55 protein-coding genes, 1 tRNA gene and 1 pseudogene (2 of these 57 only partly in view) are annotated in these 56137 nt (G+C 62.9%); 23 read left to right on the top strand and 34 right to left on the bottom strand.

The window, feature by feature from the left end:
- On the top strand, positions 1-257 hold the 3' portion of the coding sequence (locus NKI08_RS22295; protein WP_023678126.1) for a YciI family protein. 67 nt of this gene lie to the left of the window's left edge; only the last 257 of its 324 coding nucleotides appear in the window; the start codon falls outside the window, past its left edge; the stop codon is at positions 255-257.
- A 9-nt stretch (positions 258-266) separates the two neighbouring features.
- On the opposite strand, the gene NKI08_RS22300 is transcribed toward NKI08_RS22295, so the two are convergent.
- Complete coding sequence (locus NKI08_RS22300; RefSeq protein WP_352613245.1) at positions 267-881, bottom strand: LysE family translocator; 615 nt, start codon at positions 879-881, stop codon at positions 267-269.
- Positions 882-1273: 392 nt separating this feature from the next.
- Between NKI08_RS22300 and NKI08_RS22305 the strand changes: the two genes are divergently transcribed.
- The gene (locus tag NKI08_RS22305; protein WP_352540902.1) at positions 1274-1900 is read left to right on the top strand and encodes a DUF1062 domain-containing protein; all 627 of its coding nucleotides are present in this window, start codon (positions 1274-1276) and stop codon (positions 1898-1900) included.
- A gap of 31 nt (positions 1901-1931) precedes the next feature.
- Here the strand turns inward: NKI08_RS22305 and NKI08_RS22310 are convergent, their stop codons facing one another.
- Both NKI08_RS22310 and typA read right to left on the bottom strand, forming a co-directional pair.
- Positions 1932-2141 (bottom strand): hypothetical protein, encoded by a 210-nt coding sequence (locus NKI08_RS22310; RefSeq protein WP_352772143.1) that lies wholly within the window; start codon positions 2139-2141, stop codon positions 1932-1934.
- A 16-nt stretch (positions 2142-2157) separates the two neighbouring features.
- Positions 2158-3987 (bottom strand): translational GTPase TypA, encoded by a 1830-nt coding sequence (typA, locus tag NKI08_RS22315; protein ID WP_352451241.1) that lies wholly within the window; start codon positions 3985-3987, stop codon positions 2158-2160.
- A 198-nt stretch (positions 3988-4185) separates the two neighbouring features.
- On the opposite strand from typA, the gene NKI08_RS22320 reads away from it, so the two are divergent.
- A complete protein-coding gene (locus NKI08_RS22320) occupies positions 4186-4467 on the top strand; it encodes a hypothetical protein (RefSeq protein ID WP_352451242.1) in 282 nt (93 codons plus the stop codon).
- 47 nt (positions 4468-4514) lie between these two features.
- On the opposite strand, the gene NKI08_RS22325 is transcribed toward NKI08_RS22320, so the two are convergent.
- Entirely contained in the window at positions 4515-6089 is a 1575-nt protein-coding gene (locus NKI08_RS22325) for an alkaline phosphatase D family protein (protein WP_352540899.1), read from the bottom strand.
- Between the two features lie 279 nt (positions 6090-6368).
- Positions 6369-7652, bottom strand: coding sequence for an MFS transporter (locus NKI08_RS22330; RefSeq protein ID WP_352474677.1), 1284 nt, complete (start codon positions 7650-7652; stop codon positions 6369-6371).
- Positions 7653-7734: 82 nt separating this feature from the next.
- On the opposite strand from NKI08_RS22330, the gene NKI08_RS22335 reads away from it, so the two are divergent.
- Entirely contained in the window at positions 7735-8340 is a 606-nt protein-coding gene (locus NKI08_RS22335; protein WP_352772148.1) for a TetR/AcrR family transcriptional regulator, read from the top strand.
- A gap of 98 nt (positions 8341-8438) precedes the next feature.
- Positions 8439-9029 (top strand): hypothetical protein, encoded by a 591-nt coding sequence (locus tag NKI08_RS22340; protein ID WP_352772151.1) that lies wholly within the window; start codon positions 8439-8441, stop codon positions 9027-9029.
- A gap of 17 nt (positions 9030-9046) precedes the next feature.
- Here the strand turns inward: NKI08_RS22340 and ppa are convergent, their stop codons facing one another.
- From ppa to NKI08_RS22370, 6 genes are all read right to left on the bottom strand, one after another.
- On the bottom strand, positions 9047-9577 hold the full coding sequence (gene ppa, locus NKI08_RS22345) for an inorganic diphosphatase (protein ID WP_352451245.1): 531 nt from the start codon (positions 9575-9577) through the stop codon (positions 9047-9049).
- Positions 9578-9693: 116 nt separating this feature from the next.
- A complete protein-coding gene (locus tag NKI08_RS22350) occupies positions 9694-10200 on the bottom strand; it encodes a GNAT family N-acetyltransferase (RefSeq protein WP_023678138.1) in 507 nt (168 codons plus the stop codon).
- Positions 10201-10317: 117 nt separating this feature from the next.
- On the bottom strand, positions 10318-10956 hold the full coding sequence (locus NKI08_RS22355) for a TPM domain-containing protein (protein WP_352540896.1): 639 nt from the start codon (positions 10954-10956) through the stop codon (positions 10318-10320).
- A gap of 10 nt (positions 10957-10966) precedes the next feature.
- On the bottom strand, positions 10967-11785 hold the full coding sequence (locus NKI08_RS22360) for a TPM domain-containing protein (protein ID WP_502899656.1): 819 nt from the start codon (positions 11783-11785) through the stop codon (positions 10967-10969).
- A 76-nt stretch (positions 11786-11861) separates the two neighbouring features.
- Complete coding sequence (locus NKI08_RS22365; RefSeq protein WP_352613230.1) at positions 11862-12704, bottom strand: TPM domain-containing protein; 843 nt, start codon at positions 12702-12704, stop codon at positions 11862-11864.
- A gap of 167 nt (positions 12705-12871) precedes the next feature.
- Positions 12872-13516 (bottom strand): LemA family protein, encoded by a 645-nt coding sequence (locus NKI08_RS22370; protein ID WP_352470713.1) that lies wholly within the window; start codon positions 13514-13516, stop codon positions 12872-12874.
- A gap of 161 nt (positions 13517-13677) precedes the next feature.
- On the opposite strand from NKI08_RS22370, the gene NKI08_RS22375 reads away from it, so the two are divergent.
- From NKI08_RS22375 to NKI08_RS22385, 3 genes are all read left to right on the top strand, one after another.
- Positions 13678-13929 (top strand): hypothetical protein, encoded by a 252-nt coding sequence (locus NKI08_RS22375; protein ID WP_023678142.1) that lies wholly within the window; start codon positions 13678-13680, stop codon positions 13927-13929.
- A 9-nt stretch (positions 13930-13938) separates the two neighbouring features.
- Entirely contained in the window at positions 13939-14823 is an 885-nt protein-coding gene (gene pdxY / locus NKI08_RS22380; RefSeq protein WP_352772159.1) for a pyridoxal kinase PdxY, read from the top strand.
- 62 nt (positions 14824-14885) lie between these two features.
- Complete coding sequence (locus tag NKI08_RS22385; RefSeq protein WP_352772225.1) at positions 14886-15653, top strand: DUF429 domain-containing protein; 768 nt, start codon at positions 14886-14888, stop codon at positions 15651-15653.
- A gap of 11 nt (positions 15654-15664) precedes the next feature.
- On the opposite strand, the gene NKI08_RS22390 is transcribed toward NKI08_RS22385, so the two are convergent.
- Complete coding sequence (locus NKI08_RS22390) at positions 15665-16867, bottom strand: aromatic ring-hydroxylating oxygenase subunit alpha (protein ID WP_352772161.1); 1203 nt, start codon at positions 16865-16867, stop codon at positions 15665-15667.
- 419 nt (positions 16868-17286) lie between these two features.
- Between NKI08_RS22390 and NKI08_RS22395 the strand changes: the two genes are divergently transcribed.
- Positions 17287-17691: a hypothetical protein gene (locus tag NKI08_RS22395; RefSeq protein ID WP_352470717.1), complete on the top strand. Its 405-nt coding sequence runs from the start codon at positions 17287-17289 to the stop codon at positions 17689-17691.
- Between the two features lie 88 nt (positions 17692-17779).
- Here NKI08_RS22395 and NKI08_RS22400 read toward each other — a convergent pair whose 3' ends face one another.
- Positions 17780-19867, bottom strand: a complete 2088-nt coding sequence (locus NKI08_RS22400; RefSeq protein WP_352470718.1) for a PAS domain S-box protein — start codon at positions 19865-19867, stop codon at positions 17780-17782.
- Positions 19868-19906: 39 nt separating this feature from the next.
- The gene (locus NKI08_RS22405; RefSeq protein WP_352470719.1) at positions 19907-20686 is read right to left on the bottom strand and encodes a response regulator; all 780 of its coding nucleotides are present in this window, start codon (positions 20684-20686) and stop codon (positions 19907-19909) included.
- 46 nt (positions 20687-20732) lie between these two features.
- Here NKI08_RS22405 and NKI08_RS22410 point away from each other — a divergent pair, with 46 nt between their 5' ends.
- Positions 20733-21419 (top strand): response regulator transcription factor, encoded by a 687-nt coding sequence (locus NKI08_RS22410; RefSeq protein WP_292663715.1) that lies wholly within the window; start codon positions 20733-20735, stop codon positions 21417-21419.
- A gap of 76 nt (positions 21420-21495) precedes the next feature.
- Here NKI08_RS22410 and NKI08_RS22415 read toward each other — a convergent pair whose 3' ends face one another.
- A complete protein-coding gene (locus tag NKI08_RS22415) occupies positions 21496-21663 on the bottom strand; it encodes a hypothetical protein (RefSeq protein ID WP_023721318.1) in 168 nt (55 codons plus the stop codon).
- A 600-nt stretch (positions 21664-22263) separates the two neighbouring features.
- On the opposite strand from NKI08_RS22415, the gene NKI08_RS22420 reads away from it, so the two are divergent.
- Positions 22264-22728: a L,D-transpeptidase gene (locus tag NKI08_RS22420; RefSeq protein WP_352470721.1), complete on the top strand. Its 465-nt coding sequence runs from the start codon at positions 22264-22266 to the stop codon at positions 22726-22728.
- A gap of 48 nt (positions 22729-22776) precedes the next feature.
- Here NKI08_RS22420 and NKI08_RS22425 read toward each other — a convergent pair whose 3' ends face one another.
- Entirely contained in the window at positions 22777-25863 is a 3087-nt protein-coding gene (locus tag NKI08_RS22425) for an efflux RND transporter permease subunit (protein ID WP_352772167.1), read from the bottom strand.
- Positions 25860-27155: an efflux RND transporter periplasmic adaptor subunit gene (locus NKI08_RS22430; protein ID WP_502899655.1), complete on the bottom strand. Its 1296-nt coding sequence runs from the start codon at positions 27153-27155 to the stop codon at positions 25860-25862. The genes NKI08_RS22425 and NKI08_RS22430 overlap by 4 nt, the downstream gene beginning before the upstream one ends.
- Positions 27156-27286: 131 nt before the next feature.
- On the opposite strand from NKI08_RS22430, the gene NKI08_RS22435 reads away from it, so the two are divergent.
- From NKI08_RS22435 to NKI08_RS22455, 5 genes are all read left to right on the top strand, one after another.
- Positions 27287-27823 carry a TetR/AcrR family transcriptional regulator gene (locus NKI08_RS22435; RefSeq protein ID WP_352683701.1) on the top strand — a complete coding sequence of 179 codons (537 nt, stop codon included), beginning with the start codon at positions 27287-27289 and terminating at the stop codon, positions 27821-27823.
- Between the two features lie 194 nt (positions 27824-28017).
- Positions 28018-28662: a carbonic anhydrase gene (locus tag NKI08_RS22440; RefSeq protein ID WP_352480025.1), complete on the top strand. Its 645-nt coding sequence runs from the start codon at positions 28018-28020 to the stop codon at positions 28660-28662.
- A gap of 13 nt (positions 28663-28675) precedes the next feature.
- Positions 28676-29083, top strand: coding sequence for a nuclear transport factor 2 family protein (locus tag NKI08_RS22445; protein WP_352772231.1), 408 nt, complete (start codon positions 28676-28678; stop codon positions 29081-29083).
- Between the two features lie 198 nt (positions 29084-29281).
- Entirely contained in the window at positions 29282-29791 is a 510-nt protein-coding gene (locus tag NKI08_RS22450) for a hypothetical protein (RefSeq protein WP_352772172.1), read from the top strand.
- Between the two features lie 171 nt (positions 29792-29962).
- Positions 29963-32017 (top strand): M3 family metallopeptidase, encoded by a 2055-nt coding sequence (locus NKI08_RS22455; protein WP_352772234.1) that lies wholly within the window; start codon positions 29963-29965, stop codon positions 32015-32017.
- A gap of 379 nt (positions 32018-32396) precedes the next feature.
- Here NKI08_RS22455 and NKI08_RS22460 read toward each other — a convergent pair whose 3' ends face one another.
- The 4 genes from NKI08_RS22460 to NKI08_RS22475 form a co-directional block, all read right to left on the bottom strand.
- A complete protein-coding gene (locus tag NKI08_RS22460; protein ID WP_352772175.1) occupies positions 32397-33734 on the bottom strand; it encodes an LGFP repeat-containing protein in 1338 nt (445 codons plus the stop codon).
- Between the two features lie 223 nt (positions 33735-33957).
- Positions 33958-37170, bottom strand: a complete 3213-nt coding sequence (locus NKI08_RS22465) for an AfsR/SARP family transcriptional regulator (protein ID WP_352772178.1) — start codon at positions 37168-37170, stop codon at positions 33958-33960.
- A 120-nt stretch (positions 37171-37290) separates the two neighbouring features.
- Entirely contained in the window at positions 37291-37749 is a 459-nt protein-coding gene (locus tag NKI08_RS22470; protein ID WP_352772180.1) for a hypothetical protein, read from the bottom strand.
- Positions 37750-37992: 243 nt separating this feature from the next.
- A tRNA-Ala gene (locus NKI08_RS22475) sits at positions 37993-38068 on the bottom strand.
- A 166-nt stretch (positions 38069-38234) separates the two neighbouring features.
- Between NKI08_RS22475 and NKI08_RS22480 the strand changes: the two genes are divergently transcribed.
- From NKI08_RS22480 to NKI08_RS22490, 3 genes are all read left to right on the top strand, one after another.
- The gene (locus NKI08_RS22480) at positions 38235-38537 is read left to right on the top strand and encodes a YggT family protein (RefSeq protein WP_292657287.1); all 303 of its coding nucleotides are present in this window, start codon (positions 38235-38237) and stop codon (positions 38535-38537) included.
- Positions 38534-38866 (top strand): DUF167 family protein, encoded by a 333-nt coding sequence (locus NKI08_RS22485; protein WP_352772182.1) that lies wholly within the window; start codon positions 38534-38536, stop codon positions 38864-38866. Before NKI08_RS22480 ends, NKI08_RS22485 begins: the two co-directional genes overlap by 4 nt.
- A 173-nt stretch (positions 38867-39039) precedes the next feature.
- Positions 39040-39753, top strand: a complete 714-nt coding sequence (locus NKI08_RS22490; RefSeq protein WP_352540883.1) for a haloacid dehalogenase type II — start codon at positions 39040-39042, stop codon at positions 39751-39753.
- A gap of 16 nt (positions 39754-39769) precedes the next feature.
- Here NKI08_RS22490 and NKI08_RS22495 read toward each other — a convergent pair whose 3' ends face one another.
- The 7 genes and pseudogenes from NKI08_RS22495 to NKI08_RS22525 all read right to left on the bottom strand — a co-directional run bounded on the left by NKI08_RS22495 (position 39770) and on the right by NKI08_RS22525 (position 46921).
- Positions 39770-40738: an ABC transporter ATP-binding protein gene (locus tag NKI08_RS22495; protein ID WP_352540882.1), complete on the bottom strand. Its 969-nt coding sequence runs from the start codon at positions 40736-40738 to the stop codon at positions 39770-39772.
- Positions 40738-41748 (bottom strand): ABC transporter ATP-binding protein, encoded by a 1011-nt coding sequence (locus NKI08_RS22500; protein WP_352540952.1) that lies wholly within the window; start codon positions 41746-41748, stop codon positions 40738-40740. Before NKI08_RS22500 ends, NKI08_RS22495 begins: the two co-directional genes overlap by 1 nt.
- A complete protein-coding gene (locus tag NKI08_RS22505) occupies positions 41745-42662 on the bottom strand; it encodes a dihydrodipicolinate synthase family protein (protein WP_352540881.1) in 918 nt (305 codons plus the stop codon). Before NKI08_RS22505 ends, NKI08_RS22500 begins: the two co-directional genes overlap by 4 nt.
- A gap of 18 nt (positions 42663-42680) precedes the next feature.
- The gene (locus tag NKI08_RS22510; protein WP_352772186.1) at positions 42681-43571 is read right to left on the bottom strand and encodes an ABC transporter permease; all 891 of its coding nucleotides are present in this window, start codon (positions 43569-43571) and stop codon (positions 42681-42683) included.
- Positions 43571-44528, bottom strand: a pseudogene (locus NKI08_RS22515) (ABC transporter permease). The gene NKI08_RS22510 and the pseudogene NKI08_RS22515 overlap by 1 nt, the downstream one beginning before the upstream one ends.
- 66 nt (positions 44529-44594) lie before the next feature.
- On the bottom strand, positions 44595-46175 hold the full coding sequence (locus NKI08_RS22520) for an ABC transporter substrate-binding protein (protein ID WP_352772189.1): 1581 nt from the start codon (positions 46173-46175) through the stop codon (positions 44595-44597).
- 32 nt (positions 46176-46207) lie between these two features.
- Positions 46208-46921 carry a FadR/GntR family transcriptional regulator gene (locus tag NKI08_RS22525; protein WP_352683724.1) on the bottom strand — a complete coding sequence of 238 codons (714 nt, stop codon included), beginning with the start codon at positions 46919-46921 and terminating at the stop codon, positions 46208-46210.
- Between the two features lie 84 nt (positions 46922-47005).
- Between NKI08_RS22525 and NKI08_RS22530 the strand changes: the two genes are divergently transcribed.
- From NKI08_RS22530 to NKI08_RS22540, 3 genes are read left to right on the top strand one after another with little or no spacing between them, the layout of a single operon-like run.
- Positions 47006-47989, top strand: coding sequence for a Gfo/Idh/MocA family protein (locus NKI08_RS22530; RefSeq protein WP_352772192.1), 984 nt, complete (start codon positions 47006-47008; stop codon positions 47987-47989).
- Positions 47986-48981: a Gfo/Idh/MocA family protein gene (locus NKI08_RS22535; protein ID WP_352772195.1), complete on the top strand. Its 996-nt coding sequence runs from the start codon at positions 47986-47988 to the stop codon at positions 48979-48981. Before NKI08_RS22530 ends, NKI08_RS22535 begins: the two co-directional genes overlap by 4 nt.
- Positions 48971-49921, top strand: coding sequence for a dihydrodipicolinate synthase family protein (locus tag NKI08_RS22540; RefSeq protein WP_352772197.1), 951 nt, complete (start codon positions 48971-48973; stop codon positions 49919-49921). Before NKI08_RS22535 ends, NKI08_RS22540 begins: the two co-directional genes overlap by 11 nt.
- 28 nt (positions 49922-49949) lie before the next feature.
- Here NKI08_RS22540 and NKI08_RS22545 read toward each other — a convergent pair whose 3' ends face one another.
- Entirely contained in the window at positions 49950-50897 is a 948-nt protein-coding gene (locus NKI08_RS22545; RefSeq protein WP_352681878.1) for an LLM class flavin-dependent oxidoreductase, read from the bottom strand.
- Positions 50898-51027: 130 nt separating this feature from the next.
- A complete protein-coding gene (locus NKI08_RS22550) occupies positions 51028-51183 on the bottom strand; it encodes a hypothetical protein (protein ID WP_023678176.1) in 156 nt (51 codons plus the stop codon).
- 264 nt (positions 51184-51447) lie between these two features.
- On the opposite strand from NKI08_RS22550, the gene NKI08_RS22555 reads away from it, so the two are divergent.
- Positions 51448-52215 (top strand): SDR family NAD(P)-dependent oxidoreductase, encoded by a 768-nt coding sequence (locus tag NKI08_RS22555; RefSeq protein WP_352681879.1) that lies wholly within the window; start codon positions 51448-51450, stop codon positions 52213-52215.
- Positions 52216-52229: 14 nt separating this feature from the next.
- Here NKI08_RS22555 and NKI08_RS22560 read toward each other — a convergent pair whose 3' ends face one another.
- The 4 genes from NKI08_RS22560 to NKI08_RS22575 all read right to left on the bottom strand — a co-directional run.
- The gene (locus NKI08_RS22560) at positions 52230-53174 is read right to left on the bottom strand and encodes an ABC transporter permease (RefSeq protein ID WP_023678177.1); all 945 of its coding nucleotides are present in this window, start codon (positions 53172-53174) and stop codon (positions 52230-52232) included.
- The gene (locus NKI08_RS22565; RefSeq protein WP_352540873.1) at positions 53171-54226 is read right to left on the bottom strand and encodes an ABC transporter permease; all 1056 of its coding nucleotides are present in this window, start codon (positions 54224-54226) and stop codon (positions 53171-53173) included. Before NKI08_RS22565 ends, NKI08_RS22560 begins: the two co-directional genes overlap by 4 nt.
- On the bottom strand, positions 54226-55716 hold the full coding sequence (locus NKI08_RS22570) for an ABC transporter ATP-binding protein (RefSeq protein WP_502899657.1): 1491 nt from the start codon (positions 55714-55716) through the stop codon (positions 54226-54228). The genes NKI08_RS22565 and NKI08_RS22570 overlap by 1 nt, the downstream gene beginning before the upstream one ends.
- Positions 55717-55989: 273 nt before the next feature.
- Positions 55990-56137, bottom strand: the final stretch of a protein-coding gene (locus NKI08_RS22575) for a BMP family protein (RefSeq protein WP_352772200.1). The gene runs 884 nt beyond the window's last position; only the last 148 of its 1032 coding nucleotides appear in the window; the start codon falls outside the window, past its right edge; its stop codon occupies positions 55990-55992.

Here is a 56137-nt window from a genome sequence, read left to right on the forward strand (position 1 = left end):
CAGCGATGGATGCCTGGAACGGCTGGTACGGCAAGCTTGGCTCAGCGGTGGTCGACGGCGGCAATCCAGTCGGCATGTCGAAGACCCTGCTGCCTGGCGGCAAGGTCGAGAACAATGGCGGCAGCAATCCGACCGCCGGTTACACCATCATCGAAGCAAAGGACATCGACGATGCCGTCGGCAAAGCCAAGGATTGTCCTATCTTGACGGACCCGGGTTTCAGCGTCGAGATCGCGCCAATAATCGAAATGGGTTGACGCGCCGGCTCAGGACCGCGCGGCGATCGCCGCCGCAGCGCCGGCCATGGTACCGGCGCTGATGCGGTTGGCGATTTTCATCGCCCGCTTGCTCCTCAAGAGCTTGCGCGCCTGCGATGCGGCGAGCACCCATGTCAAATCGATGGCGACCAGGACCACTGCCATGGTCGCCGTCAATTCGATCCAGCCGACCATGCTGACCGAACCGAGGTCGATGATGGTCGGCAGCAGCGCCAGATAGAACATCATGATCTTGGGGTTGCCGAGCGTCACGGCCATGCCGGCAAAGAACAGTCTGACGGGCGAATCTTCGCGCGGCAGCGCGCCTTCCTTGGCCTCGACCGGTGCCGTCCACATCTTCCAGGCAAGCCAGCCGAGATAGGCGACGCCGACCCACTTCACGACGACAAAGGCAAAGTGGAACGTCTGCGCCACCACGGCGAGGCCAAACACCGCCAGCGACAGCCAGATCGCTTCGCCGATCCACATCGCAAGCAGGAACGGGAACACGTCGCGAAACCCTTTCGAGATGACCCGCGCCACAAGAGCGGCGATCGATGGGCCGGGCGAGCCGGCGGCAACAAGCAGGGCGCCGGCAAAAATCAGCAGCGATGTGAAATGCATGACGCGGATCCCGTTTGAAATGTTTGGGTCGTTCAAGATAACCCAACTGGTCCGACGACAGTAGCGTCCACCGAAAGAAGGCTTGTCGGCCAGGCACCTCGCGGCTAGAAATGTCGTCCCGACATCATTTCGAGCTTCACTTTGCCTTCGTAACCGCCGGTCTCGTCAACTCCCCCAACACAGAGCAGGGCGTCGCAGTCGCGATGCCTATTTTCACATCATGTGTTCCTCGGGTGGCGATTCGAGACCGGTTTGGCACTGCTGAACCGCTGTCGCGCATAACCACCCGCGACACTGATTTCCAACTGCCGCAGTCTCTCGCCACGCCGTGCCCGCATGGGTTCTCGATATCGCCGATCTGACGAACTTCCCGACGGGAAGGGCTTTTCGGCATGCCTTCGATACTGCGTATCCGCTGGACGATCACACCCAAGACCGCACCTCGACCTCACCTCAACTGCAATCGCTGCGGCGGCCTGAAAGCCTATCGCTGCAGCGGCAAATTCCGGGTCAATGCCAACGGCAAGCGCATTGACGCCTGGTTGATCTACCGCTGCATCGACTGCGACAATTCCTGGAATTTCGGCATTCTGGAGCGCTGCAGCCGCCGCGATATCGAACCGACAATATTGCAGGCGCTCGAAAGCAACGATCCGGTCCTGGCGCGGCGCCATGCCTTCGATGTTGCCGCATTGCGAAGCAGTATCGGGCGCGTCGAGGAGTTTCCCGAAGCCGTCGTTCATAAGCAGGCGCTCGGGGATAGACCGGAAAATACCAGCGCGCTCGAACTTCAGCTCTGGCTCGAAATGCCGACAGCGCTGCGGCTCGACCGGTTGCTCGCCAACGAACTCGGTGTCTCGCGATCGCGGCTTCAGGTTTGGGAAGAGAAACGATTGCTGGTGGTTGGTCCGGACGGAGCCAAAGCCTTGCGCAAGCCAGCGCGGGCGGGAACGGCGATCCAGATCCACCTGTCTGGCGAACCAGACCGGGACAAAATCATTTCGGCTGCAGGTGAATGAGGCAACGGCAGGGAATCCGTACGGCCAGGGGTCAGTTGCCCTCTTTGGAGGCCGAGCCAATCAAACCCTTGGCCGCATCGAGATCGCAGTCGGCGACTTGCACATGGATCAAGCCAAGCCTGCCCGTGTCGAGAAGATAATTCGCGAGAGCATAAATTCCATACGCGTCGAGCATCGACACGCAAACTTCGGCCTCGGGTCGATTGTCGTATATGACAGCCGTGACGAGTTTACCGCTCATTGCGCGGTATTGCCCTTTACGCCGCGCCGACCACTTTCGCCGACTTCTCAAAACGCTTGCGCTCATTCGGATCGAGATAGAGCTTGCGCAGGCGGATGGTCTTCGGCGTCACTTCGACCAGCTCGTCGTCCTGGATCCAGGCCAGCGCGCGTTCCAGCGTCATGCGGATCGGCGGTGTCAGCTTTACCGCCTCGTCCTTGCCGGCGGCGCGGATGTTGGTCAGCTTCTTGCCCTTGAGCACGTTGACTTCGAGGTCGTTGTCCCTGGAATGGATGCCGATGATCATGCCCTGATAGACCTTGACGCCCGGGTCGATGACCATCGGGCCACGGTCTTCCAGGTTCCACATGGCGTACGCCACCGATTCACCCTGTTCGTTGGAGATCAGCACGCCGTTGGTACGGCCCGGCAGCTCACCCTTGTAAGGTTCATAGGCATGGAACAGCCGGTTCATCACAGCGGTGCCGCGCGTGTCGGTCAACAGTTCCGACTGGTAGCCGATCAACCCGCGCGTCGGCGCGTGGAAGACGATGCGCTGGCGATTGCCGCCCGAAGGGCGAAGCTCGACCATCTCGGCCTTGCGCTCCGACATCTTCTGCACGACGACGCCGGCATGCTCCTCGTCGACGTCGATGACGACTTCCTCGACCGGCTCCAGCAATTCGCCGCTATCGCCCTTCTGCATGACGACGCGCGGCCGCGACACGGCGATCTCAAAACCTTCGCGGCGCATCGTCTCGATCAGCACGGCCAGCTGCAATTCGCCGCGGCCGGAAACGAAGAACGAATCCTTGTCAGGTGATTCCTCGATCTTCAGCGCGACATTGCCTTCGGCCTCGCGCAGCAGGCGGTCGCGGATGACGCGGCTGGTCACCTTGTCGCCTTCGGTACCGGCCAGCGGCGAATCGTTGACGAGGAAAGACATCGTCACAGTCGGCGGATCGATCGGCTGCGCGTGCAGCGGCTCGGTCACCGACAGGTCGCAGAAGGTGTCGGCGACAGTGCCTTTCGACAGGCCGGCGATGGCGACGATGTCGCCCGCCTGCGCCTCGTCAATGGGCTGGCGCTCGAGCCCGCGGAAAGCAAGGATTTTCGAGATTCGGCCGGTTTCGACCTGGGTGCCGTCATGGTGCAGCACCTTGACCGCCTGGTTGGATTTCAGCGTGCCGGATTCGATACGGCCGGTGATGATGCGGCCGAGGAAAGGATTGGCTTCCAGGATGGTGCCGATCATGCGGAATGGGCCGGGATGAACGGTCGGGGCCGGCACGTGCTTGATGACGAGGTCGAACAGCGGCGCCAGAGCCTGGTCCTTCGGACCTTCGGGGTTTTCCGAGACCCAGCCGTCGCGGCCTGAACCGTAAAGGATAGGGAAGTCGAGCTGCTCGTCGGTAGCGTCAAGTGCTGCAAAAAGATCGAACACCTCGTTGACCACTTCGACGTGGCGGGCATCTGGCCGGTCGATCTTGTTGATGACGACGATCGGCTTCAGTCCAACCTTGAGTGCCTTGCCGACCACGAATTTGGTCTGCGGCATCGGCCCCTCGGCGGCGTCGACCAGCACGATGGCCGAATCCACCATCGACAGAATGCGCTCGACCTCGCCGCCGAAGTCGGCGTGGCCGGGCGTGTCGACGATGTTGATGCGGGTGTCCTTCCAGTCGACCGAGGTCGCCTTGGCCAGGATGGTGATGCCGCGTTCCTTTTCGAGGTCGTTCGAATCCATGGCGCGCTCGGCGACGCGCTGGTTGTCGCGGAACGAGCCGGACTGTTTCAGAAGCTGGTCGACGAGGGTGGTTTTTCCATGGTCGACGTGCGCGATGATCGCGATATTGCGGATTTTCATGTTTTGGTCTCGGGAGCGTTGCAGGCAGCAGGCCAAAAGGCGCTGCCTCTTTCGGTTGGGCGGCTCATACAGGGTTTTTCGCAATTGCGAAAGAGGAGGCGAGCCACCAAATAAAGTCACCAAATCTTAAATGTCTTGGTGTGAAGTGGAATTATTAACCAAGGCGGAACCTTTCATGGTCCGGACAGTTCGAATTTCATGATCGAGATAGGCATCAAACTCCGGCCGATTTTGGCATGTACCGCGCTCGCCGTCCTCCTCGCGGCCGGCGCGGCGCAATCGGCGGCGTCGTTCAAGGAGACGCGGTCTGCTTTGCCGTCCGACAAGCCGTCGGCGGAGCAGCTTTTTGCCGATGCTCCCGATGGCGTCGATCCGGTGGTGACCGGGCCGGTCAGCGCCGCCTTCAAGCAGCGGCAGCAAAATGCCGGATGCGACAGCGCCGTCTGGCCCAACATTCCCGTCGTCTGCTATCCCGATTGATATACGTTCCTACCCTCGGGCTGGCCCGAGGGTAGTGGCGCCGTCGCTCACGCCGACCGCACCGGATCGAGCGTGACCTTGTAGAGTTCGCTGTCGTCGCGATCCATCAGCCGCACCGTCAACTGTTCGGTGGCGCCATCGATCTCGACGAGCCCGAAGAACTGCAGGCCGGCCGAAGGCGCCAGGTTTTGACCCTGTTCGGCAGTTGGTGCCTTTATGAACTTCAGCTCCGGGCCGAATGTCATATCGAAACCATTAGGCCCGAACGTCCCGGAATGGATCGGACCCGAAACGAATTCCCAAAACGGATCGAAGTCCTGGAACTGCGCCTTGTCCGGATTGTAGTAATGCGCGGCTGTGTAATGCACGTCTGCGGTGAGCCAGACAGTGTTGCTGATACCCGCATTCTTTATATAGCGAAGAAGGTCGGCAATTTCCAGCTCACGCCCTTTGGCCGGGCCATTGTCGCCATTGCTGACCGCCTCGGCCCCTACCTTCTTGGTGCCGTCGTTCCAGACGACGAGGCCGAGCGGCATGTCGGCGGCGATGATTTTCCAGGTTGCGTTGGAATTCGCCAGTTCACGCTTCAGCCACTTGATCTGCTGTTCACCGAGGATGCGCGATTGCGGCGTCATCGTCTCCTGCATATCCGGACCGTTGGGGCCGCGGTAGGAACGCATGTCGAGGAAGAACACGTCGAGCAGCGGACCATAGGCGATCTTGCGGTAGACGCGGCCGGGCTCCGACGGCTCGTAACGGATCGTCGTCATTTCGTGGAAGGCGCGCGCCGCACGTGCCGCCAGCACATGGATGGATTTTTCAGTGTAGCGATCGTCGGCGCTCAGGTCCTTCGAGTCCGACCAGTTGTTCAGCACCTCGTGGTCATCCCACTGATAGAAGGTCGGACAGATGGCGCTGAGCGCCAGCACATGCCTGTCCATCATGTTGTATTTCCACTGCGCCCGGTATTCGTCCAGCGTCTCGGCAACCTTGCGCTTCTCGTCGATCAGCACTTTGTTTTTCCACTTGCCGCCGTTGGGCAGGTCGACCTCGTCCTTCATCGCACCATCGGCATAGATCGTATCGCCCGAATGCAGGAAGAAGTCGGGCGTGTGCTTGGCAATGGTGGCGTAGGTCTTCATGCCGGTCTCGTCGATGCCCCAACCTTGGCCGGCGGTGTCGCCCGACCAGGCAAAGCGAATGTCGCGCTTCGAGGCAGGTGCCGTGCGGAAGCGGCCGACGACCGGCTCGGAAACGGCGTTGATGTCGGCAAGATCGGCCGCGACCATGCGGTAGAAGATGTCCTGGTCGGAGGCGAGATCGGTAAGCAGCCGCTTCACCGTATAATCGCTGGCCGGCGAGGTATCGAGCGGCGCGAGGCGGACGGCATTGGTGAAGCTTTCGGTCGGCGACACCTCGAACATGACGCGCGACGGCCGGTCGGTGCGTGTCCAGACCATGCCGCTGGTGGCGTCGACGTCGCCGGACTGGATGCCATGGGTGAAAGCCGGGCGCTGATTGGCGCGCGAGTAATAGGGGAGGGCGAGGCCCGAGGCGCCGACCAGGCCAACGGCGCTGGCCGACGTGACGAAAGCGCGCCGCGTCATCGAAATCTTGTTCATGGCTGTCTCCTGGATGGCATTGAACGTCGCCGCCAAGCTCCAGCTTCAATGTTTCAGGCACATTTCGAAACGATGAAGGTTTGATAACAGTGAACAGGCTGGCGAATCTCCCTCCTTGAGGGGGGATGTCGCCAAAGGCGACAGAAGGGGGTCGTCTTGCGCGGAGCGCCGGCCTCCTGCATCGGCGATAAGAGGCCGAGCCCGGTTCGACCGACCCCCTCTGGCCGCTTCGCGGCCATCTCCCCCTCAAGGGGGGAGATTAGCACGGCCGATTGCGCCCTACGCCGCCTGCGGTTCCGGATCAAACGCCGGGCGGCTGGTGTTGATCAGCAGCGAGATGCAGGCGGCGGCTATTGCCGTCATACCGGCGATCAGGAAGGCAAGCTCGTAATTGCCTTGCAGCTCGCGCATGGTGCCGCCGAAGAAGGCCGCTGTCGCGGCGCCAACCTGATGGCCGGCGACGATCCAGCCGAAGACGATCGGCCCGCTGCGGTCGCCGAACGCCTCGTTGGAAAGCCTGAGCGTCGGCGGCACGGTGGCAATCCAGTCCAGTCCGTAAAACACCGCGAAGATGATCAGGCTGGTCGCCGAGAAGCCGGAATAGGGCAGATAGATCAGCGACAGGCCGCGAATGCCATAATAGACGCCGAGCAGCTTGCGCGGGTCGAAACGGTCGGTAAGCCAGCCCGACAGCGTCGTGCCGATCAGGTCGAAAATGCCCATCATCGAGAGCAGGCCTGCGGCCTGCACTTCGCCAATGCCCATATCGCCGCAAAAGGCGATCAGATGCGTGCCGACCAACCCGTTGGTGGTGAAGCCGCAAACGAAGAAGGTGGCGAACAGATACCAGAAGACGCGCGTGCCGGCGGCGCGGCGCAGCGTGCTCAATGTGTGCGAAAGGAAATTGCCTTGCGAGGCTGGCGGCACCGGCGGCACGTCGTCGGCATCGGCGCCATAGCGGACCATGCCGATCGACGCCGGGCGCTCCGGCACCAGCATATAGACCAGCGGCACCAGGCAGGCGGTGGCCACGGCAATGGCGATGGCGACCGGCTTCCAGCCGCCCGACTGGGCGAGCGAGGCGAGCAGCGGCAGGAAGACCAGCAGCCCGGTGGCACTGGACGCCGACATCAGCCCCATCACCAAGCCGCGATTGGTCTTGAACCAGCGGTTGACGATGGTCGCGCCGAGCACGGTGGCGACGGCGCCCGAGCTGACGCCGGAAAACACGCCCCAGGTGAGGAGCAGATGCCACGGTTTGGTCATCAACAGGCTGAGCGCGGTCGATCCCGACATCAACAGCAGCGCGGCAAGCAAGGTGCGGCGCAGCCCGATCCGCTCCATCAGCGCCGCGGCAAACGGCCCGGTCAGGCCATAGAGGAAGATGCCGGTGGCCGCCGCCAGCGACACCACGTCGCGCCGCCAGCCGAAACTGTTCTCCAGCGGCAGCATCATGACTGCCGGCGCCGAACGCAGGCCCGCTGCGATCAGCAGGCAGAGGAAGATGACGGCGACCACGACGAAAGCGTAGCGCTGGCCAAACGGGCGGGATTGAGCTATCATGTTACTGACCGGTACGTTGCAGGAGCGCGAAACATACGTACCGACCGGTAACATTGTCAACCAGCTAATCGGCAGACCAGGCATGAAAAGCATTGAACCAACGATCAAGGCGAATGACGCACCGCCGCCTCGCGCCGCCGAACGGATTCTCCAGGTGGCGCGCGATCTGTTCTACCGGCAAGGCATCAGGGCGATCGGCGTCGACGAGATCGTGCGGCGTGCCGGCGTCACCAAGCCCAGCCTCTACCGCAGCTTTCCGTCCAAGGACGAGCTGGCCGCATCCTACCTCCGGCACTATGACCTCGAATTCTGGGAGCGTTTCGACGAGGCGGTGGATGCCCATCCCGGCGATCCGCGCGCGCAGATCGTCGCCTTCCTGACGCGTGTCGGCAAGCGTACGCAAAGGCCCGACTATCGCGGCTGCGGCATGACCAATGCCGCGGTCGAATATCCCGAACATGGCCATCCGGCCCGCGTCGTGAGCGAGGCCAACAAGCAGGAACTGCGCCGCCGCCTGCATGCCATGGCGGCAGAGATGGGCGCCGGCGACGCCGACACGCTGGGCGACGGGCTGCTGCTCCTGATCGAGGGCGCCTATATTAGCGGCCAGCTGTTCGGTGCCGGCGGGCCGGCGAAGTCGGTGGCCCGCAACGCCGATCTTCTGATAGAGGCAAGCTTGAAGAAATAGTGGTCCGTTTTACAAGACCACTGTGCGCAGCCTGACTTCCTCTAGGCTGCCGCTAAATTTGACGGTACGCTGCGCCCCCCGAACTGAGTTGTTCCGCCATGCGCGCTCTCTTGATCCCGCTTGCCCTCGCCGGTTTCTGCCAGGCGGCCCGGGCCGGCGACATATCCAGCGTCTATACCGATCTCGATTGGGAGAAGGACTGCGTCACCTATGCCCAAGCGGAAGAAGGCGACGGCGACTGGGCCGATCTCGCCTGTTCGGGCTACCGCGGCTACCCGGTGATGGTTTCCTACGACGACGCGCGGGAATCGCTGTTCTACGGCTTTCCACCTGGCGACATGACCACGGTCTGGGAAAGCTTTTCCGGTCTCAATTCGGCTGGACCCAAGGTCGAGTGGCGTATCGAAACCAACGGCAAAACTGCCATTCCTTTCGCCGTCATCCATCGTCGCTCGATCAGCGATAGCGAGGGCGAGAACAAGTCGACGGAAGTGCTGATTGTGGCCAAGGTTGCCCAGCCTGACGCCCACGAAGGCTGCACGATCGGCCTTGTGCTCGCCACCGGCAATCCCGCCGCCAACGATCAGGCGCGCAAGCTTGCCGACGAGAAGGCACGCACCTTCGCCTGCGGCAAGGACAAGCGTGAGGTGCTGGGCGACGCGCCCGCTTTCGGCCGCGTCGACAACTGATTATTTGCGCCCGATAATTACTTGCGCCTGGCCCGCTCGATTGCCTCGACGATCATCTTCTTGGCATAGGCCGCATCGTACCAGCCTTCGATCTTGACCCATTTGCCGGGTTCGAGATCCTTGTAGTGCTCGAAAAAGTGCTGCACTTGCTGGCGGGTGATGTCGGGCAATTGCGTGTATTCGTGGACGTCCTCGTAGCGCAAGGTCAGCTTGGGCGAAGGCACCGCGATCACCTTCTCGTCCTGGCCGGCATTGTCCTCCATCACCAGCACGCCGATCGGCCGGACATTGATGACGCAGCCTGGCACCAGCGCGCGCGTGTTGCAGACCAATACGTCGATCGGGTCGCCGTCGCCCGATAGCGTATGCGGTACGAAACCGTAATTGCCGGGATAGCGCATCGAAGTGTGCAGGAAGCGGTCGACGAACAGCGTGCCGGCCTCCTTGTCCATCTCGTACTTGATCGGCTCGCCGCCGATCGGCACCTCGATTATGACGTTGACGTCCTCGGGCGGGTTCTTTCCGCTGGCAATCGCTTCGATACGCATCGCTTTATCCCTCTCTCGATTGCAGATCGATAGCGGGCGACGGCGAATGGTGCAATGCGGCGAATGGTACGGGGAGATCGTCCGAACCGAAAACCGGCCGGATCATGCGCTGGCCGTCATTCCCAGACGAAAGCGACCTTCTTCAGCGCCTTCTGCTCGAAGATCTCGACGCCTTCGGCAACATCGCGGCCACCGGCGCCGGCATAGAAGGCAAGTGCGTTCTGATTGTCTTCCAGCGCCCAGACCACCATGCCTTTCAGGCCATGGTCGGCCAGCCGTGCCCGCGCGGCCGAGAACAGCCGGCTGCCGAGCCCGATGCCTTGATATTCCGGCCGCAGGTAAAGTTCGTAGATCTCGCCCTGCTGCCTGAGTTCGCGGGCGCGGTTCTTGCCGATCGTCGCATAGCCGGCAATTTTGCCGCCGATTTCGACGACCAGGACGGTGGCAGCGCGGCGAATGGCATTCGCCCACCAGTCGGCGCCGCGGCGGTTGATCATCGATGTCAGCGTGCGGTGCGGGATGATGCCCGAATAGGCGCCGCGCCAGGCCTCGAGATGCACGTCGGCGATGGCGGCTGCATCGCGCGGTTCGGCTTTCCTGATGTCGATGCTCAGCGTATTCATGATTGGTTAACCATAAACCCGCCGCGCCCGATTGCAAGAGTCCGGTCAACCGCCGCGATGCTTTCACACAGCCGGACGGTGCGTCCTTGAGACGCTGCGAAACCGCTTTTGGCGAGATCAAATCTCGACCAGATGGTCGTCCAGTTCGTTGCTGTCGCCGGTCGAGACCGGAAAATGCTCGGCCAGTACCCCACCGACTGCTTGGATCGCCTTGACGAACCCCTCGGCAAGCCGATCGTCGCCGGCATGCGCCGTAAGGTCGCGGACGACACCGTCCCAGACATGCTGGCCGACACGAGAATCGATGCCGCTGTCGGCGACCACCTCGGCGTAGCGCTCGGCAATCGAGACGAACACCAGCACGCCAGTGCGCGCCGTGGTGCGGTGGACGTTGCGGGCGAGGAACTGCTTCATCGCATTGGCGTGGGCGGCCTGGTAGCGCAGCCGCCTCGGCACCAAATGGATGCGCAATGCCGGCAATGCCCACAACAGGATGAGCACACTGGCAAGCGCCAGAAGCTCGGCGATGACGAAATGCGGCAAGCGGATCGACAGCCACCAGGCTTCCAGCCCGTAACCGACGGCGAGGCTGACGACGAGCATGCTGAGCATCGCCATGAAAGCGGCCGGGAAGAAATAGCTGTCGCTGGCATGCGCCACGACGCAGTAGATCTCGCCGTCGGTCTTTGATTCGGCAGCGCGGATCGCATCGGCGATGCGCTCATGATCCTCGGGGCTGATCGGTCGTGTTGCCATGATTGATGTCTCACCAGCTTCCTGAAGAACCGCCGCCGCCGGACGAGCCGCCGCCGCCTGAAAACCCGCCGCCCGAACTTCCGGACGACCAACCGCTGCCGGAACTTCCAGACGACCAGCCACTGCCTGACGAGGTCCCGGACGTCCAGCTACCGCCGCCGGAAGATGACGAAGCTGGCCCACGGCCGTAGCGGAACGTCATGCCCAGCCACTTGTACACGCCCGGCGACAGCTTCGTGCCGAAGATCGGCGGCAGGAACGCCATTGCCAAGCCGCCGAAGAACATCGTCGCCCACAGGACGATGAACAGCATGAAGATGGGATCGACAGGATTGTCATTCGCCGGATTGCGCTTGCCGCGCGCCTCCAGTTCTTCGGGATTGCCTTCCAGCACCATGATCATGTCGTCGACAGCCTTGCTGATGCCGCCTGAGAAATCGCCGGCACGGAAGGCCGGCACCATGTCGTTTTCGATGATCAGCTTGGTGTGCAGGTCGGTCAGCGTGCCTTCCAGCCCATAGCCGACTTCGATGCGCATCTTGCGGTCGTTCGGCGCCACCAGAAGCAGGACGCCGTTGTTCTCCTTCGCCTGGCCCAGTTTCCAGGCGCGGAACAGCCGGTTGGCGTAAGGCTCGATCTCCTCGCCGTCGAGGCTGGGGATGGTCGCGACGACGATCTGGTCGGACCCTTTGGTCTCGAACTCGGCAAGCTTCTGCGTCAGCGCCGTCTCGGTCGCGGCATCGATGATGCCGGCGTTGTCGACGACCCGTCCGGTCAGCGCCGGCAGTGCGGCGGCGAAGGCCGCGAAGCCGACCAGCAGCACCGCCATGGCCAACAGCGCGGTGCCGATTATTTTGATGAAACGGCCGGATTCCAGCGGGCTGACGGCGTGTCTTGTCATCTCGTCACCAACTTCCCGAGGAGCCGCCGCCGCCGGACGAACCGCCGCCGCCGGAAAACCCGCCACCGCTTGAACCCGACGACCATCCCCCGCCGGAACCTCCCGACCAGCCGCCGGACGACCGCCGGTTTGGCTCGAAGGTCATGCCCAGCCAGCGATAGCGGCCGGGACCGATCTTCTGGCCGAAGATCGGCGGCAGGATGGAGGCTGCGAGGCCGCCGAAAAAGATGATTGCCCAGATGGCTATGAAGATCGTGAAGAACAGATCGTCGCTGTTGAACGGCGGCTGCTGGTTGCGTTCGCCGCGCGCCTCCAGCTCTTCGGGATTGCCTTCCAGCACCATGATCATGTCGTCGACGGCCTTGCTGATGCCGCCTGAGAAATCGCCGGCACGGAAGGCCGGCACCATGTCGTTTTCGATGATCAGCTTGGTGTGCAGGTCGGTCAGCGTGCCTTCAAGCCCATAGCCGACCTCGATGCGCATCTTGCGGTCGTTCGGCGCCACCAGCAAAAGCACGCCATTGTTCTCCTTCGCTTGGCCCAGTTTCCAGGCGCGGAACAGCCGGTTGGCGTAAGGCTCGATCTCCTCGCCGTCGAGGCTGGGGATGGTCGCGACGACGATCTGGTCGGACCCTTTGGTCTCGAACTCGGCAAGCTTCTGCGTCAGCGCCGCCTCGGTCGCGGCATCGATGATGCCGGCATTGTCAACGACCCGTCCGGTCAGCGCCGGCAGTGCGGCGGCAAGGGCGGTGAGCGGGAGGAGGAGAAGGCTTTGGAAGACGAGCAGGAAGGCCAGGCTGGCGTTCTGTCGCGCCCCCCTCTGTCCTGCCGGACATCTCCCCCTCAAGGGGGGAGATCGGCTGTCAGGGCTGTTTTCGCCAATCTCCAACGATGCAGGATGGGCGGTGAAGCCAAAGCTGCCAATCTCCCCCCTGGAGGGGGAGATGCCCGGTAGGGCAGAGGGGGGCGCTACGGAGTGCAAGGCCAATAGGGACCACGCTCACCGGCTGTTCTTCACCCGCCTTGCGTGGTGTTGGTGCCGAAATCGACCTTCGGCGGCTGCATCTTATCCTCCTCGATGGTGAAATTCGCAAACGGCTGGTTGCCGCGGAACCACAAGGTCGCCCAGATCACCGACGGGAAGGTCCTCAGCGTCAGATTGTACTCTCTCACTGCCTGGATATAGTCGCGGCGGGCGACCGTGATCCGGTTCTCGGTGCCTTCGAGTTGTGCTTGCAGCGCCAGAAAGTTCTGGTTGGCCTTGAGATCGGGATAGTTCTCCACCACCGCCAGCAGGCGCGACAGCGCGCTGGTCAGGCCGGCCTGGCTGTCCTGGAATTTCTTGAAGGCTTCCGGATTGTTCAGCGTTTCCGGCGTCACGGTCACCTGCGTCGCCTTGGCGCGCGCTTCGACCACGGCATCGAGCGTGTCCTTCTCGTGCGCCGCGTAGCCCTTGACCGTGTTGACCAGATTGGGGATGAGATCGGCGCGGCGCTGGTATTGATTCAACACCTCGCTCCATGCGGCCTTGGCGTTTTCCTCAGCTGTTGGAATGGTGTTGTAGCCGCAGCCGGCAAGCAGCGGCAGCATGACGGCCATAACCAGGAACGCAGCTAAATTACGGAAGATTGGCGGCGAAGAAAGGCGCTGGGCAAGCATGATAAGTCCCCTCGATAGCATTGGCAGGCGAAGCATTAGCACAATCCTTGCGTAAGAAAATGACTTCGGCCGAGAAGTGTTACTGGTTTCTGCCATTCGCCGTCGGGCCCTGTGACAGACGAGGCGAACGGGTTAAGCTCGGCATAAAACGGGACATCACCATGGCGAAACGCCACGACAGCGACGCGGAATCGCGCCGCATCATCGAACGGGTGGCGCGCGAGACCGACCCGGGGGGCACCTCGTTCCTTGCACGAACGACTAAAGGCGCGCGCGACCACGTCACTGCGGCCGATGCCGACCGGTCGGACCCGATCGAATATTGGGGCACCCGCATCGGTCGGGCAGCGGGCTTGCTTATTGCCATCGGCCTGTTGATCTGGCTCGTGCTTTTCGTCACCAGGGGCAGTTAGGAAAAATCAATGAGTGCCGAAAAAACCGACGCGCCGCGCGCGGTCATCGTCGTCTCCAGTCATGTCGCCCGTGGCTCGGTCGGCAACCGTGCCGCTGTCTTTGCGCTGGAGACGCTCGGCTTTCCGGTTTGGGCGGTACCGACCGTCATCCTGCCCTGGCATCCGGGCCATGGCCGGGCCACCCGCATTGTGCCGCCGCTGGACCAGTTCAGGGCGCTGATGGCCGACCTCGAGCGCGCGCCGTGGCTGGGCGAGGTCGGCGCCGTGCTGTCCGGCTATCTCGGCGAGGCTGGCCAGGCCGAAGCCGTCGCTTCGCTGGTCGGCGCGGTCAAGGCGAAGACGCCGGACGCCCTCTATGTCTGCGATCCGGTGATGGGCGATTCGGGCGGGCTCTACGTACCTGAGCCGACCGCAATCGCCATGCGCGACCGGCTGATGCCGATCGCCGATATCGCCACGCCCAACCGCTACGAGCTGGAATGGATGGCCGGAGCGCCGCTGCCCGACTTGAAATCGGCAATGGCTGCAGCCCTGCAGGCCGGCCCACCGGCCATGCTGGTCACATCGGCGCCGGCGATGATGGCCGGCGGCACCGGCAATTTACTGCTCGCCGGCAGGGAGGCACTGCTTGCCGAACACCGGCTCATCGACAAGCCGCCGAATGGGCTCGGCGACCTGACGGCGGCCGTCTACCTGGCGCGGACCCTGTCCGGCCAGCCGGCCGCCAAGGCGCTGCAATCGACCACGGCGGCGGTCTACGAGATCCTGGCGCGGACCGCCAAGCGCGGCGGCGACGAGTTGCAGCTCGAGACCGATGCCCAGAGCCTGTCGCACCCGATGGCGATGGTGCAGCTTCGCCATCTGCTGCATCCGGAACGGGACCGCCGGGCGTGACGCAGGCCGAAGACGCCGTGCCCCAGGATGATGCGCCCAAGGATGTTGCGCCCGACGATGTTATGCCTTGGGGTGTTGTGCTTGTCGGCGTCGACGGTTGCAAGGCCGGCTGGATAGCCGTCCGCCACGATCCCGGTGCGGCACCGTCGACAGCCGTTTTCCCGAGCTTCGCGGCGTTGCTCGACCGACTGCCCGCCGACTCGTTGGTAGCGGTCGATATGCCAATCGGCCTGCCCGATTTCTCGCAAAGAGGCGGTCGCGGCCCGGAGGCGCTGGTGCGGCCGCTGCTCGGGGCGCGGCAGTCCAGTGTCTTTGCCATCCCCTCCCGCGCCGCGCTCTACGCGGAGATCGAAGCCTTCACCACGGTCGATGCCTGGTACGCCGCACATCGCAAGGCAAGCGAGGTGGCCAGGACGACATCAGATCCGCCGCGCGGTGTCTCGATCCAGGCCTTCGGCATCTTCGCCAAGATCCGCGAGATCGATTCGCTGCTGATCGCGCGGCCCGAACTGCGCAGCCGCGTCTTCGAATCGCATCCGGAAGTTGCTTTCTGCAAACTGAACGGCGACCGCGCTATGCGCCTGCCGAAGAAGATCAGGGGCAACATCAATCCGGCCGGCATGGCCGAACGCAAGGCGCTGCTTGCCCAGCATGGTTATAGCCAAGATTTTCTCGACCAGACGCCGCCGCGCGGCGCGGCCGCCGACGATTTCCTCGACGCCGCGGCGATGATGCTGGTTGCCGGACGCATCGTCAGAGGCGAGGCAATGCCGTTTCCGGATCCGCCGCTCGCCGATCGTTTCGGTATTCCGGTCGCCATTTGGGCCTGAGGACCGGGGCGTCAGGAGCGTGATCTGAGCGCCTCGTTGAGTGCCCACATATCCTTCTCCTCGGGCGCGGTCTCCAATCCGAGCACGGGAACTTGCTTACGCAAATGGTCGTGGTGGGTGCGCACGCCATATTCGAGATCGGAGAGGTAAAAACCTCCGAAGGCTTCGGACAGCATGGATTCGTTGGACCATATCGAAAGCTGCACGTCCTCGGCCAGCGTGTCGCGGTCGATGCGGTAGGATAGGTAGCGGGCTGCCGCCTGTTCCCTGGTCTCGTCGCGATAGCGGTAGATGGCGCCGCGCAGCAGCGTCTCACCCGTCGACAGCGGAAATTCCTGATAGAACTGCACCGATTCCGGCATGATCGACAGCACGTTGTTCGGGAAGATGCCGTAGTAGATCCAGGCCTTGCGCAGGTGTTCCGGCAGGTGCTTCGCCTCGGGTGCGAGCTTGATGTACTGCGCGACGCTCCAGCGCCGTCCGGCATGCGGATTGTAGGTGGCGAACGAGCGCGACACGCCGTTGACGAACGGCTCGTCGAAATAGGTCGCACCGTAAAGGTCCTGCAGCGCCGGATGCGCCATGGCGACGTGGTAGCCTTCATTGTCGACATCGCGCACCGACTTCCAGTTGACCGGCGTCCTTTGGGTCCAGATGCCCCAGGACGGCACCATCTCGGCGACGCCGTAATGGGCAATCTCGGCTTCGATCGGCTTCAACAGCTCGGCCACCGATGGCTGCGGCCCACCCTTGCGGAAACGGATGAAGATGAAGCCCATCCAGATTTCGAGCTCGAGCGGCATCAGGCCGAAATCGGTCTTGTCGAGGTCGGGGAATGAACGGGGGCGGGCAGCACCGCGCAGCGTGCCGTCGAGATTGTAGACCCAGCCATGAAAGGGGCAGACCAGCGCATTCTTGCAAGTGCCCTGGCTGTCGGCAACGACGCGACTGCCGCGGTGGCGGCACATATTGTTGAAGGCGCGCACAACGCCATCCTTGCCGCGCACGATCAGCGCCCGCTCGCCGACCACATCCATCGTCAGATAGTCGCCGGCGTTCGGCACGTCGCAGACATGGCCGGCGATCTGCCAATGGTTGCGGAAGACGTGCTCTTTCTCGAGTTCGAGCAAGGCGTCGGAATGATAGCTCCAGCCCGGCCGCCCCCGCCGATCCCAATCGTTGGGGATTGCCACGTCACGCAGATGCGGGTTCATAAAGGCTCTTTATTTATTGAATGGTCATTCAATAAAAGCATATTTTCCATTGAAATGCAATGGCTTGGAAAAATGGGGCTAAGTCTTGACGGGAAATCGAACGGGATTCGAGAGCCCAGTCCGAACGATCGAAGCCGGGAAAATCCCGGGAATTCCAGACGTTAATCCCCTTACACTTGTTGAGCGCCCGACGCTCCGTGGGCCTGGAAAGGCGACGTGGATCTGGTGCCGTGGGTAGCGGAAAACGAGCAGAGAATGCCACCGGTGCTGCCGGCTACGCCGGATCGGTTTGCCCAGGAATGGCCGCGGGCTTGGTTTCATGCCGGTTACACAATCGTTAATTCATCATCGTTGGCCGGTTACAAGGTGCGATTAGGTTCGTTTCAACAGAGAAAAGAAGAAGACCGAAGGAAACGACGATGCGTACGAAAATCCAGATCACCGATACCGACCTTCGCCAGCAGGGTCCCCAGCGTAACGACCGGCGCCCGAAGCTGGCGCTGCGCCAGCGCGCCAGTGATCATCCAATGGCGATGTTCATGCTGCTGGCGGCTGCCGCATTTGCCGGCATGGCGTTGACACCGACCGTCGGTCCGGCCTTCGCCTCACTGAACCCGCCGGCCAACCTCATCGATGGCGCGACGACCACCACCAAGACGGCGCGCCTGCCGGCGCCGGAGATCGATTTTGCCTGCAAGGGGCAGGCCTGGGGCGCCGAGAGCCTGGAATGCCTGCGCGTCATCGCCGCCCAGTCGGGCAAGGCACGGCCGGTCCGCATGATCGCCAACGCCGCCCCGCTGACTGATACGCCGAACGTTTTTTGATTTTTTTGCGAGCGCCCTCCAGCACTCCAGTCAGGCTCCCGCCGCAATGTCGGCCGGGAGCCTTTTTCTTCCGCGAGAGATCGCGGAGTTAGCCGCCCAGACCGGCCTGCTCGGCAATGGCCGAGAGCACGCCGCGCACATCCAGCGTGCTGAACGGTTTTTCGAGGATTGGCGGCCGCTGCGGCGCCGGCAGCGCCTCGATCTCGCCTTTCGCGCCGATCAGATCGCCGGTGACAAGCACGAAGCGCCGCGCCAGACCCGGCATTTCGGCGAGTAGCTCGCGATAGGCGGCTATGCCGCTGGTGCCGGGCATGCGCAAATCGGAAAACACGATGTCCGGCGGGACATGGCCGCTCAGCGTCGCGGCGGCCGAGACCCAGGCCGGCACGATCCGCGACTTGATGCCCATCAACTCCAGAATGTCGGACAGCGACGCCGCGACATCCGGCTCATCGTCTATGATCAGCGCGTGACGCAAGCCGCTCGACCGCGACGGACTGTCGCTAGCGGCGGCCGCGCCAGCAGCGATCGCCGGCAGCTGCACGACAAAACGCACACCTCTCGGCGAAACCTCCTCGAACCAGATATTGCCATTGTGCCGCTCGATGATCGATTTCGAGATCGACAGGCCGATGCCGGTACCGACACCGACCGGCTTGGTGGTGAAATAGGATTCGAATATGCGTGAGCGTATCGCTTCCGGCACGCCTGGTCCGTTGTCCTCGACCGAGAATCCGGGATTGCCGCGGTCGCTGCGAAACGTCCGGACCTTGATCCGGCGGTCGCCGGCAACGCCGGCCAAGGCGTGCTGGCTGTTGATGAGGAAGTTGGCGGCCACCTGCGTCACGTGGTCGGCATCTGCCATGGCCAGCAGCGGGCCGCTGGCGAAATCGGTGTCGATGATGATGCCGCTCGACCGTGCGCCATAGGCGGTCACTTCGAGTGCGGCGCGGATCACCTGGTTGAGGTCGGTTTCGGCCTGTGCGGCCGGGTGCAGGCGGACCATCGACAGGAAGCTCTTGACGATACGGCCGCAGCGCTCGGCAGCGGCGCGCACCTTTTCGGCGCGCACCTTGGTCTGCGGATCGGCGGCAAATTCATGCAGCAGCGTCGACTGGGCGACGACCACGGCCAGCGGGTTGTTGAGCTCGTGCGAAACGCCGGCAAGCAGCGAGCCCATCGCCGCCATCTTCTCGTTCTGGTGCAGTTTTTCGCGCTGGCGGTTGATTTCCTCCTCGGCGCGCAATCTGTCGCGCAGGTCGCGGATAGAGCCGAAGATCAGCTGGCGATCGGCGACCCGCATCTCGGTTGCCGTCAGCTCGATCGGAAAAACCTCGCCGGCGGCGTTCTGGGTGACCGTTTCGAGCCGCTGGCCGACCATCGGCGCGCCGCGGCCCGACATATATTCGGCGCCGGACGCATAGCCCTTGCGGTAATATTCCGGCACGACCGTGTCGAGCAGGTCCTTGCCGAGGATATCGCTGCGCCGATAGCCGAACATCTTCTCGGCGGCCGGATTGAATTCGATGATCGAGCCGGTCTCGTCGATGACGATGATGGCGTCGAGCGAGGCCTGCAGCATGGTGCGGCGAATGACGTCGCTGGCATGCGCGTCGGAGGGCGATCGTTCGATGGCATCGCCGATGGCGAGTGCCACCATGTGCAGCGCCGCCTCTTCCTGGTCGGTCCATTCGCGTTCGTTGACGCAGTCGTTGACCGCCAGCGTGCCCCACAAATTGCCGTGCGAAAAGACCGACACCGACAGGAACGACTTGATGTTCTGCTTTTCGAAATCGGTCCGCAGAAAGCCTTCGAGATCGCGTGTGTGCCCGGCGAATATCTTGCCTTGGCGCTCGTCCTCCGCCAGCCGTTCCAGCAATGGGTCCGAATCGACGACCGACTGCACGATGACGGTAGGCGATGCCAGTTCGCCGCCAAACCGGGGGGCGATCCAATAAGCGGCGACCGACTGGGCGAAACCCTGGCCGGGCAGTTCGCGCAGGCGAAACAGGATGCCGCGGTGACAATCCATGGCTTCGCAAAGCGTCTGGAGGATACCTTCCATCTCGCGCTGCCAATCGCCGGCTTCGCGCAGCCGGCGAACCACATGCACGGCCACCATCGCCGCGCCCTGCCTGGCGCCCTGCGTGTCCGCGCGTGCTGTTTCAGCCGTCATGGTCATTTCCTGGCCTTGGCTTGCTCAAGCCGCCAGGCCTCAGTTATTTTCACCGGCCGGCAGCGAGAAGATATAGCCTTCGCCGCGCACCGTGCGCAGGAATTTCGGGTTGGCCGGGTCCGCTTCGATCTTCTTTCTCAGCCGCATGATGCGGATGTCGACCGCGCGGGACGATTCCGGATCCTCGACGAAACCGATCGCCTCGGAGATCGCTGCCCGCGTCAACAGCCGGTTGGCGCGCGTCAGGAACACCTCCAGGACGTCGAACTCGCTCTTGGCCATGTCGATGACCGCACCGTTGGCGCCGGTGACGAGCCTGCCGTCGAGATCGGCGTGAAAGGGTCCGAAGCTCACGGACCGGCGGCCGCCGGATGTCTCAGCCTTGGCCTTTTGTGGCTCGGTCGGCTCAGGAACGCGACGCAGCACGCTGCGCACCCTGGCCAGCACTTCGCGCAATTCGTAAGGCTTGACGATGTAATCGTCAGCGCCGAGCTCCAGTCCGACGATGCGGTCGAGCGCGGTACCGGCGGCCGTCGCATAGATGATGCCGATCGGCATTTTCGACCGCATCCAGCGGCCGAGCGACAGGCCGTCCTCGCCCGGCATGGCGATGTCGAGAATGGCCAGATGGAAGGACTGGGTTTCCAAAAGGTCGCGCGCCGCCGCCGCACTTTCGGCCGTGGCCACATCATAGCCGCTGGCGCCGAGATACTCGGCGACCGCATCCCTCAGATCGGGCTCGTCCTCGACGATGACAATTCGTGCCCGCACGATGCTTTCGCTCCCGCTTTCAGTGGAAAGTAGATTGGGTATAAACATGATGTCCAGCACTCTTCTTGGGTTGCCGTATGCGGGGTAGAAAAACATGGCTGCACGATCCGTTATCGCGCTTGTTTCCGTCGCTGAAGTAATTGCGACCGATCTCGCCGATCATCTCGAGCGGCGCGGTCATGACGTCCGCGCGGCGCGACAGCCGTGGGAGGCCGAATCGCTGCTTTCGGAAAAGGGTATCGATGTCGTGGTTGTCGGCGACAGCGTCAGCCAGGCGGAGGGGCGCGACCTGCTCAGGCGACATGGCGGCGAAGGTGGACCGGATTTCATCCTGATCTGCCGCCCGGCCGATCTGGTCGACAAGGTTCTGGCGCTCGAACTCGGCGCCGCCGACGTCGTCGAAAGCCCGCTCAATGTCAGGGAGCTTGCCGCTCGCGTCGGCGGCCTTCTGGCTCGGCGCGGCAGGAGCGCCGGGGAACTGATCGTGCTGGAGAACGCGACCGTCGATCTCCGATCGGCCATCGTCATGCACCGCTCGGGCACGGAAGAACAGCTGTCCCCCGGGCAGGTGGCGCTGCTCAGGCTGTTCCTGGCCAGCCCGCGCAAGGTGCTGACGCGGGACGACATCATCGCCGCCGCGCCCGCCGAAAATGCCGAAGCCTTCGATCGGTCGATCGATTCGCGCATCGTGCGGCTGCGCCGCAAGCTCGATACCGAAACCATCACCACCATACGGGGTGCGGGCTACCGGTTCGATCCGCCGACGCAATTCGCCGATTGAAGGCAGGACGGCCACCCTTTTGTCTTGAGCATCGGATTTTCCCAAAACCGGTTTCCACCTTGGGGTCCGATGCTCTTCAGCGCACCACGAGAAGCGACGGGCCGGACGGCATGTCACTGTTCGTGCTGACCTCGCCGGCATGGGCACGTTCCTTCAGCAGCACGGTGGCGAGGCCGGCAATGCCGAGCAGCCCCTGGACGTAAAGCAGCGCGGAAAGCACCGAAGCGGCGAATTTCGTTTTCATCCTGTTCGTTCCTCAAAATTGGAATTTACGGGCACTTCAGGGGAACCCCCGAAGCGCCCGCGCCGCCAGCGGAGCCCCCCGTTGCGGCGCGGGCCTTCGGTCCTCTCGGCTGCAAGTTGCCGGAGGCGCCGCGCATCCTCAACGGCCCTAAGCCGCCCCCGCCAGAGGGGCTTGAGCCGGTCGACGCGCAGGCTGGAAACTGTCCAGACCAATCCAGACCGTAGCGAAAACAGTGTTGGCTTCCGATCGTTCGTTGACCGCTGTTTTCGTTAGGTCAACTTTGCCTGTTCGCTGTATCCGGATCATGCCGCCGAGGCTGCGCTTTGTTGCAGCTCGGTTTCGGAGTCAGGTGAATTCCTATCAAACGAAAGGCAATCGCGTATTCGTGCCGCGGTTTGGCCGATCCGCCTAGGCAAACACGCCACCGTCATGACGACGTCGTGCAACTGCAAGCTGCTTTGCATGGACCTTTTCTGTTAACCAGGGGAAACAGAATCGAAACACAAACGAGCATCTAGCGAAATCGGCTTGAAACATGACGCCCCGATAAGCCGGTCATCGAATTGAGCCGGTCCCGACCGGCAGAATAGGGGAGACATCATGTACACTGCCATTTCCGCCAAGCTCATCAACATTGCCGCCGCCGTCATCACCGGTACTGCCTTGCTTGTCAGTGCCGGCAACGGCGCAGCCCACGCCGCCGCCAACAAGATCGTCGCGCGGGTATCACTGTCACAGCAGACCATGGAAATCCTGGTCGACGGCCGGCCGACATTCGCCTGGAAGGTCTCGACCGGCGACAGGACGCACGTCACGCCGACCGGTTCGTTCAAGCCGACCCGCATGCATGAAATTTGGTATTCGAAGAAATACGACAACGCCCCGATGCCGCATTCGGTGTTCTTCAGCGGCGGCTACGCCGTACATGCGACAAGCGCCATCAAGCGCCTCGGCCAGCCAGCCTCGCATGGCTGCGTGCGTCTGCATCCGGACAACGCCGCCGATTTCTACCAGCTCGTCGAGGTCTTCGGCCCAGCCAACACCAGCATCGTCATCGTTAAATGAGCGATGCTGCTCTCGTCGCTCTCAAAAAAGGCCGGAAATTAGCGCAGCCTAATCCGGCATTACCGGCATCAGCTTCGGATCCGGCTTTTCGGCGTGATGCGGCAGGTCCTTGCTGGCGATGAAGGTGTAGAACATCGGCACCACGAACAGCGTGAACATGGTTCCGACCAGGATGCCGGTGAAGATCACCAGGCCCATCGAATAGCGTGCCGCGGCACCCGCGCCGCTGGAGATGATCAGCGGCACCACGCCGAGCGCCATCGCCGCCGTCGTCATCAGGATCGGCCGCAGCCGCACCCTGGCCGACGCGATGATCGCATCGCGCCGCCGCATGCCGTGCATTTCACGCTGCTGGTTGGCGAACTCGACCAGAAGGATGCCGTGCTTGGTGATCAGGCCGATCAGCGTGATCAAGCCGACCTGGGTGTAGATGTTGAGCGTGCCGAGCCCGACATTAAGCGGCACGATCGCGCCGAAGATCGACAGCGGCACCGCCATCATGATGATCAGCGGATCGCGGAAACTTTCGAATTGCGCCGCCAGCACCAGATAGATGACGAGCACCGCCGCCGCGAAGGCGATGATGATCGTGTAGCCCTGTTCCTTCTCCTGCCGCGATTGACCGGTATAGTCGATGAAGAAGGTGTCGGGCAGGCTTTGCTTGGCAATGTCCTCGATCGCCTGTAGCCCATCCCCGGTGGTGATGCCGGGCCGCGGCAAGGCAGAGATCGTCGCCGAGTTGAGCTGGTTGAACTGCTCGATGGCGGCCGGCGACGCGTTGGTCGAGATCTTCACCACCGCCGAGAGCGGCACCATCTCGCCCGATACGCTGCGCACGAAATACTCGCCCAGTTTTTCAGGGTTGTCGCGAAAGCTCTGCGGCACCTGCGGGATGATGTCGTAGCTGTTGGATTCGCGGTCGAATTGCGCCACTTCGGCGCCACCGACCAGGAGCGTCAGCGTCCGGCCGATGTCGGCTATCGGCAGGTTGAGCGCGGCGGCGCGGTCGCGGTCGATCGTCACCGTCACTTGCGGCGCGTCGAAGGTCATCGAATTCTGCACGACGATGAAGCGGCCGGAGGCCTGCGCCTTGTTCTTGATGTCTTCGGCCGCCTCGTACACCTGCGAGGCGTCGCCGGTCGAGCGCACGACCATCGTTATCGGCAGGCCGCCGCCGGAGCCGGGCAGCGTCGGCGGCGCGAAGACGAAAGCTTCGACGCCCGCCACCTTGCTCAGGCGGCCCGTAATGTCTTGCTGGATTTCCTTCGAGTTGCGCGTGCGGTCAGCCCAGTCCTTGAACGCAAAGCCGACGAAAGCGCTGTTCGTCTGGCCACCACCGAAGGCGACCGCCGAGAACTGTGCCCGCGTCTCAGGCAGATCCTTGACCAGGCCGAGTATCTGATTGACGTAGGTTTCGGTATAGTCCGACGTCGCGTACCGCGGCGCGGTCACCAGCGAAAGCAGGAAACCCTGGTCCTCTTCCGGCGCCAGTTCGCTCGCGGTCTTGGTGAACATGAAACCGGTCGTGGCGACCAGCGCGAGGACGATCATCAGCGTCACCGGGCGATAGTTCAACGAACCGGTGACGAGCCGCTCATAGATGTGTTCGACGCGCCCGAACGTATTGTCGACAATGCGCTGGAAGCGGCTGTGCGAGGCGGACCTCAGGATACGTGCCGACATCATCGGTGTGATGGTGAGGGCGACGACACCCGAAAGCACCACCGAGCCGGCAAGCGTCACCGCGAATTCGCGAAATAGTGCGCCTGTCAGGCCGCCGGTGAAGGCCAGCGGCGCGAACACGGCGGCCAATGTTATCGTCATGGCGACGACGGCGGACGAGATCTCGCGCATGCCGTTGAACGCCGCCTGCATCGGCGACAAGCCGTCTTCCTCCATGTGGCGGTGGATGTTTTCCACCACCACGATGGCATCGTCGACGACAAGTCCGATCGCCAGCACCATGGCCAGCAGCGACAAAAGATTGATCGAATAGCCCACCGAAAACAGCAGGAAACAGACACCGATCAGCGACAGCGGAATGGTCACGATCGGCATCAGCACCGAGCGGAACGAGCCGAGGAAGAGCAGGATAACAACGATGACGATGGCGACCGCCTCGCCGATGGTCTTGAACACCTCCTCGATCGACGCACTGATCTGCTCGGTTGAATCGTAGACGATCTCCATCGTCATGCCGAGCGGCAGCGTCTCCTGGATGGTCGGCACAATCTTGTGGATTGCCGCCGCGGTGGTCAGCGGATTGGCGGCCGGCGTCGGAAAGATAGCGAGAAAGATGCCGGGCTTGCCGTTGAAGCTGACCCTGGTGTCGGTGTTCGCCGCGGCGAGTTCGACGCGGGCCACGTCGCGCAATCTCACCACATTGCCGTCCTTCGACCGGAGTGGAAGGGCGGCGAAAGCCTCCGGGGTCTGCAGCGTAGAGCGAACGGTGATCGAAGAAACCACATATTCGTTTTCGGTGTCGCCGGGCGCGGAAAGGAAATTCGATTCGTTGATGGCGGCCAGCACTTCCGCCGCGGTCACGCCGCGCGCCGCCAGTTTGATCGGGTCGATCCAGACCCGCATCGAATATTCGGCTGCGCCGAAGATCTGCACGTCGGCGACGCCTTCGACCGTCGAGATACGCGGCCGCACGACGCGCTCGATATATTCGGTGAGCTGTTCCGGCGTCATGTTCGGGTTCTGCATCGAGATGTACATCATCGCGAACTGCTGGCCGGTGCCCTTGACGATCACCGGGTCTTTGGTTTCGTCCGGTAGATCGCCGCGAACGCTCTGAACCTTCGACAAGACTTCGTTCAGCGCGACGTCGGGGTCGGAGCCGAGCTTCATCTGCACTGTCACGGTGCTGGAGGACGGCCGGCTCGACGACGTGACATAATCGATGTTTTCGGTCGAAGCGACGGCACGCGCGATCGGCGCGGAAATGAACCCCTGGATCAGGTCGGCACTGGCGCCGGGATAGGCCGTGGTGATGGTGATGGCCGTTTCTTCAACCTCTGGATACTGCCGGATCGAAAGGTTGAAGATTCCCTGAAAACCCAGAAGCAGGATCATGCAGGCAAGCACGGTCGAAAGGACCGGGCGGCGGATGAAGAGGTCGGAAAAGCTCATTGCTGGGCTGCCTGCTGGTTCCCTGGCTTGCTCGGATCGATCGTGTTGTCGACGGCAACGGACATGCCGTTGGAGAGCCGGTTCTGGCCGGCGGTAACGACTTCGTCGCCGGGCGCGATGCCCTCCAGAATCTCAACCAGGCCGGCGTTGCGGCGGCCGGGCTTGACGAACACCTGGGCGAGCACGAGCTGCGGCTTCTGTTCTTCCGCTGCCGGCTTGGCTTCCTCTGCCGGTTTGGCTGGGGTAGCAGCCGGCTTTTCGTCGGGTTTTGCCGCGGGTGCTTCGGCCGCGGGCTTGGCAGCATCCGCAGCCGGCTTTTCTTCCGGCTTTGCCTCGGGCGCCGCGCCGTTGGCTTCGGCGGATTTGGCCGGGCGCACCACGAAGACGAAGTCGCCGTACAGGCTGGAAGTCAGCGCCGTCTGCGGCAGCGCCAGCACGTCGTTCTCCGCGGGCAGTTCGACGCGCACCTGGACGAACTGGCCGGGCGTCAGCTTGCCTTCGGGATTGCCGACCTCCGCCCTCACGGTCACCAGCCGGCTGGTCGGGTCGATCTTCGGATCGATGCCGCGGATGCTGCCGGTGAACGGCATGTCGCCGCCGCCGACGCCCAACCGCACCGTCTGTCCGATCTTCAGCTGCGGAAGCTGCTGCTCCGGTACGGTGAAATCGACACGCATCGTATCCATGTCCTGCAAGGTCACCACGGCGGTGCCGGGTGTGAGATACTGGCCAAGGTCGATTTTCGGAATACCGACGGTACCCTTGAAAGGGGCCGTCAACTGCTTTTGGTCGAGCACCGCTTGCAGCTTGTTTACCTGCGCGGCGGAGACCGATGCCGCTGCCTGCGCCGTGTCGAGCGTAGCGTCGGTGCCGACCCCGCGCTTCTGCAGCTCAAGAGCGCGCATCAGCGTCGTCTGGTCGGAGGTGGCTTGCGCCTTCGATGCCACGAGGTCGGCTCGCTCGACTTCATCGTCGAGCTGCAGCAGCACGGCGTTGGCGGCGACCTTCTGATTGGCATGGAACAGGATGTCCTTGACGATGCCAGCAGTTTCGACGGTGAGGTCGACGCCGCGTACGGCACTGACAGTGCCGATCGCCTCGATGCCGGGCGTCCAGGACATCGGTTTGACTATGACCGTCGACACGGTCGCGGCCGGCGGCTTCATGGTGGCGAAGAACTGTTTGATCGCATTGTCGCGAAACAGGTTGAAGCCGACGATGCCGCCGCACACCAGCACGAGCAGAATGAAGGCGATGATGAAGCGCTTGATCACGAACAGTCCCTCGGCCACGGCCCAGCATAACGGTCGGATGACCGGAACACATACCTGTGCCTGGTCCCAATTTCAAATGACGGCGATCTTACTGTACCGTCTGGACGGTCTTGTCAATTCCGCCTAAGCTAATGAATGGGGAACGCTTGATGAAGGCCCGCAGAGCAAACTCGCGCGAGAAGATCCTCGCCGCCGCCGCCGCCGTGGCGCGCGAGACGGGTCCTGGCAGCCTGTCGCTGGATGCGGTCGCCAGCCGTGCCGGCGTGTCGAAGGGCGGTCTTCTCTACAATTTCCCGACCAAGGCGAAATTGATGCAGGCGCTGGTGGAGGATTACCTGCGCGCCTTCGAGCAGGCCCTGGAGTCCGCCCGCACGGCCGGCGTCAACGGCGAAAGCCCGCTTGCAACTTACATCAAGCTGTCGGCCGAGCATGCCGAGGAATCGAAACCGTCGGCATCCTGGATATTTTCGGCGATTGCCGAGGATCCCGATTTCCTGACGCCGATAAAATCGTTCAGGCGGCAGCTATTCGAGCGGCTGAAGCAGGAGACGCCGAACCTCAAGGCGCTGCTGGTCTGCTATCTCGCCATCGAAGGGCTGCGCAGCATGAACCTGTTCGATTCGGACATTCTCTCCGCCGAAGAGCGCCGGCTGCTGATATCGACCCTGCTGGACATCGCGGAATAGTCGAACCGCCAATCTGCGGTTCTGAGGCCGATTAATGGCGGCGTTCGTTCACCCGTGTCAAAACACGGGCTGGTACGTCGAAACCACGCCATCCCGCTTTCCGAAAATCGGTTCCGATTTTCGGGCCGATGCGCTAGAGCCTTTCGGGATTGAACCGAGCTGCCTTCAACCCGGAAAGGCTCCCACCGCTGCCCATGCCCCATCTTCCCGAGCATCTTCTCACCGGCTACCGCAGTTTCATGAGCGGTCGCTATCTCACCGAAAGCGGCCGTTATCGCTCGCTGGCGCGGGAGGGCCAGGCACCGGAAACGATGATCGTCGCCTGCTGCGATTCGCGGGCCGCGCCCGAAGCGATCTTCGATGCCGGGCCCGGCGAGCTGTTCGTGCTGCGCAATGTCGGCAATCTGGTGCCGCCCTATGCGCCCGACGATCAGTTCCACTCGACATCGGCGGCGCTCGAATTTGCCGTGCAGAGCCTCAAGGTCAAGAACATCGTGGTGATGGGCCACGGCCGCTGCGGCGGCATCCGCGCGGCACTTGACACCACGGCCGCACCCTTGTCGCCGGGCGATTTCATCGGCAAGTGGATGAGCCTGATCGCGCCCGCGGCCGAGACCGTATCGTCGAGCACCTTCATGACCGCGACCGAGCGCCAGACGGCGTTGGAGCGCATCTCGATCCGCTATTCCATCGCCAATCTGCGTACCTTCCCTTGCGTCTCGATCCTCGAAGGCAAGGGGCGGCTATCGCTGCACGGCGCCTGGTTCGACATCTCGACCGGCGAGCTTTGGGTGATGAACAAGGACACAGGCGATTTCGAGCGACCGGAGACGGAGTAGGAGGTGAGGCATGATGCGAGCTCGGGACGCGTTCGCGGCGGCGGCACTGCTGTGCTCGGCAAATGTCGCCCGTGCCGACGATAGCGCGATCATCGATCGCTGGTATTCGGCACTGCTCGTCGCCGACCGCACCGAATTGTCGGATCTGCTCGCCGACAACGTCCGCATCAAGCTCGACGACCTCGGCGTCGTGCAAAGCAGGCAGGAATTCATCGCCTCGATCGCCGAGTGGCAAGGCGCCGTCGCCGGGGCCGAAATCCGCCATCGGATCAAGAAATCGGAGGGCGGCGTCACCACTGTCATCGCCTGCTATGATTTTCCCAGCAACGACATGCTGATGCAGGAGACCTTTGCGGTCGCCAACGACCAGATCACCGCCAGTTCGCAGGCCGCAATCGCCGAAAACTGCGACGGCTACTGACGAAATTTGGTCTTGAGCTTCTCGGGGGATAGGCGCTGGAATTGCCGGCGTCAATTCGGACCTGTCCACGTCACGTGGTTACGCAGGTGGGAACGCCAATGCGACAAGCCATGCGGTCAATCCACTCACAACGACGGTCGCGCCCTGCAAAAGTGCACTATTATCGGAATTCGAAATCTTATGTGTTGGAGGGCAATGATGGGCAAGCAATTCAATCTTTTCCTGTCGCACAGAGATGAAATCGTTTTCAACCATGCCTTGTCCAAGGGTGTTGAGAATATAGTATTCGTCAAGCCGTCCATCGAAGATGGCGATACCCCCATTTTTTGGGAGCCCATCCGAGAAGAAGAACGGTCTTTTAAAAACAGAAGAGTTCTGATATCGTCAAAGGATTTTTTAAACAACATAGTCCTTGAGCGTGACGCTGAAAATAAATGTTTGCAAGTTAGTTCAAGATTATCTCCGGTAATTGAATATGATATAAATCTGTGGCGCGGCGATGTAATGTTGCCTGGCAGAATGTACTATAATTTAGACTGGGCGGAAGGCGATGTGAGGAAAGCATACGACGCATACTTTAGTCGTGTGTTCAAGCTGTCTAAATCTAACCTAAATAAAATTAGAAATAGTCACGGAAGCGTCATCTATCTCGGAAACGAAATGATGCCTGAATTTTACAACGAGACCATGGATTTTAGATTATTATAGATGGGAATTACCGTTACAGTGCACTTTTTGCTGCACTGCGCGCGAGTGGGCATTCTGGTTCGCATACGAGTCGTGGGCACGCATCGGCGTTAACCAGGCGTGCTGTTGCGCGCAACGGGCCGGCGCCTTACATCGGTGACGATCCGCTTCTCCCGCCCACCCAGCGAAAGTTTGCCCATGCCGTCAACCGTCGACCTCGCCGCCCATCCGCTGACCGCATGGCAAGGGCCGCTCGGCCTGCCCGATTTCACGCGCATCGGCGACGGCGATTTTTCTCCGGTCTTCGACGCGGCCCTGAAGGCGCATGAGGCCGAGATCGAGGCGATTGCCGGCAACACCGGGACGCCGACGATCGAAAACACGCTTGCCTCGCTCGAGCTTGCCGGCGAGGCGCTCGACCATGTCTCCTCGATCTTCTGGTGCCGCGCCGGCGCCCACACCAATGAGGCGATCCAGGCGCTGGAGCGCGACATCTCGCCAAAAATGTCGCGGCATTACTCGGCGATTTCGATGAATGAGCGACTGTTTGCCCGCATCGACGATCTCTATCAGCGCCGCGAGGCTTTGAAGCTCGATGCCGAAACGCTGCGGGTTTTGGAAAAGACCTGGAAAAACTTCGTCCGCTCCGGCGCCAGGCTCGACGCCGAAGGCAAGAAGCGGCTTGCATCGATTAACGAGGAGTTGTCGTCGCTCGGCACCAATTTCGGCCAGAACGTGCTTGCCGACGAGCGCGACTGGGCGTTGTTCCTCGACGAGGCCGACCTGGCCGGCCTGCCGGAATTCCTGAAAAGCTCGATGGCGGAAGCCGCCGAGATGCGCGGCCAGAAGGGCCACTACGCCGTCACTTTGTCGCGTTCGATCTACGAGCCGTTCTCGACCTTCTCAGAACGCCGCGACCTGCGCGAGACAGCGTTCCGCGCCTTCATCATGCGAGGCCAGAATGGCGGCGCTACCGACAACACGGAAGTGGTGCGCGACATGCTGCGCCTGCGCGCCGAGAAGGCGAAGCTGCTCGGCTATCCTTCCTATGCCGCATTGAAGCTCGACGATACCATGGCCAAGACGCCGGAGGCGGTGCACGCGCTGCTCGATCCGGTCTGGGAAAAGGCGGTGGAAAAGGCCGCAAGCGACCAGGCCGAATTGCAGCGGCTGGCGGCCGAGGCCGGCAGCAACGAGAAATTCGCTGCCTGGGACTGGCGCTTCTATCAGGAGAAGCTGCGCGCAGAGAAATTCGCCTTCGACGAGGCCGAGCTGAAGCCGTATCTGCAGCTAGACCGCATCATCGACGCCTGTTTCGACGTGGCAACACGATTGTTCGGCATTTCTTTCGAAGAAAAGAAGGGCATTGCCACCTGGCATCCGGACGCCCGTGTTTTCGTGGTGAAGAATGCCGACGGCAGCGAGCGCGGCCTGTTCCTCGCCGATTATTTCGCGCGACCCTCGAAGCGCTCCGGCGCATGGATGAGCGCGCTGAAATCCGGCTACAAGCTAGGCGATGGCTCCAAGCCGGTCATCTACAACATCATGAATTTCGCCAAGCCGCCGGCCGGCGAGGCAGCCTTGCTGTCGGTCGACGAGGCCAAGACCCTGTTCCACGAATTCGGTCACGCGCTGCACGGCATGCTGACCGACGTTACCTGGCCATCGGTCGCTGGCACCTCGGTCAGCCGCGATTTCGTCGAGCTGCCGTCGCAGCTCTATGAACACTGGCTGACGGTGCCGGCGGTGCTGGAAAAGCATGCGCTGCATATTAAGACCGGCAAGCCGATGCCAAAGGCGCTGGTCGACAAGATGCTGGCGGCACGCACTTTCGGCGCCGGCTTCGCCACCGTCGAGTTCACCGCCTCGGCGTTGGTCGACATGGCCTACCACGCCCGGCCGGATGCACCGGAACAGGCGCTTCGTTTCGAAGCCGAGACGCTCGAAAAGCTCGACATGCCTGACACCATTGCCATGCGTCACCGCACCCCGCATTTCGGCCATATCTTCGCCGGCGATGGCTATTCTGCCGGCTATTACTCCTACATGTGGTCGGAAGTGCTTGACGCCGACGCGTTCGCCGCCTTCGAGGAAACAGGCGATCCCTTCAATCCGGCGCTGGCCGAGCGGCTGCGCAAGAACATCTACGCCGCCGGCGGTTCAAAGGACCCGGAAGAACTCTACACCGCCTTCCGCGGCAAGATGCCTTCCCCGGAAGCGATGATGGCCAAGCGCGGGCTGGTGTGATGCATGCCCGCTCTTGTCACCGTTCTCTTTCCATCCTGATTGATCTCGGCTGTCATGGCGGCGGGTTGCGCACCGCCTGATCCGGTTTCCGCCGGTCCCGTTCGGCCTCGTTGGCTGCGGCCGCGTCGTTGAGGTGACCGCACTTAATGCGGTCTCCATCGTTCGGGCCGAAGGAGCCGCGTTCATGGCGGCGCTACGGGCTGTGCGGGGTTAGGCAACGACAGCTTGCCCGCTATGCTGATCGGCCGCTGCCGCATCCGGACCGCACCTTGCGACGACCGCTACGGAAACTCTCAGTCGCGAAGTGGCAGCCCCGCCAATGGAAGGCGGGGCTGGTAAGTTTGATTGTCTCGGCGAAGGTTTTGCCGAGGCGATTGGCCTAGGCAGGCACAAAGCCAAAATAGGCTTTGTAGGAAGCCCCATCGCCGGAAATCAGGGGCGTTTCCACCTTGAATCCAATCCCGCTGAAGGTGGTATTGTTCGTGCGTGCAGCGAGCAACACCATCTGCTTTGCGGAGATGGTTACTGTCGCGCTCCCGATCCTGTCATCGCCCCAATCGAAGAGATCGCTGATCGCGCCGCCGATCGATGGCATCAAGGATCCCAGGGCCGGGCCGGCTATCGCGGCAATGATAGGTCCTGCCACCGGAATGAGGCCCAAAGCGAGCGTGCCCGCCGTATGGACGCCCATGACGATCTTCTGCACCTCGTCCTTGTATTTGTTGGGGTCGCCAAAATCGTTTTCCATCAGCACCGTGCCGATATTGATGCCGTAAGGCTTGCCTCGATAGATTTCCATAAGGTCGGGTCTCGTATCTCCGGCATCGACATCGCCATAGACCTGGCTGCGCTTGGTGTCGGCGATCTGCGGCGTTGTCACGCTGACGATGACATAGGGTTCGTCCGCACTCGATCCCTGATCCCAGTCGGTCTCGCCGAAGCAATGGAGGCCGGTATAGTGGACGACGACATCTCGAAGGTCGATCGCGTCGGTGTCGGGCCACCAGTATATGCCGCCGTTTTCAAACAGATTGGCACGGCCACCATCGGCAAATTCGGTCTCGTCGGTCGTGGGATATCCCAGATATGACTGTTCCCAGCCCAGGCTCTCCCACTTCTTGCGGATGTCACCGTACACCACGTTGGCTCCTGTGTTCGGTGTCCAGTAGATCGAGCCGGCATTGGCAAAATGGTTGTAGCGCCCGACGCCGTCGGGAGTTCCGGTTTCGTCGGTGACCGGATAGCCGAGAACCGAGCGCTCCCAGCCCATTGCTGCCCATTTGCCGCGAATTGCCCCCCAAATCGCTTGAGCACCGGTATTCGGTGTCCAGTAGATCGAAGCGGTATTGTTGTTGAAGTGATTGTATCGGCCGACGCCGTCGGGAGTTCCGGTTTCGTCGGTGCAGGGAATGCCCCATGCGAGACCGCCAAGCGCAATCCACTTCCTGTAGATTTCGCCATGGATCTCAAAGGCGTCGTGCATGGCATCGTTGTAACAAATGCATGAGCCGTTCTTGAGATACCAGGCTTTTCCAGTGTCCTTCCTGTCGATCTCGGCGAAGCCGGCGCCTCCAAGGGAGTTGTACTTTTGCTGTATGACAGCTTCGGGCGAGAGGAGCGACCAAGGCCCGATCCTGAGCTGGTCGGAAAGTCTTGTGGCTCCAGCGCGGATGGTGCCGGCACGCACTCTCGAAGTTGCTCTGGCAGTATACGGCATGACCTTTTCCTTCCTGTGAGTGTTGGTATCGGGGGCTTCAGGCCTCCGGCGATCGGTTTTGATCGACGGGCCGAGATTCCCAGACCGCGACTTACGGACGGCTTACAGAGTTCCGAGCTGCGCCAGAGCAATTCCAGGAAAAGTGTGGAACGGTTTTCCGTCCGGAATTGCGCAAAAATAAAGAGATAGAGCGGTTCGGCGTTTCCGTGAAACGATGACCGGTCTAGAGAAGCGGGCGCACGAGCGAACGCAGCAAAGGCGAGGGCTCGTCATCGCCGGTCGAAGCGAGCGCGCGTTCATAGCGCCGGTAATCCTCGATGGCGCCGGCATGGTCGTTTCTGGAGAGGCTCTCCTGGATGAGCGTGCCATGGAGTTTGGCCGATTCCGGGTAGAAATCGAGCGCACGCCGGCACGCTTGGCGTGCCCGATCTGCGTTGCCTTGGCTCTGCCAGTGTTTGGCGACCCGCACGGCAAGCTCGACCAACCCGTCCCGCACCCGGTCGGCCGCGGCGTTCGACCAAGCGGGCGTCGGGCCATTCGAGAAAAGCGGGCCGACAAAGCCTTCCAGCAGTTTCTCCTGCTCCTCGATTGCGCTGTCTCTTTGGCCCGACAGAACGGGTTTCAGCCGGTCTTCCCAATCCTGCAGATCGATCCAGACCTTGTCGGCAGCGAGCCGCAAACGGCCCTCTCTCAGCGTTACGAGCTCGCCTTGCCCGAGCAATTTGCGCAGACGATGCAGCGCCTGCTCCAAGGCCGCTTTGGCCTGGTCGCCGTCGAGGTCGGGCCAGAGCCAATCCTGCAGGGTTTCCACCGAACAGACCTGATCCCTCGACAGGCAGATAATGCGCAATATGTCGAGAGCGCGGGTAGGTTTGGCACCGGGCGCGACCTCGGCACCATCGATCTCGAGGCGGAAGCCTCCCATCAAGTGGATCCTGAGCGGCCAAGGCCACTGGACGGGTCGGCCAGCGGGCGGGACCAGATATCGCGCCCGAACGACGCGGCGGCAGAGATCGACGTCGATCTTTCGCTCCAGCGCATCGGCGACCAGATCGGCCAATAGGTCCGGCAGGTTGAGCAGGATTGCGGAGGGGTTGACCTGGCGCAACACCTCCATGAATTCAGCCAGACGAGTGCCATAGGACGCGCCGCCTTTCCACTTCTGCTCCAGGGCCCGAGCGGCCAGAATGTTGAGTTCGACCCGCTGGCGAGGGCCGCCGCTCAGCCTTTCGACGATCTCCTGGAGTAGCGCAATGGCCTCCGCTGGACGCCGATCGGCCAGCAGGACCTGGTATTTGGTGACGTAATGCGGCCAGCGTTCGATCATCGGCTCATTCGCCCGCTCGATCGCATCCATGAAGGCATCGCAGTCGAGATAAGCCTTGACGAAGTCGCCGTTGCGCGTGTGCATCGCCGCGTGGCAGTCGGCGACTACAGCGACCTGGGTTGTGAACCTGCTGTCCGCGATCTCGCCCAGCCGGGAGACGAGCGCATTGAATTCCGAGAACCTGTTGTGAAGCTTCATCAGCAATTGAAGCTGATAGAGCGCGCTGAACTCGACGCCCCGTAAGGCGTGCTGCTCGCCTATCGCCGTTGCGCGTCGCAACGCATCCTCGGCCGAGGCATAGACAAAACCGCGCCGCGAATAGGGGAAGTAACGGCCGCTGGCCGAGCCAAAGGACACCAGCCACATGCCGAGCACCAGCGGCGGGATATCCGGATGTTCGAGATCGGCGGCAACGCTGTCCACGGCATTGGCAAAAATGTCGCGCTGCCCCGACGAGGTCGCGTAGTCGATGAGCGCTTCGCTTGCCAGCAGGCGCAACTCGACCGAATCCTCGATCGGCAGATGTGTCAGGCGCTGCTGGATATCATTCACGAGGCGCTTCGCGTCATGGGCGTCGAATTCGCCAGGTTCGGCGAAATCGACGGCCCGCAGGATGCCGAGCCTGACCATCATGAGTTCCTCCGGATCCAACTCCGGCAATCCCCTGGCAAGAAGCTGTGAGGCTCGGCGCGTCCAATCCGCCAGCCCCTCATGCGTACGCCAACTGGCGGTCTTGACCACGACCGCCCGCGCGACCGTCAGGCATTGGCCGCGCATGTCGGTGTTCTCGAATGCTTGCCATGCCTTGGAGAAGTGCGGTTCGGCCTTCGCATCGTCCGATGCGAAGGCGACGCCCAGCCAATAATGGACCCACCCGTCCATCTGGTCGGGGGGCAGCCTGTTGCACCATTCGACGAAGCTGGCCCTGCGCCCTTGCGTGAGAACGCCGTTAGCGCACTCCAGAATGAGCTGGCGTGCCAGCGGCCAGGCGCCCGCCTGCAACGCCAGCACGATTGCCGCGTCGGTTTTGTCTGCCTCGTGCAGGACCTTTGCTGCCTGCTCGCGCAGCCTGGAACGGTCCGCTTCCGTCACGCGCCGGTCCAGTAGGCCGGCAAGGTATTCGCGCAACAAGTCATGCAGCTGGAAGGCGGCGCCGCCCGGACCGTCGCGCGTGATCAGCAGCTGGCGATGCTGCAGCCGCACCAGCAGGCGAGCAGCCTGCGGCGAGCCCAGGAACGCATCGGCAAGCTCCGTGCTGATCTCCGGCAGAACGTTGAGCCTGATAAGCAGATCCTGGTCCTCCGGCGCGATGTCGCGCAGGAAATAACGTCCGACAATCTCCCGAAGGCCGGCGCCCCCGGCAAGGCCGGTCTGCGAAAGCGGGTAGTACATTCCGGCGTTGGCCAGCAGGAGAAGGCCCACCGCCCAGCCGCGCGCCTCCGAAATGTCGCCGACCTCGGACGGCGATTGCGAGCGGGCGGTGACGAGGTTGCGAGCCTCCCCAGGCGAAAACTCCAGCAGCGTTTGGTTGAGCACCGGCAACTGTCCCGACAGCACGAGGTCGGCGACGTCGCCCTCAGGCAGCATCCGCGATGTGCAGATGCAGCGGACAGTGTTGGGGCGTTCGCGCAACAGGATCGCCAGCGTCCGGCGAAAGCCTGGCGCATCGGCACGATGCAGATCGTCGAGGACCAGGATCGTGCCCGGATCAAGCCGCGAGAAATAGGTGCGGAAGAACAGCCGCGCGAAATCGCCGGAATTGTCGGCATATTCCGGACCAAAGACCGGCATGCCGGCATGCCTGCCGTCGAGCGACAGCGTCAGATAGTGGAAAAGGCGCGCAACGTCCTGGTCCTCGGTGTCGACCCGATACCAGTTGTACGCCGATTCGCCTTGCTTCAGCCCGCCTTGTTCCCGCCCGCCGTGTTCCAGAAAGTCGATCACCGCGGTGGTCTTGCCGTATCCACCAGGCGCAGCCAGCCAGCATGCACCGCTGTCGAGGGCCTGCGACAGCAGCGCCACTACGCGCGGACGGCTGACAATTCCCACTGGCCGTGGTGCCGAGAGCTTTGCTATCTCGCGCGGCGCGTCCCGGAGGGATTTATCCATTGTGAGGACTCTCGCAGCGCAGTCGCCTCGCGAAAACAGGTAATCGGTTCGCCCGCAACAACAAATCGCCGGCCGGCGTTGTGCTCGCCTGACGTGCCGTGCTCGCCGGCAAGGTCGCGGTTATCCCTTGTGCGACATGATATGCGAAACCCCGACACTCACGTCGGCGGTGTGTCTTGCCATCACTGCGTTCATTCGCATTGCAATCGTCGCATAGCCGTTTCGTTCGTGGTCGGTAACTTCCGAGGGCTTGAAGAGCCAAGGAAGGGGTGCAACCTGCGCGTCGGCGAAATTGGCCGGCAGGTTCGATGGCAAGGCCTTTTTCCCTAAAGGCAGCTCTAGCCCAAGGTCGCTAAATTCCTCCTCGAGACTGGCGTGCAGATGAGAAAGGACCACATAGATCGCCAGCTTTGATCTAGTCCTTTCTGTGTTGTTTTGATTGTATTCTTGAAGAACCTCATCGAACGATGGCGATACGTCGCTTTCCGCAGCGGTAGCTCGTGTTGCAACAGCGCCGGCCAGGGCAGTCGCTGCCATTCCTGTAAGACCTACAAAATCACGCCTTGTCGTGCTGGTCATGGTGAATTCCCCTCGGTTTTGAAGACGGACCAAGTCTGGCAAGGACGAGGCGCAGTGGCAATAGGCCGCATAAGCTACTGGTGTAGAGGGTCTTTACGTCGCCGATGTGAATCCACCCGGCAACGATAGTGCCAAGCCGCCAGCAGGCCTGCAATGCGTTCGCGAGCTTCGTCTGAGAGACGCCGCGAATCCAAGGAGGATTTCCTTGGAATTCATCCAGGCAAAGGGTCGGAAAAAATCCGCTGGTGGAGCTGAGGAGGATCGAACTCCTGACCTCGTCATTGCGAACGACGCGCTCTCCCAGCTGAGCTACAGCCCCGTCCAGCGGATGGGGCTTTTATCGGCCGCTGCGGTTTCCTGTCAAGGCTGCGCTTGCTGCCGAAATGCCGCTCGGCCGTTCGTCCCGCTTCGCCATGCGGCGGAAGGCGGCTCTTGCCGCTTTCACCTACAGTGGCTACATGTCGGGCGTTCGCAAGGAGCAACCGATGATCGCAGTCTTTTATACGCTGCATGCCGCGATTAATATCTATTGGTACATTGTGATTGGTGCGGCTATCTTCTCGTGGCTTTACGCCTTCAACGTCGTCAACTCGCGCAACCAGCTTGTCGACTCTATCGGCAACATGCTTTATCGGCTGACCGAGCCGGCATTGCGGCCGATCCGCCGCGTCCTCCCGGACCTTGGCGGGATCGATATCTCGCCGATCATCCTGTTGCTTGCGCTGACATTTATCAGCGTGTTCCTAGACACGACCGTTCAGCCGATGTTCGGTATCGGATCGATGTGAGTCACGGGACGAACCGTTTCTTTCGACTTCGCGCCGAGGGCATCGACCTGTTCGTCCGGCTGACGCCGAAAGCGGCGATGGACAGGCTGGAGGGCATCGAAACATCGGTGGATGGGCAAAGCTATCTAAAAGCCCGCGTCCGCGCCGTGCCGGAAAACGGAGCCGCCAATCGAGCGCTGGAAAGGCTGGTTGCCAAGGCGCTTGGCGTGCCGGCATCGGGCGTCTCGATCGCCGCCGGCGGCACCGCTCGGCTGAAGACGCTGCGCGTGCTTGGCGATCCCGCGGCGCTGGCGAAACGCATCGATACGCTGGGCACGCCTGCGCCATGATCTCGGCTCGCTCACTTACCCCGCAAAAAAAGGCCGGGCTGCAAAGCCCGGCCAGATGTGAAGGTCTAAAACCTTCAGAGGGGAACGCGCCGGACGAATGGGAGGAAACATCCGACGCGCATTGCATATGGGTTGGCGTCGGCGACGTTTCAATGAGGTCGGAGGAAAGCTCAATGACCACTACTCGAGTTCTATTCTTCGATGTTCTGGGAACCGTCGTTGACTGGCGCAGCGGTATCGCAAGGGAGGCCGGCGCCTTCCTCGCGCGAGTTGGTGCAGAGCAGGTCGATCCCGGTGAATTCGCCGATGCGTGGGCGTCGCGCTATGACGCCTCGACCGAGGCGGTGCGGACGGGGCAGCGGCCTTTCGTGTCACTTGACGTAATCAACAGGGAGAATCTGGACGCCACCCTCGTCCAGTTCGGGCTGGCCCCATCCGAGCTGCCGACCGCCGAACTTGAGGAACTCAACCTCGCCTGGCACCGGCTGGAGCCGTGGCCCGATTCGCTGAAAGGCCTTGCGAGGCTAAAGGAACGCTTCATCATCGTGCCCTTATCAGGGGCCAATACCCGGCTGTTGCTGGATATGGCCAAGCGCGCCGGCCTGCCTTGGGACACCGTCCTTGGCTCGGATGTGTTCGGCACCTACAAGCCTGCGCCGCAGGCTTATCTCCGCGCCGTGGAGATCCTGGGGGTGCGACCTGCGGAGGCCGTGTTGGTCGCCGCGCACAATGACGACCTGGCTGCGGCACGAAGGTGCGGTATCGGAACCGCCTTTGTTGCTCGGCCAAAAGAGCATGGCCCGGCGCAGACGACCGATCTCTCGCCTCTTGAGAGCTGGGACTTTGTGGCCGACGACCTTGTCCATCTCGCCCAAGTTCTCCCGTAGGCCGAGGGCAGAAAACCTAAGCGATGTCGTCGCGAATGCAGGCCTTCAGATGGCCCTCGGCTGTCGCCCTCAGCGGCGGCACAGCCCCGGCGCAAGCTTCCAGCGCGAACGGGCAACGGGTTCGGAAAACGCAGCCCGACGGCGGGTTTGCCGGGCTTGGAATATCGCCCTTGAGCACCTGCCGGCCTTGCCTGGCCAGCGGGTCGAGCCACGGAATGGCCGACAGCAGCGCGCGCGTGTAGGGATGCTGCGGCCGGGCATAAAGCTCGGCCGCCGGCGCAACCTCCATGATGCGCCCGAGATAGAGCACGATGACCGTATCGCAGATGTACTCGACGACAGCCAGATCGTGCGAAATGAACAGCATGGTCAGGCCGAGCCGGAGCTGCAGGTCGCGCAACAGATTGATGATTTGCGCCTGGATCGAGACGTCGAGTGCCGAGACCGGCTCGTCGGCAACGATGAATTCCGGCTCGAGCGTCAGCGCCCGGGCGATGCCGATGCGCTGGCGCTGGCCGCCCGAAAATTCATGGGCGTAGCGGTCATAGGCGTCGACCGGCAACTCGACCGCGGCAAGTGCCTTCTCGGCCTTCGCCCGCCGCTCGGACTTCTTGCCGATGCCTTGAATGTCCAGGCCTTCGGTGAGGATCTGCCCGATCGTCATGCGCGGCGACAGGCTGGCGAAGGGATCCTGGAAAATATACTGCATCTTGCGGCGCTGGCGGCGCAACTGGGCGGCACCCAGCCTGGTGATGTCGGTGCCGTCATATTTGATTTGGCCGGATGTCGGCTCGATCAGACGCAGCACCGAGCGGCCGATCGTCGTCTTGCCGGAGCCGGATTCGCCGACCAGGCCGACCACCTGGCCACGCCCGATATCGAAAGAAATATCCTCCAACGCCCTTACGACGGGTCCGCGCGAGAACGCTGTCGGCGCAAAATGCTTGGTCAGGTTTTTGACAGCGAGGAAAGGGGCGTCGGCCATCAGAGCTCCTCCCAACGCAGGCAGCGGCTTTGCTGGGTCGGCGTCGCCCCAAACAATGGAGGGACCGCAGCGCGGCAGGCAGCGATAGCCATCGGGCAACGCGGCGCGAAGGAACAGCCCTTGGGCAGCAAGGCGAGCGACGGAACATTTCCGGCAATGGTCGGCAGCGGCGTTCCCGCCGCCTTCAGCGCCGTGGCCTGGCCGAGCCGCGGCACCGAGCGCATCAACCCTGCCGTATAGGGATGACGCGGACGGGCGAACACTTCGCTCACCGGACCTGTTTCGACGATACGCCCGGCATACATCACCGCCACCCGGTCGGCGATTTCGGCGACGACGCCGAGATTGTGGGTGACGAACAGGATGCCCATGCCGCGCTGCGCCTGCAGGTCGGCCAAAAGATCGAGGATCTGGGCCTGGATGGTGACGTCCAATGCGGTTGTCGGCTCGTCGGCGATCAGCAAGCCTGGATCGCAGGACAGGGCCATGGCTATGGTAGCGCGCTGGCGCATCCCGCCCGAAAGTTCGTGCGGATATTGCCGCGCCCGCCGCTTCGGATCGGGAATGCCGACCTGTTCCAGCAGCCGCACCGCATCTGCTTCTGCCTCGCGGTGCGATTTGCCGAGATGGATGCGGATCGGTTCGGCGATCTGCTCGCCGATCGTGTAGACCGGGTTGAGGCTGGTCATCGGCTCCTGGAACACCATGCCGATCTCATTGCCGCGTATCTTGCGCAGCGACTCGGCATCGAGGCTGGTCAGCTCGGTAACCGTGCCGTTCTTGCGCCGCAGCGCGATCGACCCCTCGGCGATATGTCCGACCCTCTTTGGCAACAGGCCGATAATCGACAGGCTGGTGACAGATTTGCCGGACCCGGATTCGCCGACAAGCGCCACCGTCTCGCCGGAGCCGATCGTCAGGTCGACATCCCTTACCGCCGCGATGTCGCGCCCCGCGACGCGGAACACCGCGCGCAGGCCGGAAATCGAGAGGATCGGCATGGCGCTCAGCGGAGCAGCCCCACATCGCGAAGGATCATGTCGATCTTTGCGGTTTCCTCGTCGTTCAGGCTGCGCTGCGGCCGCGCCATGGTGTTCGACCCGATGATGCCGAGGCTCTTCATCGCCGCCTTGAAGGCGCCGACGCCGGCCGAGCCGGCGCTGGTCCTGCCGAGCGAGATCCAGACGATCTCGAACAGTTTCAGCAACCGCTCCTGCTCCAGGCGGGCTTCGGCATGCTGGCCCGCCTGCGTCAGCTTCCACAGCCTGACATAACCATGCGGGTCGACATTGGCGAGCCCCGGCACGACGCCATGCGCACCCATCGCCAGCACGCTGTCGACCAGGATCTCGGAGCCGGTCATGCCGAAGAAGCCGGGGTCGTCGGCCATGTCCTTGAGCACGTAACGCAGATTGCCGTCGTCGCCGCTGGAATCCTTGATGCCCGCGATGGCGCCTTCCCTGGCGAGGCCGACCGTGGTCTTGCGCTCCAGCTTGACGTGGACACAGACCGGGATGTCGTAGGCGATGACCGGAATGTCGATCGCATCCTTGATATAGCGGAAGTGGTCGCCGATCTCCGGCTGGCTGGTGCGGGTATAAAACGGCGCGGTGACGACGATGGCGTCGGCGCCGGCCGATCTGGCGATCCGGGCGTGGTTGATGACGCGGTCGGTCGTCGGGTCGATGACCCCGGCGAAGATCGGAACCCGGCCGTTATTGACCTTGACCGCGTGCTCGAGGACGGCCCTGCGGCCCGCCTCGTCGTGGAAGACCACCTCGCTGGTCGAACCGAGCACGAACAGCCCGTGAACACCGCCGTCGAGCAGGTTCTCGATGGTGCGGGTGAACGACGGAAAGTCGATGCTGAAATCGGCATTGAGCGGGGTGACGACAGGTGGCACGACGCCGGTAAACAGGGGCATTTTGATAAACCTTTGAGGTCAGTTGAGATCGGAGCGGGGGTCGAATGCGTCCCGCAGGCCGTCGCCGATGAAATTGATGGCGAGCACGGTGAGCACCAGTGCGGCGCCCGGGAACATCCATTGCCAGGGGTAATTTTCAAGCACCACGGTGGAGCGGGCGAGATTGAGCATGTTGCCCCAGCTGGCTTCGGGCGGTGCGATGCCGAGGCCGAGGAAGGACAGGCCGGCCTCGAGCAGGATGGCGTTGGCGATCTGCAAGGTGGCGTAGACGACCAGGATATCGATGCAATTGGGCAGGCCGTGCCGGAACAAGAGATGCGGCAGCCCTGCCCCCATGCCGCGGGCAGCGACGACAAAATCGCGCTCGCGCAGTTCGAGCAGCCGCGCGCGCACCATGCGCGACAGCACCGGCCAGGAGAGCAGCGAGATCACCAGTATGGTCGGGGCGATACCGGTGCCGGCAATCGAAGCCAGCACCAGCAGGAAGATCACCGGCGGCAGCGTCATCGCCAGGTCGACCAGACGCATCACCGTGCCGTCGACGAGGCGCCCGCCAAAGCTGGCGACGGCACCGACCAGGAAGCCGATGACGGTGGAGATGGCGACCGAGCTGACGGCAACCAGCAATGAGATCCGCCCGCCTTGTAGCAACCGGGCCATGAGGTCGCGCCCGACGCCGTCGCTGCCCAGCCAATGAATGGCCGACGGCGCCTTGTTCATTGCTCGGAGGTCGATGGTGTTAGGACCAAACGGCCACCACAAAGGATACGTCGAAACCGCCAGCAGGATCGGGATGACGATCAAAAGCCCGGCGCGCGCCGCGCGGTTTTCGAAAAAGCGGTCGAACGCGCGGCGGAGCGGGCCTTTGGTCTGCGGCACGGCTGTCGTATCCGGCGCAGTGATTACCATCACGCCACCTGAATGCGCGGGTCGACGACGGCATAGACGACGTCGGTCAACAGGTTGACCAGGATGACGCAAACGCCGATCACCAGCGTGGCGCCCATGATCACCGGGTAGTCGCGGGTGCCGACGGCATTGACCAGAAGCAGTCCCATGCCCGGCCAGTTGAACACGCTTTCCAGGAAGATGGCGCCGCCGATGGCGATGCCGACAGTCGAGCCGATCAAGGTAATGACCGGCAAGAGCGCGTTGCGGGTTGCATGCTTGATGATAACCCAGAACTCGCGCACGCCCTTGGCGCGCCGTCCGCACGTAATCCTGGTTGAGCACTTCCAGCAGCGAGGCGCGCATGTAACGCATAATCAGCGCGGCATGGCCGACGGACAGCAGGCAGGCGGGCAGGACGAGGTGCGCAAGCACATCCGTCGCCGAGAACGGCGCACCCGCGGTCTGCATGCCGCCGGACGGCGCCCAGCGCAACAGCACCGAGAAGAAATAGAGACCGAGCAGCGCTGTCAGAAAAGCCGGGCTGGAGATACCGATAAACGACAGCACTGACAGCGCGATGTCGGATGGTTCGTTACGGCGCACCGCGCTGAAAATGCCGGCGGAAATGCCGAGCACGATGGCGATCGCCAGGCCCGTACCCATCAGCAGCGCCGTCGGGCCGATGCGTTCCATGACCAGTGGCAGCACGGCAACGCCGCTGCGCTGGATCGAATAGCCGAAGTCACCGCTCAGCGCCGCGCGCAGCCAGGCGAGATACTGCACGGGAAGCGGCCGATCGAGCCCGAGCCGTTCGCGCAGGCCCTCGAGGTCGGAAGCCGACATGGGGACCGATGGGTTGATATAGGCGTCGATCGGATCGCCCGGCGCCAGCCGCAACAGGATGAAGATGAGGACGCTGAGCGCGACCAGCATCAGCAATCCTGTGGCGCTGCGGCGGGCGATGAAGCTCAGCATGGGCTTTCCGTGGCGGTGGCAGGCGGCGCCAAAGTGGTCCCGCCTGCTCGCTTGCTTGCGGGTTTCTTACTGGATGTCCCAGCGCTCGGGGTGAGCTGCGTAGGGGCCGCCGCCCGGCGCCGGCGTCCAGACGAAGTCGTGCAGCTTGGTCGACGCCACGCCATAGCGGTTGGCCACCCACAACGTCGCCCAGGGCAGGTCCTTGTTCATCACCTTGCAGACCTCCTGCCAGGATTGATCGAGCTTGGCCGGATCGGTCTGGCCTAGCGCGGCGTCCAATGCAGCGCTCAGATCGTCGAACCCGATGCGCATGGTGTTGAAGCCTGCCGGCGGGATCTGCGACTTGTTGAGGCCGGGATTGAGGCCGGCCGGGTTGGGGCCATTCTGCAGGCCGGCATAGACCATCGGAAAGGCGTTCCAGTCCGGCGTGCCTTGCTTGTAGACGATGCCATTGTAGGTCGGCGTATCGACGACCCGCGGCACCACATTGATGCCGACTTCGGCCAGCATCGACTGGATGGCGGCCATCACGTTGGCCGCTTGCGGCGAGCCGTAATAGGTCAGCAGAGTGATCGGTTTGTCGCCGTTGATCTTGTCCCAGCCCGCCTCGCTCAGCAGCGCCTTGGCCTTTGCCGGATCGTAGGCATAGGGTTCGAGGCCTGCGGGAACGAGATGCGGCGCGACATAGCCGCAATTGGCTGGCTCGGCGGCACCGCCGTAGAGGCTGTCGATGATGGCGCTGCGATCGATCGCGTATATGATCGCCTGGCGGACACGGATATCCCTAAACAGGTCGACCTTCTGGCTCAGGCCGATATAGTTGACCACGTACGAGGCACCTTCGATCACCTTGAAATTGCTGTCGCTCTTGAACGATGCCGCATCGTCGGGCTCGACATAAGTGAACTGGATTTCGCCGGCACGGAGCGCGGCAACGGCCGCCGCCGGCGACTCGAAATAGCGGTTGATGAGCACGTCTACCTTCGGCTTGCCGCCGCGATAATCGTCATCGGCTGCCAGTTCGACATATTGGTCGGTCACGTAGCGCTTGAACTTGAACGGGCCGGTGCCGACCGGAGTGGTCGACCACCAGGTGCTTGTCGCCAGCGATTCCGGCGGCAGAGCGGCCAGGGCATGCTCCGGCAGGATCATCAGCTGCGACAGGATCGATAGAAACGATCCGTTCGGTTTCGATAGCTTCACCACTGCGGTGTGGTCATCCGGCGCATCGATCGAGGCGATGTCGGCGAGACGGGCGGCAAACAGGCTGCCGGAGGCCTTGTTCCTGGCAAGCTCGAGGGTGAACTTGACATCCTTCGAGGTGAACGGCTTGCCGTCGTGCCAGGTCTCGTTGACCAGGTTGAACGTATAGCTCAGCTGGTCGTCGCTGATCTTGTAGTCCTTGGCGAGGTCGCCTTCGATCTCGGTCAGTCCGGCATTGTAGATGACCAGCGGTTCAAAATAGGTGCTGAGCCAGGTGTAGCCGCCGGTCGCGACCAGCGGGTTGAAGTTCTTGGGAAAACCGCCCGGGCCGACGTCGAAGCCGCCCGCAATGGTCTTGGCGCTTTGTGCCTGGACACTGGTCAATGGGGCAATGCTGGCGAGCAGTAGCCCGGCGACTGAGAATGCGATGGTCCTGATGCGCATGGTTTCCTCCCTTGGCATAGTCAGCTTGTTCTTCAGCTTGTTCGGTTTTTGGCGATAACCTGCTGGATCCCCCGGTAGTGGTCGTCGAGCCGCCGACGCGCCTGGTCGACATCCTTGGCGGCGACAGCCTCGACGATCTCGTGATGGTCGCGCCATGTCGCCAGCGGCGTCGGATTGTCGAGATTGGTGAAATTCGAGGCCTTGTTGAACGCCATCCAGAAGATGTCGATCAGCGCGCTCAGCATGCGATTGTTCTGGCAGCGGAACAGCAGCTGATGGAATTGCTGGTCCTCTTCGGCGAAGCTCTCATGGCGCTCGGCACGTTGCCGCATGCGCTCGGTCAACTGGCGCAGCGCTTCGATATCTTCGGCGCTGATCATCTCGATCGTCTTGGCGATGAGGCCGGTTTCCAGCACGCGGCGGATTTCGCGCAGCTCTTCGACATCGCGCAGCGAATCTTGCAAGCCGTAGGCAAGATTATCCAGCAGCGGCTTGAACGAGAACTCCTTGACGAACACGCCGATGCCGCGCCGCGTCTCCAGGATGCCGATCGATTCCAGCGCCTTGATGGCCTCCCGCACGGAGTTGCGGCCGACGCCGAGCCGCTGCGCCAGGAACGTCTCCGGCGGCAAGGGATCGCCGGCCTTGAGCTGGTTGCTTTCGATATAGGCCCGGAGGCTTTCCTGCACGGTGACGTGCAGCAGCGGTGGTCTGCTCAACGGTTCGATCGACTTCAGTTCCGCCATCCCACTGCTTTCATCATCCGCTGAAGCTTGCCCGCCGCTTGTCGTATAGCCACTTGTAGGATATCCTGCAAGCCCATAGCAAACGTGCTGCCTCCGAATGAAGATAATCCTCGCCGGCTCGAGCCACTGGCACGCCGAAATGCACCTCGACGCCGCACGCTTTACGGTGCGGAGATCGTCGGTATCTGGGACGAGGATCCTGGCCAAGCGCAAGCGTTCGCCGCGCACCACGACCTGCCGTTTATCGAAGATTTCAAGGAGATACTCTCCAGCCCGCCGGATGTGATCCTGTTGATGGGGCACCCTTCGATGGTGCCGGCGCGGGCACGTGCGATCATCGCGGCAAGGATACCGCTGATCCTGGAGAAGCCGGCGGCCAGCCATACGAGGGAACTGATGGCGCTGCGCGACCTTGCCAGGCAGTACCAGGCTTTTGTCGCTGTTCCCCTGCCCAACCGTTTCGGGCCGGCCGTTGCCGGCCTTGAACGGCTGCGCCGGCAAGGTCGCGCCGGCCCCGTGGCGCATTGCCAGTTCCGGCTGGTCAACGGCCCACCGCAACGCTACATCGCCGACGGTGTCGCCTGGGTGCTCGACCCGGCGGTTGGTGGCGGGGGTGCGTTGAGGAATCTCGGCATACACGGCGTCGACGCGGCACTCAGCCTCGCAACCGGCAAACTCGGCCTGAAAAGCGTTTCGATCGCGAACCGCATCCATCCCGGCCCGGTCGAGGATCACGCACTTCTGGTGCTGGAAGACGAGGCCGGCGCGCTGTTCATCGTCGAGGCCGGTTACTCCTTTGCTTCGATGCGCCCCGGCGGTGACTTCGAGTGGCGCATCGTCAGTGCCAATGCCACCCTCATCGATCATGGCGACCATGTTATCTGCGCAACGCTCGACGACGCGGCAATCGTCGACTTGCCGGTCGAACTGCCGGCAACGCGCTACCGTCTGTTCATACGCGATACGCTTGACCGGCTGGCCAGAAAGGCGCCTCCGCCGGTGTCCATCGAAGATTATGTTGCGGCGATGTCGCTGATCGACGCCGCTTATCAAAAGGCAGGACCATGATTGGAATAGGAATTATCGGCGCCGGCGATTTCGGCGCAGCCCATGCGCGGGCAATCCGTGAGGCTGGCGGCATTCGCCTCGTCGCCGCCTCTCGAGGAAATGCCGACGCACTGCAGCAATTCACCGCTGAACATGGCGGCCGCGGCTACGCGGACTGGCGAAGGCTGCTGGACGACAAGGAGGTCGATGCGGTCCTCATTGCCAGCCCGCACCATCTCCATGCCGAAATGGCCATCGGCGCGGCAAAGGCCGGCAAGCATATCCTGCTCGAAAAACCGATGGCGCCGACGGTGGCTGCCTGCGATGCGATCAACGCCGCCGTGGCCAAGGATGGCGTCAAGCTGATGGTCGCCCACCTCATGCATTTCGCCCTGCCCTGCATGGCGGCCAGGCAAATTCTGGAGGAAGGCGAGCTCGGCCGGCCGCTCGCCGGATCGAGCTGGATCATCAAGCTGTGGATGGAGCACAATCGCCGCGACTGGCATCTGCGCAAGGCGACCGGCGGCGGCATGCTGTTGACGGCCGGCATCCACGCGGTCGATCGCCTGGTCTGGCTGATGGATGACGATGTCGTGTCGGTGAGCGGCATGCTCGGCGCCAAGTTCCATGACCAGGAAGCAGACGACAGCGCTCTGCTCGGATTGCGCTTCGCCGGCGGCGGCATCGGCCAGGTGCAGAGCGTCGGCTATCGCACCGGCGCCACCACCTATGCCATGGATCTGGTCTGCGAGCGGGGAACGCTGCGCATCGACATGGACCGCGGCACCATGCTTGGCCGCGAGACGGTCTGGACCGAGCTGCCCGGTTCCTTTGAGCCGAACTGGATGCATAACGCGCTGGTGCGCGAATGGAGCGCAATGCGCGATGCCATTGCCGATGACACGCCGGTGCCGGTCGACGGCATCTATGCGCGCAAGATCGTCGCCATTATCGAGGCTGCCTTCGCGTCGAACGAAACCCGCCGCGAACACGAGATCGCCGGTGGACGCTGACCTCGACGACCATCTGGCCCGCTTGCCCGCACACGCACCGCGCGGCATCTGGGGCGCGGTGATGCTGGCCATCGACGATCGCGGAGCGATCGACTGGCAGGCGACGGAAGAGACGATCGCCCGGCTCTGCGCCTCAGGCATCGACGGCGTCTATTCCAATGGCACGGCCTGCGAATTCCATTGCCAGACCGAGCCCGAATTCGACCGGCTTTGTGAGTTGGTCGCAACCATAGCCGGCCGCGCGCGCCTTCCTTTCCAGATCGGCATCAGCCAGTCCAATCCGCGCGTCGCGCTCGAGCGACTGACGCGGGTCGCCGGACTTCGCCCGGCGGCGGTGCAGTTCACGCTGCCCGACTGGTGGCCGCCCAGCGACGACGAGGTCATGCGCTTTGCCGGCGGCCTGTGCGAGGCCGCGCCTGAAACACCGCTGGTGCTCTACAATCCGCCGCACGCCAAGCGCCACCTGACGCTCGACGGCATCGCCAGTCTGCGTGCGGCCGTGCCATCGCTGGTCGGCGCCAAGCTGCCGGGCGGCGACGCCGGCTGGTATGCCGACATGCGCCGCAAACTGGACGGATTTTCCGTCTTCGTCCCCGGCCACACGCTGGCAACAGGCTATGCTGGAGGTGCCCATGGCAGCTATTCCAACGTTGCCTGCCTCAACCCGAAGGGCGCGATGATGTGGTGGCAGATAATCCGCACCGACATGGCCGCCGCTGCCGAGGTCGAGGCCCGCATACAGGCCTTCCTCGCCGCAAATGTCCTACCGTGTCGCACCCGTTACGATGTCAGCGATGCAGCACTCGATAAGGCGATGGCGGCGGCCGGCGGCTGGGCGCCGCTCGGTCCGCGATTGCTCTGGCCCTACAGCTCCGTTCCCGATCAGGAAATACCGACGCTGGCCAGGGCGGCTCACGCGGCTTTCCCGGAATGGTGGTAGACCCGTCACCAAGGCGCGGGACGACGGTTCAGCAGCCGGCTCGCGCGCCCTGTGTCGCGCGTGACACAAACGCCCCCGGCTGAGGGACATCGGCCTCGCGCCGTGCCAGTGAATTGCGCAAGAGCGCGATCGCCTCGCGGCCGGCGGTCGCAATCTCGCGTGGCCTGTCGACGCCGACGATCATGAACTCCTTGATCCCCAAAGCGGCGTAGGAAAGCAGCGACAGCGCGACCTGCGCCGGCGGCCCGGCAAGTTCGAGCGCCTTCTGGCAGGAAGCGGCCGATTTGTCTTCCGAACGGATTCGGACGGGAAGCGCGAAACGCAGCTTGCCGGCCCGGCCGTGTTCGGCAGCAGCGCCGCGTACGCGCTCCATTGACTGGTGAATTTCTGCAAGCGAGCCAGGCGCCAGCTCGAACACGTCCGCATGCCTGCCCGCGACCCTGAGCGCAGTGCCCGACTGCCCGCCCATGCGGATGGTCACATCGGCACCATGCGGCCCCTTGCGCGGCACATAGCCGCCTTTGATGCTGTAAAAGGTGCCTTCATGGTCGAACGGCCTGTCGTTCGACCACAACCGCTTCAGCAGCACCAGATATTCATCAATGCGTTGCCAGACCACTGTGTGGCCGGCCGGACGTGCCTCGGCATCGTCGTCGCTCAGCGGCTCGCTGAGCATCCTGAGCGACAGCCGGCCACCGCTTCTCGCGTCGAGGGCAGCGAGTTGTCGCGCCGCCACGGTTGGTTCGATCACGCCTGCCCAATGCGTGAGCACGACCTCCAGGGACGAGGTCCGGTCCAGCGTCTGGGCGGCAAGGTCCATATTGGTCAGCAGCCCGGCCTGGTCGTCGATGACGATCCTCTGGAATCCAGCATCCTCGATCAGTGACAGCTTCGTCGCGGTCTCGACAAAGTCATAGAAAAAGCTGGCGTCGGCAGCGTGGATCTTACCGGGAACATGCGTGAACTCGATCGGCATTGCCATCTCCTCCATCACGTTGGAATCAGGGCGCGCAAATGCACACCGGCATTCGGTTCATCAACTCCGGAATTTCTGCAAACGGCAGGCCGCTATCCCGAGGAAGCCTCGATGATCAGAGCCTTGACAATCAGGGGATCAGCCCCAGTACCACTGCCCCGGTGAATACAAACGCAAGGGCAAAGACGAGATAGGCGAAAGCACCGGCATAGGCCGGCCGCCACACCTGGTCGGAACCCAGCCTTTGGCCTTTGCGGGCAGTCTGAGCGTTCTGGCTATAGGACATATCGACCTCCGTCTCGGCGCTTAATCTATAAAATCAGTAGACTTTGTCGAGTGCTATTTTCGCGCGATCCTTAGAACAATTTTCTCCAAACGGCGGACAAGTTAGTGCTTTTACTGCTTAGCGCTGCCTTTTGCGGCATGCCGGGGTGACGGCAGGAAACGTCAGGTCCATGTGTCTGTGGCTCCTTGGCCATCCAATGGATGAGGGATAGCATCGCTTCAGCGGAAAGCCGCGACGTCACGGCAAGGCAGCAGGGAGCAAACCATGGGGACAAGACTGGCCGGCAAGGTCGCCATCATTTCGGGTGGCGCGACAGGAATGGGCGGTGCGGCCTCGGAGCTTTTCGCGGCCGAGGGCGCCAAGGTGGCGATCGTCGACCGCAACGGCGAAGCGGCGGCGGCTACCGCGGCGGCAATCAGGCAACGCGGCCATGTCGCCGAGCACTGGGTCGCTGACGTATCGGATGAGGCGCAGGTCGAAACGGCGGTGAAGGGCGCGACGGAAAAATTCGGCCCGGTCACGGTTCTGTTCAACCATGCCGGCACCCTCGTCATCAAACCCTTCCTGGAGACCACGCTGCAGGAATGGGACTGGCTGCATGCCGTCAATGTGCGTTCGATGTTCCTGATGACGCGTGCTGTGCTGCCCGGCATGATCGCCGCCGGCGGCGGTTCCATCGTCTGCACCTCGTCGATCTCGGCGGTGGCGGCGACGCCGATGGAGGTGCTTTACGACACCACCAAGGGCGCCTGCCATATGTTCGCGCGTGCCATCGCCGTCGAGTTCCGCGACCGCAACATCCGCTGCAATGCGGTCTGTCCAGGCTTCATCAGGACACCGCATGGCCTGCGCGAGGTCGCCGATCTCGACAAACTCGGCGTCGATGTCTCCGACGCGGCAATGGCGGCGCAGCAAGGGCGGATCGGCGAGCCGGAAGAGGTCGCGAAGGCAGCCCTGTTCCTGGCCAGCGACGAGGCCAGCTTCGTCAACGGCGCCCATCTGTTCGTCGATAACGGCTTCACCGCGATGTGAAAGGCGAAGCGCCGCTACCGCTCTTCGCGCCGGAACGGCTTGAGCAGCGCCGACGGGGCCACCGCATTGCGCGACATCACCGCCATAGCGACGATGGTGAAGATGAACGGCAGCATCAGGAAGGCCTCGTAGGGGATATGGCCAAGCCCGCTCGCCTGCATACGCAACTGCAAGGCGTCAACGAAGGCAAACAGCAGTGCCGCGCCTGCCGATCGCCACGGATCCCAGCGGCCGAAAACGACGAGCGCGATTGCCACCCAGCCACGCCCCGAAACCACGCCGAAGGTGAAGGCGTTGAATTGCGCCATCGACAGGAAGGCACCGGCCAGTCCCATCAAGGCACCGCCGAGGATCACCGCCTGGAAGCGTGTTGCAATGACGCTGACGCCGGCAGAATCGGCGGCACGCGGGTTTTCGCCGACCATGCGCACCGCTAGGCCCCAAGGCGTGCGGTAGAGCACGAAGGCGGCCAGCGGTATGGCCAGCATCGCCATGTAGACCAGCGAAAACTGATTGAACACCGCCGGCCCAAGCACCGGTATGTCGGACAGGATCGGGATCGGCAGCGTCTCGAACCCCTTGATGTTCGGTGGCACCGATTGCTGTCCGAAGATCAGCCGGTAGAGGAAATAGGCAAGGCCCGACGAGAACAGCGTCACGCCGATGCCGCAGACATGCTGGCTGAGGCCGAGCGCTACAGTGAACAGCGCGTGCACGGCGCCCATCAGCGCCCCGGTCAGCACCGCGGCGAGCACGCCAAGCCAAAGGCTGCCGCTGAGGCTCGCCGCGGTGAAGCCGGTCATCGCCGACAGAAGCATGATGCCTTCGATGCCGAGATTGAGCACCCCGGCGCGCTCGGAGAACATCTCGCCCAGCGTCGCAAAGGCCAACGGCGTGGCGATGCGGATGATGGCGGCCAGGAAGCCGACCTGGAATATCTGCTCCAGCACCACGCTCATTTGGCTATTCCCACGCGACGGAGGCGATAGGCGGTGAACAGCAGCGCCACCAGCATGGCAAGCAATGCGGTTCCCTGAATAACATCGCTGAGGAAGGCCGGAACGCCGGTCGCCCGCGACATCGCCTCAGCGCCGGTCATGACGGCGGCAAGGAAGATCGCCGCCGGCACGACGCCGAGCGGATTGAGCCTCGCCAGCATGGCGACGACGATGCCGGAATAGCCATAGCCCGGCGAGATGTCGCTCATCACCTGGAAATGCACGCCGCCGACCTCGCCGACGCCGGCAAGGCCGGCCAATGCGCCAGACAGCAGCGCCGTCGAAATCAGCACCCGCTCGACATTGATGCCGCCATAGCGCGCCGCCTCGGGGTTTTCGCCGGTGACCCTGATGCGGAAGCCGAGCGTGGTGCGCGCGACCACGAACCAGATGACCGGTGCCGCGACCAGCGCCGCGACGACGCCGAGATGCAGCCGTGTGCCTTCGAGCAGCACCGGAAAATTGGCCGTATCCTCGATCGGCGGCGAGATCGGGTAGCCGCTGAAACTGTCCTTCCATGGCCCCTCGATCAGCGCCATCAGTGCATAGAAAATGACCGAGTTGAGCAGCAGTGAGCTGACCACGTCATCGACCCTGAATTTTACCCTCAGCGTGGCGGGGATCAGGGCGACGGCCGCGCCGGCGGCAGCGCCCGCCAGCGCCATCAGCAGCATGGCGAGCGGCCCCGGCATCGGGATTGCACCGACGGCACAGCTCGCCGCCGCACCAGCCAGCAATTGCCCTTCGGCGCCGATGTTCCAGAATTTGGCGCGGAAGGCGACCGCCACGGCCAGTCCGGTGAAGATCATCGGCGCGGCACGCACCAGCGTTTCGGTGATGGCGTAGCTGTCGCCCAAAGACGCCGAAAACATAACGCCATAAGCCTCGACGACGCCGGCGCCGGCCAGTGCGATGAGGCCGCTGCACAAGATCAGCGTCGCGCCGATGGCGAGCAGCGGCAGCGCCAGATTGAACCAGGCGGGCGTTGAGGTGCGGGCCTCGAGACGGAACATCAGGCATGGCCCTCCGCTCCGGTCATCATCAACCCGAGTCTGGCGATGCTGGCGTCGGCGCTATCCAGCGTGCCGACGATGCGGCCCTCATACATCACCGCGATACGATCCGAGAGCATCAGCAACTCTTCCAGATCCTCGCCGATGACGACGATGCCGCAGCCCTTGGCGCGCATGTCGAGGAATTTTTCGTGGATGAAGCGCGCGGCGCCGATATCGAGGCCGCGAGTCGGCTGCGAAACGATCAGCACCTTCGGATCGAAAGCGAGTTCGCGCGCCAGAAGCGCCTTCTGCAGATTGCCGCCGGACAGCGCCCCGGCGCGCGTCATCGGCCCGGGGCAACGTATATCGTAGGCCTTGATCTGCGCCTCGGCGAAGACGCGGATCGCATCCGGCTTGAGCAGGCCGTTGCGGCTGAACGCCGCCGTGCCGATGCGCGGCAGCACCATCGAATCGGCAAGCGGCAGATTGGTGACCAGCCCTGTCGTCATGCGGTCTTCCGGGATGCGGCCGAGGCCGAGCGCCTGGACTGTGCTCGGCGAGAACCGCGAAACCGTTTTGCCGGCTATGGTCATCTTCCCGGCATCGGGCGCACGCACGCCGGAGATGACCTCGGCAAGCGCGCGCTGGCCATTGCCGGAGACGCCGGCGATGCCGAGGATCTCGCCGCCACGAACCGACAGCGAAACATCGCGCAGCGCCATGCCGGAATGATGCGATGTCGAGATACCGTCGAGGGTCAGCACGGCCGCACCCGGCATCGACGGTCCTCTGGCCGGAGGCACGATCTCGTGGCCGCACATCAGCCGCGCCATCTCCGAGGACGTGGTGCTGGCCGGCGCATCGACGCGGCCGGCAACGCGCCCATGCCGGAGCACGACGCAGCGATGCGTCAGCGCTCGCACCTCGTTGAGCTTATGCGAGATGAAAATGATGCCGAGCCCTTGTGCCGCCATCGAGCGCAGCGCCGAAAACAGCCCGTCGACCTCGGTTGGTGCCAACACCGCCGTCGGCTCGTCGAGGATCAGCAGCCTTGCGCCGCGAAACAGCGCCTTGACGATTTCGAGCCGCTGTTGCTCGCCGACCGACAGCGCCGAGACGGCGAGGTCCGGGTCGAGCGTCAGCCCGTGCTGGCGGCCGATCTCGGCGAGCCGCGCCAGCCCGCCGGCGCGGTCGATCCGGCCCGATCTGCCGGGAATGCCGATCAAGAGGTTCTCCAGCACCGAAAGCCGCGGTGCGAGATGAAAATGCTGGTGCACCATGCCGATGCCGGCGGCCAGCGCATCGGCCGAACTGTTGATCGCCACCGACCGGCCCTGCACCAGGATCTCGCCGGCATCGGGCGCATAGGCGCCGAACAGCACGTTCATCAGCGTCGTCTTGCCGGCGCCGTTTTCGCCGAGCAGCCCGAGGATTTCGCCCGGCGCCACGCTGAGATCGACGGCCTCGTTCGCCTTGACGGCGCCAAAGCTCTTGGAGATGCCGCGCATTTCAATAAGAGGGGCAGGCGTTGACAAGGGTGCTCCCGATCGGATTGGCTTTACGGTTCAGCTTTGATCGACGGGAATGCGCTGCACCCCCCTCTGGCCTGCCGGCCATCTCCCCCTCAAGGGGAGAGATCGGATGTCACTTCGGCTTTCGCAAATCGTCAGCGCTGAAGAAGAGGTGCTGTCGGCGAAGCTGCTAATCTCCCCCCTTGAGGGGGAGATGGCCGGCAGGCCAGAGGGGGGTGCGACAAGCGCCAGACCCCCAAAAGACATCGCTCAGTCCGAGACCGGCGTATTCTCATCGACGTCGACGCGGAAATTGCCATCGAGGATCTCGGCCTTCTTCTTCTCGACCAGTTCCTTGACCTCGGCCGGCAGCGTCTTGTCGAACTTGTGGTAGGGCGCGAGATAGGAGCCGCCCTTG

The organism is Mesorhizobium sp. M0768 (genome assembly GCF_040320195.1).
Lineage (GTDB): Bacteria > Pseudomonadota > Alphaproteobacteria > Rhizobiales > Rhizobiaceae > Mesorhizobium.

Coding starts and splice junctions, on each gene's coding strand:
- NKI08_RS22370 (WP_352470713.1), bottom strand. CDS start 13,516: ATGCTTGCCCAGCGCCTTTCTTCGCCGCCAATCTTCCGTAATTTAGCT.
- NKI08_RS22325 (WP_352540899.1), bottom strand. CDS start 6,089: ATGAACAAGATTTCGATGACGCGGCGCGCTTTCGTCACGTCGGCCAGC.
- NKI08_RS22390 (WP_352772161.1), bottom strand. CDS start 16,867: ATGAACCCGCATCTGCGTGACGTGGCAATCCCCAACGATTGGGATCGG.
- NKI08_RS22420 (WP_352470721.1), top strand. CDS start 22,264: ATGTACACTGCCATTTCCGCCAAGCTCATCAACATTGCCGCCGCCGTC.
- typA (WP_352451241.1), bottom strand. CDS start 3,987: ATGAAAATCCGCAATATCGCGATCATCGCGCACGTCGACCATGGAAAA.
- NKI08_RS22450 (WP_352772172.1), top strand. CDS start 29,282: ATGGGCAAGCAATTCAATCTTTTCCTGTCGCACAGAGATGAAATCGTT.
- NKI08_RS22460 (WP_352772175.1), bottom strand. CDS start 33,734: ATGCCGTATACTGCCAGAGCAACTTCGAGAGTGCGTGCCGGCACCATC.
- NKI08_RS22465 (WP_352772178.1), bottom strand. CDS start 37,170: ATGGATAAATCCCTCCGGGACGCGCCGCGCGAGATAGCAAAGCTCTCG.
- NKI08_RS22480 (WP_292657287.1), top strand. CDS start 38,235: ATGATCGCAGTCTTTTATACGCTGCATGCCGCGATTAATATCTATTGG.
- NKI08_RS22405 (WP_352470719.1), bottom strand. CDS start 20,686: ATGTTTATACCCAATCTACTTTCCACTGAAAGCGGGAGCGAAAGCATC.
- NKI08_RS22385 (WP_352772225.1), top strand. CDS start 14,886: ATGCCTTGGGGTGTTGTGCTTGTCGGCGTCGACGGTTGCAAGGCCGGC.
- NKI08_RS22470 (WP_352772180.1), bottom strand. CDS start 37,749: ATGACCAGCACGACAAGGCGTGATTTTGTAGGTCTTACAGGAATGGCA.
- NKI08_RS22490 (WP_352540883.1), top strand. CDS start 39,040: ATGACCACTACTCGAGTTCTATTCTTCGATGTTCTGGGAACCGTCGTT.
- NKI08_RS22305 (WP_352540902.1), top strand. CDS start 1,274: ATGCCTTCGATACTGCGTATCCGCTGGACGATCACACCCAAGACCGCA.
- NKI08_RS22435 (WP_352683701.1), top strand. CDS start 27,287: ATGAAGGCCCGCAGAGCAAACTCGCGCGAGAAGATCCTCGCCGCCGCC.
- NKI08_RS22395 (WP_352470717.1), top strand. CDS start 17,287: ATGCGTACGAAAATCCAGATCACCGATACCGACCTTCGCCAGCAGGGT.
- NKI08_RS22495 (WP_352540882.1), bottom strand. CDS start 40,738: ATGGCCGACGCCCCTTTCCTCGCTGTCAAAAACCTGACCAAGCATTTT.
- NKI08_RS22550 (WP_023678176.1), bottom strand. CDS start 51,183: ATGTCCTATAGCCAGAACGCTCAGACTGCCCGCAAAGGCCAAAGGCTG.
- pdxY (WP_352772159.1), top strand. CDS start 13,939: ATGAGTGCCGAAAAAACCGACGCGCCGCGCGCGGTCATCGTCGTCTCC.
- NKI08_RS22400 (WP_352470718.1), bottom strand. CDS start 19,867: ATGACGGCTGAAACAGCACGCGCGGACACGCAGGGCGCCAGGCAGGGC.
- NKI08_RS22330 (WP_352474677.1), bottom strand. CDS start 7,652: ATGATAGCTCAATCCCGCCCGTTTGGCCAGCGCTACGCTTTCGTCGTG.
- NKI08_RS22410 (WP_292663715.1), top strand. CDS start 20,733: ATGGCTGCACGATCCGTTATCGCGCTTGTTTCCGTCGCTGAAGTAATT.
- NKI08_RS22355 (WP_352540896.1), bottom strand. CDS start 10,956: ATGGCAACACGACCGATCAGCCCCGAGGATCATGAGCGCATCGCCGAT.
- NKI08_RS22520 (WP_352772189.1), bottom strand. CDS start 46,175: ATGCGCATCAGGACCATCGCATTCTCAGTCGCCGGGCTACTGCTCGCC.
- NKI08_RS22300 (WP_352613245.1), bottom strand. CDS start 881: ATGCATTTCACATCGCTGCTGATTTTTGCCGGCGCCCTGCTTGTTGCC.
- NKI08_RS22560 (WP_023678177.1), bottom strand. CDS start 53,174: ATGAGCGTGGTGCTGGAGCAGATATTCCAGGTCGGCTTCCTGGCCGCC.
- ppa (WP_352451245.1), bottom strand. CDS start 9,577: ATGCGTATCGAAGCGATTGCCAGCGGAAAGAACCCGCCCGAGGACGTC.
- NKI08_RS22375 (WP_023678142.1), top strand. CDS start 13,678: ATGGCGAAACGCCACGACAGCGACGCGGAATCGCGCCGCATCATCGAA.
- NKI08_RS22445 (WP_352772231.1), top strand. CDS start 28,676: ATGCGAGCTCGGGACGCGTTCGCGGCGGCGGCACTGCTGTGCTCGGCA.
- NKI08_RS22505 (WP_352540881.1), bottom strand. CDS start 42,662: ATGCCCCTGTTTACCGGCGTCGTGCCACCTGTCGTCACCCCGCTCAAT.
- NKI08_RS22320 (WP_352451242.1), top strand. CDS start 4,186: ATGATCGAGATAGGCATCAAACTCCGGCCGATTTTGGCATGTACCGCG.
- NKI08_RS22440 (WP_352480025.1), top strand. CDS start 28,018: ATGCCCCATCTTCCCGAGCATCTTCTCACCGGCTACCGCAGTTTCATG.
- NKI08_RS22570 (WP_502899657.1), bottom strand. CDS start 55,716: ATGCGCGGCATCTCCAAGAGCTTTGGCGCCGTCAAGGCGAACGAGGCC.
- NKI08_RS22340 (WP_352772151.1), top strand. CDS start 8,439: ATGCGCGCTCTCTTGATCCCGCTTGCCCTCGCCGGTTTCTGCCAGGCG.
- NKI08_RS22415 (WP_023721318.1), bottom strand. CDS start 21,663: ATGAAAACGAAATTCGCCGCTTCGGTGCTTTCCGCGCTGCTTTACGTC.
- NKI08_RS22545 (WP_352681878.1), bottom strand. CDS start 50,897: ATGCCGATCGAGTTCACGCATGTTCCCGGTAAGATCCACGCTGCCGAC.
- NKI08_RS22535 (WP_352772195.1), top strand. CDS start 47,986: ATGATTGGAATAGGAATTATCGGCGCCGGCGATTTCGGCGCAGCCCAT.
- NKI08_RS22525 (WP_352683724.1), bottom strand. CDS start 46,921: ATGGCGGAACTGAAGTCGATCGAACCGTTGAGCAGACCACCGCTGCTG.
- NKI08_RS22555 (WP_352681879.1), top strand. CDS start 51,448: ATGGGGACAAGACTGGCCGGCAAGGTCGCCATCATTTCGGGTGGCGCG.
- NKI08_RS22310 (WP_352772143.1), bottom strand. CDS start 2,141: ATGAGCGGTAAACTCGTCACGGCTGTCATATACGACAATCGACCCGAG.
- NKI08_RS22565 (WP_352540873.1), bottom strand. CDS start 54,226: ATGTTCCGTCTCGAGGCCCGCACCTCAACGCCCGCCTGGTTCAATCTG.
- NKI08_RS22360 (WP_502899656.1), bottom strand. CDS start 11,785: ATGGCGGTGCTGCTGGTCGGCTTCGCGGCCTTCGCCGCCGCACTGCCG.
- NKI08_RS22335 (WP_352772148.1), top strand. CDS start 7,735: ATGAAAAGCATTGAACCAACGATCAAGGCGAATGACGCACCGCCGCCT.
- NKI08_RS22350 (WP_023678138.1), bottom strand. CDS start 10,200: ATGAATACGCTGAGCATCGACATCAGGAAAGCCGAACCGCGCGATGCA.
- NKI08_RS22510 (WP_352772186.1), bottom strand. CDS start 43,571: ATGGTAATCACTGCGCCGGATACGACAGCCGTGCCGCAGACCAAAGGC.
- NKI08_RS22425 (WP_352772167.1), bottom strand. CDS start 25,863: ATGAGCTTTTCCGACCTCTTCATCCGCCGCCCGGTCCTTTCGACCGTG.